This window comes from Paenibacillus sp. ICGEB2008 (assembly GCF_000307675.1).
In the GTDB taxonomy this organism is placed as follows: Bacteria; Bacillota; Bacilli; order Paenibacillales; family Paenibacillaceae; genus Paenibacillus; species Paenibacillus polymyxa.
This window is the reverse complement of sequence record NZ_AMQU01000011.1, coordinates 115,343-173,013: the sequence shown is the minus strand read 5'-3', so window position 1 is coordinate 173,013 and position 57,671 is coordinate 115,343. Positions and strand designations below refer to the sequence as shown.

Sequence of the window (57,671 nt, the reverse complement as noted above, 5' to 3'; positions counted from 1 at the left end):
GTATATGATCCGGATCGGGTGCTTTATCCGTTGAAGCGTGTAGGTGCCAAAGGGGAAGGGAAATTTGAACGAATTAGCTGGGAGGAAGCGGTCGATACCATTACAGGTCGGTTCAAGGAGCTGATACGTACGGATGGACCGGAATCCATACTCCCCTACAGCTTTTATGGCAATATGGGCGTATTGAGTGTGGATGGAATGGATCGTCGCTTTTTCAATGCACTGGGTTCAAGCCAGCTGGATCAGACGATTTGTAGCGTGGCTGGGAATGAAGGCTGGGCATCCGTTATGGGGTTTAAGGGCGGCACGAGCCCGGAGGATACAGAAGATGCAGAGCTCATTATTGTATGGGGTGGAAATGTCATAAGCACCAACATGCATCAGGTCGTATTGGCTGAGAAAGCACGTAAAAAAGGTGCTAAGGTGGTCGTAATTGATGTTCATCGCAACCGGACGGCGCAATGGGCGGATTGGTTCATTCCATTATATCCGGGTACGGATACGGCGCTTGCGCTGGGGGTTATGCATGTACTGTTTGATCAGGGACTGACAGACGACGAATTTTTACATCGCTATACTGTAGGTCACGAGGAACTGCGCGAGCATGTTAAGACCTATACACCAGAGCGGGTTTCGCGGATTACCGGCGTGCCGAAAGAGGATATTATCCGTTTGGCGGAAATGTACGGAAAGGCGCGAGCGGCCTATATCAATATTGGAAATGGGCTTCAGCACCATGATAATGGCGGTATGAACGTACGCGCAGTTACATGCTTGCCTGCACTCACTGGACAATGGTTGAAGCACGGCGGAGGAGCGTCGCGCTCCAATGGCGCTTATGCCAAGATTAACAGCGCCCATCTGGAGCGTCCTGATCTGCGACAGAACCCGGATGCCCGGGTGATCAACATGAACCGGATTGGAGAGGCGCTGCTACAAAAGGAACAGCCGATTAAGGCGTTATTCGTATATTGTAGTAATCCGGTAGTTGTAGCACCCGATTCGCAACGGGTAACGGAGGGATTTGAACGAGAGGATCTGTTTACGGTTGTTCATGACCTGTTCCTTACTGATACGGCCTGCTATGCAGATATTGTGCTGCCTGCTGCGTCTTCTTTTGAAGGAACAGATCTATACAAATCGTATTGGCACCACTATATCCAGATGCAGAAGCCTGTTATTGATCCGTTAGGTGAAAGCAAAAGCAATTATGAGCTATTTAGCCTGCTCGGACAGGCAATGGGCTTTGATGAAGCTGCCTTTACGGAAAGTGAAGAGGATATGATCGCAGGCGCGCTTGATAATCCAACGAACCCTTATCTCAATGGTGTAACCTTGGATGCCTTAACAAAGTTGCCTTTTGTAAAGCTCGATATGACGCCAAAGGCTACTTATTTGGAGCGTTTAACTACTCCTTCAGGCAAGATCGAGTTGTATTCGGAAAAGATGAAACAAGCAGGTCTGCCTGCATTGCCCTCCTATGTACCGCTGGTCGAAGGGTATGACGGAGAGCATCGGCCGCAAGCGGATGACCGTTTTCCATTGATGTTTGTTTCACCGCCAAACCATAATTTTTTGAATTCTACATTTGCTAATTTGCCCAAACATCAGCGCTTGGAACGGGAGCCCTTGCTGCAAATTCACCCGGAGGATGCTCAGGCAAGAGACATCGCAGATGGTGATCCGGTTACCGTCTGGAATGACAGGGGAATGTATGAATTGAAAGCCAAGGTCACCGATCTGATGCTGCCCGGCACGGTGATTAGCCAAGGATTATGGTGGAAAGGCAAAGGACGCAGACAGCGCGCCAATGCGTTAACCTCTGACCGGCTGTCGGATATGGGGCAGGGGGCTACTTTTTTCTCAACGGTGGTGAATGTGAAGCGCCAATGAGAAACTGCCTTTCATGGCGCCAGGTGCAAAAGGAGAAGTAAAACATATGAAATGGTTGGAGTCTTATCCGAAAGAAGTAAAAGTATTTCTCATTGCCAGCCTGATTAATTCCGCCGGAAGTTCCCTCATGTGGCCGCTCGTTAGCATGTATGTATTTGACGAACTGAACCGTAGTATGGAAGATGCGGGGATTGCAATTTTAGTGCAGTCTTTAGGCGGAATTTTCGGTCAAGTGCTGGGCGGAGCCCTTTATCATCGTATTGGAGCCAAGCAACTGATTGTCGGCTCACTGGCCATGAATGCGTTGGGACTTCTCTCGCTTCCATTTACCAGTGGTCATTGGGTAGCTTTTGTCATCATGATGGGCATTATCGGCTTTTTTAATGTAGTATCCGTGCCTGCGATTCAGGCTTTTGTAGGTTTTCGTTTTGCTGACCGACGTGGAGAGCTGTTTAATATCATTTATGTCGCGAACAATATTGGGGTGGCACTCGGAACGGGACTGAGCGGCGTTCTGGCCGACCTTTCCTATCAGCTCAGCTTTGTGATGAACGGGGTGACTTCTGCGGTATTTGCTGGATTCTTCTGGTCTTATCTAAGCAGGGTAGATCGGGAAGAGGGAGAAGTCCAGCTCAGCAAGTCTGTGATGAAAAAAGAAGAAATACCCGCTCGGTTGCTGTTTCGTGATACCAGGCTGTATCTCTTTGTGGGGTTAGGCTCGCTTTTTTTTATGGTTCGGCAATTCGATCTGGAATACGGGAGTCTCTCCCCATATTATTGAACAGGGCTTGCCTAAAACGATGTATGGATTATTATGGACGTTGAATGGTATTCTCATTTTTGCCGCACAACCTATTATTTTCTGGATCAAACGGCTGTACGCTCATCACGCTTCTGCGCAAATGACATGGGCTGGAGGATTTTATTTGGCAGCTTATATTGTCATACTGGGCACACAGAACTATACTGGGATGATATTCGCTATGGTACTGGCGACTCTGGGAGAAATGCTGATTGCACCTGCGGTTCCAGCATTCCTGTCTGATCATGGAGGTCGGGGCGCCCCCTTTTACATTGGACTTGTGGGGGGCATTGGTGCAGCCGGACGGGTGATGGGACCTTATTTTATGGGAAAGTTGTATGATGGCGGTGGGTTACCTCCTACACTTTGGCTGGCAGCGGGCGTAGCGGTGTTGTCGATTCTATTTTTCGTCCTGCATAGCTGGTTGAATCGTTACCGTCACAATATGGGTGATTTTGACACTTCTTCCAAGATGGACGTTCCCAGTCCTTAAGTCCTAATAAAAGTTCAGTAATGAGCTGCGATTATGGTACAATAAGTGACGAATGGTTGCAGTTATTGCTTCAGGAAAGCCTTCACAGGAAGGATTGAAAGGAATTGTTTACAAGTCAACCCTTGACGATACGTCATTCGGAGATGAAGGATGCTCCTGATCTGATTGCGCTGGATGAATTGGTATGGAATGAACGCACGGCTCCTGCTTCGCTGTCATGGAAGTCGCGCGGAGAGTTTCTGCGCAATACGCCTCCAGGCTCTCAACTGGTTGCCATCGAACAGGAAGTGCTCTGCGGGTATATTGGATTTCGTCCTCCAACGCTGTTGGCTAGTAATTGTCATGTGCTCGAAATAAATATAGCTGTGCGTCCAGACTATCATCGCAAAGGTATTGGGACGGCGCTCATGAACTCCATGAAGGAGATTGCAGCTGCGGAGGGCATCCGCAAGTTAAGTTTGCGTGTACTGTCCTGTAACACGGAAGCCCTTATGTTTTATGAAAAATGCGGTTTTGCAATTGAAGGGCGGCTGCATGAGGAGTTTTATATCGCAGGCCAATTTGTGGATGATGTTCTAATGGCCTATTTCTTAAAATAGACCGGATGATACAGACAGGCAGCAACATTCGGTTGTGATGTCCAGTTCATAATCAACAACGCCGCAGACCTGATCAGGCCTGCGGCGTTGTTGTGCAGTACAAGGCTATCGAAGTTGCTTCCATTCATTCTGGAGCATACCATACACTGCGTGGTTCATATAGCCATCTGGCAGCAACTCTGCTTCGCGTACAATGCCTTCGAGCACAAAGCCCAGGCGTTCTGGAATACCGCGGCTGCGGCGGTTTGTCGTTGCACAACGGATTTCGACCCGATGCAAGTCCAACTCCATCAACGCATATTCGACGAATACGCGGCAGGCACTGGTCATGAGACCCTGTCCTTCGTAACCGTGCCCAAGCCAGTATCCGATGCTAACCGAACGGTGAGCCCAATTGATCTCATGGTAGCTGATGATGCCAGCAAGCTCGTTGTCTATCCAAATTCCAGCGGTCAGGCTACCGTTCTCTGCGGCTTGTTTCAAGGCGCCTTGCACGAACTGCTCTGTATGGCTGATTTCCGTGGTGGAGTCTACCCATGGAAGCCATTGACGCAGACGGTCACGGGACATTTCGATCAGCTCAAACAGAGGCTGCACATGCTCCTTGGTGAGCGGCCGAAGGACTGTGCGTTCGTCCAACGCATATGTAAACATGATTAATCCCCTCTTTCACTCGGAAAATCGCTAAACCAGCCAGTCTAGCATTTAATCCCATGCTACCTTATTCTGCGAGAGTCGTCAAAAGGGAGAGGAAGCTTCAAACTTTATAGGTCCCACCCGGAACCGCCCCTGCTCGTATACATATTTCAGATCCAAATCCCCTACAAATTCGCTTGGCGATACGCTACCGGATACAGTGGCATGGAGTGGGAATTGTTCGGCGTCATACATTACAACAGAGCTAAAATCGAGATGCTTTGTAAACTGGGCTGGATCATCGTAAAATACAGACGCTTTGGGGTCCATCGTGTGTGTAGTACCGTCAATCATAACAGCGATATGTACCTGGCGGTTGTGGTCACGTAGCTCCACGGAGCTGTGTACTCGCTGGGATACAGCATTTTCCGCTGATTCAACGGCATATTCCTCCATTGTCTGTACGTTAACAATATGCAACTCCTGCAATTCCACACCCGTTCCCGAGGCACGCGTGAGAATGACAACGGCTTCACGGATCCCGTCTTCGTTTACATCTCTGTAAAATAACTGTGGTGCGGTGGAAATATCCGCCGAGCCCGACCACTGGAATGTTCGGCGCTGCTGGCCGATTTCCAGTACGGCTGAATGAAAGAGCCCCTGAGACGGGCTCACGGCATATAAGCGGACAGATGAGTCTTCTGGCGCGCTGGCCAGCGGATGAGATAATGCAGTTTCGGTCACCATGCTTGAAGAAGGATGATCGGTAGTCATAACGGAAGAGGACAGTAGCATAGACAGCAGGATGACGATCAACAGCTTAAACACGGGTGGGTCTCCTTTTCCGGTAAAATAAAAGATATATACACTATAACGAATTTATTTGCCGAAAATGTTAACTCTTTTTCATAACTTGCATCTTTTTTTGCTGAAGAGAGCATCCCGATTTTCATTTTATTGAGTTATGCGGTGTGAAAGGGTATATTTAAGGGAACAGGTTGTATACAGATTATACGGAAGAAAGGTTGATTAGTGTGGAGAAGCCGATTACTCCCCCCAATTTTATTAAAAATGTTATTGAAGAGGATTTACGTACGGGTAAGGTCAAGGAGGTTGTTACACGCTTTCCACCTGAACCCAACGGATATTTGCATATTGGACATGCTAAAGCCATCTGGATCAATTTCTCGTTGGGAGATGAATTCGGAGGACGCACGAACCTGCGCTTTGATGACACCAATCCGGCGAAGGAAGACACGGAATATGTGAACTCCATTCAGGAGGACGTAAAGTGGCTTGGCTATGAATGGGAGGAGAAACATTTTGCCTCCAATTACTTTGAAGAGATGTACAAGCGTGCTATCCTGCTGATCCAAAAGGGGAAAGCCTACGTAGATGACCAAAGTGCGGACCAAATCCGTGAAACGCGCGGAACACTGACAGAACCGGGACAAAACAGCCCCTATCGGGATCGCAGTGTGGAAGACAATCTGAAGCTGTTTGAAGAGATGCGTGCAGGCAAATACCAGAATGGTGAAAAGGTGTTGCGTGCCAAGATTGATATGGCTTCGCCAAACATCAATTTGCGTGACCCGGTTATTTACCGTATTTCACACACGGCCCATCACAATACAGGCGATACCTGGTGCATCTATCCGATGTATTCCTATGCTCATCCGCTGGAAGATGCAATTGAGGGCGTAACCCATTCGCTTTGTTCGCTTGAGTTCGAAGATCAACGACCACTGTACGATTGGGTTGTAGCTGAATGCGAGATGGAAAACGTACCTCATCAATACGAATTTGGACGGCTAAATCTAGCTCAAACGGTAACCAGCAAACGTAAGCTCAAGCTTCTGGTTGATGAAAAACACGTAGACGGCTGGGATGACCCGCGGATGCCAACCATTTCCGGTTTGCGTCGTCGCGGCTATACGCCAGAGGCCATTCGCAGCTTCGTATATGAGACAGGCATTTCCAAAGCCTACGGAGTCATTGATTTGCAGGTGCTGGAGCATTTTGCACGTGAGGATTTGAAGCTTAAGGCTCCTCGTACGATGGCAGTTATAGATCCGTTGAAGGTGGTCATTACGAACTATCCTGAAGGACAAGTGGAAATGCTGGAGGCGGAGAACAATACAGAAAATCCGGAGCTTGGAACACGCCAAATTCCGTTTTCTCGTGAGATTTATATTGAGCGTGAGGATTTCATGGAGAATCCGCCGAGCAAATACTTCCGTTTGTTCCCTGGTAATGAGGTGCGTCTCAAACATGCTTACTTCATTAAATGCAACGATGTCATTAAGGATGCGGACGGTCGTGTAACGGAGATCCACTGTACCTATGATATAGAAACCAAGAGTGGATCGGGCTTTACGGGACGTAAAGTGAAAGGTACAATCCATTGGGTTGAGGCTACTCAGGCTGTTCCGGCTGAATTCCGTTTGTATGAGCCATTGATTAACGCAGAGGAACCAGAGGTGCTGGAAGAGGATGGATCGGAAAAAACATTCCTTGATCAATTAAATCCGAACTCTTTGGAAATTGCTCATGGCTATGTGGAGCGGAATATGAAAGAAGCACAATCGCAGGACAAGTTCCAATTTTTCCGTCATGGTTATTTCAGTGTAGATCCGAAGCTTTCCAAACCGGGTGAGCCTGTATTTAACCGTGTGGTATCATTGAAAAGCTCTTTCCAATTGCCTAAGCAATAAGACGTTGGAAACAGTGGGACGGATGGTTGCTTCGTGCGACCAAGTGAAAAGGAGTCTGCCAACGGCAGACTCCTTTATTTTACGCACAACCGTTCTTCAGAGCATGACCATTGACTTGGAGACACTCTATTGTCGTTGTGGTGCTTCTTCTATTGGTTTATGCTCGCCTGGTTTGTGCTCGCCGCCATGCCCTGGCTGGTAGCCGTTCTTGTACAGCATATACCACATGATAGCGAATCCCGCAGAGCCCAGCAGGGCGAAGAAGACACCTGCATGGTACATCATTTCACCGCCGAAGTTCTGGAATAGCCAACCGCCAGCAAAACCTGCTACGATACCGGATATACCACTCCAGGTCAAGGTATATACGGCCTGTCCGGATGATCGGTATGCTGCAGGAGTGAACAGGACGGTCAACTGGGTGCCTACATAGAAATATCCACCGAAGGTGACACAATGAAGTGCCTGAATGAACACGATCTGGATCGGGTCTGTAGCCAGCGCCATGAGTTCCCAACGTAAGGCAAATAGCAAACTGACGAGTGCCAAACAGCCGACCATCACGGTCATTTTTTTCCTCAAGAAGCGATCAAACAGTAAAAAGACAATAATTTCGAATACCGATGACATAAAAACGGCAAAACCAAGCATCAGCTTGGACCCACCCAGTTCGGTGATGTACAAGGACATAAAGGCGCCGTTGATTGAATTAGGAATTGATACAAGGATGCCTAACAAAATGAAGGATATGAAATATCCGTTTAATATAATACTGCCAAAGCCACGCAAATGAATGGTTGCCGTCTCCACAGTGCTTTTCAGTGGTGGAATTGCCAAAGTGCAGATCAATGCAGCTAGAAGAAGTATCGTAAAGATAGTCGATATACTGGATACTCCTGTGTGGTCAACAACGATGCCGGCAACTGCCGCAGTCACAGCCCAACCGAAGGAACCCCATATGCGAAATGAACCAAATTTCCGGTCTGTGCCCTCAATATAACTGAGAATCAGGGTATTGCTTTGGGCAAATAACGGGCTTTGAAAAAAGTAAAAGCCAATCATCGACACATAAATCATGACATACGTGTGAACATGAAATAAAGCTTGGAGCAGTAACAGTGTACCTATAATCATAAATAGTAGGATACGTCGGAGATTTCGGCTGCGGTCGCTTGTATATCCCCAGAAAGGATTCGCGAATACAGATACAAAAGGTCCGATGGCCATCAGACTCCCGATTTCCAGCTTGTCCATGCCGATATCTTGTAGATACAACGGAAAGAAGCTGGAGAAAATGACCATAGCTCCATATAGAAAAAAGTTATATAGCTTTAGGGAATATAGGGGAGTCTCTTGAATTTCTCTCTTTTGCAAGACAAGCCATTCCTTTCTTAGCCCGATAGAGAACTACGCACCGATGTCGATCTGTGGGAATGTTCTTTATTCCAATGTATCATGTGTTGAAAGGGTTAACAAACCAATAAAATTACAATTATGTAAATTTCAATTTTGTCCAAAATTCCATATGCATATTTGTGATTGTTTTTAGAAAAAAAGGAGGAGTTTTCCGTGGAAGTGACTGGTATTATCATCGCAGGAGGACGTTCCAGCCGAATGGGACAGGATAAGGCCCTGCTTGAGATTGAGGGAGCTACTATGCTTGAACGGACATTTATTACCTTACAGCAGGCGGTCCAACGGGTGGTAGTAGTCACTCGTGACGATCAAGAATATGGACTGAGCGGTATTGAGACTATATCTGATATCTATCCGGGTATGGGACCCTTGAGTGGTATTCATGCAGGCTTATCTGCATCTACTACCGAATGGGGAATAGTCGTGGCCTGTGATATGCCTTTTGTACAGCTGGAAGTGCTGCAAGCCTTGCTCGTTTTAACTGAAAAGTGGGCGGCACCCAAAGAAGTAGCGGAATCACCACTGCAAGCGGTAATTGCTTCTGTGGCTGGACGTATGCATCCTTTGCTGGGAGTGTATCATCGGAGCATACTGCCATCTGCTGAGGAACGTTTGCGGAATAAACGGCTCCGTCTCACCGAATGGTTGGAAACGTTGAATGTTCGTTATGCCACTATAGAGGACATGCCGGGAGTGACAGAGAATATGTGGCACAATGCCGTGTTCAACATGAACAAACCTCAGGATTACAAGCTTGTGTTAGAGCAGTTCCGGAAGGATTAGAAGCATTTAGAGAATATTAGGCAATGAATTTGGGGGAGTACATAACATGCTGGAAGCTATTATTCATGCCGTTTTATTGGCATTGGGATTGATTTTGCCTTTAGGGGTACAAAATGTATTTGTGTTTAATCAGGGGGCGTCCCAGTCGCGGTTTCGCAATGCCTTGCCTGCGGTCATTACAGCGGGTGTCTGTGACACCATTCTGATCACGCTTGCAGTTGGGGGAGTATCCCTCATTTTGCAGCAATTTCTATGGCTCACGAATGTGCTTTATGCGGCGGGCTGTTTTTTTTTGCTGTATATGGCTTGGACTCTTTGGAGGTCCAAGGCTGCTTCCTCGGGAGAAAGTCAGCCGATGCTGCCGAAACGCCAGATGATCTTTGCCGCTTCGGTATCGCTACTGAATCCACATGCCATACTTGACACGGTTGGTGTAATTGGAACCAGCTCCCTTCAATATAACGGCGGGGAACGTTGGGCCTTCGGTCTGGCTGCCGTGTCAGTATCGTGGATATGGTTTGTGGGTCTGGCAACGGCGGGGCGGCTTGTAGGACGTATGGATTCAGAAGGAAAGTTTGGTACTATGCTCAACAAAATATCGGCACTGATTATTTTGGGTCTGGCCATTTATATGGCGATAACTTTTATGACTAGTATGTGACCCAAGCCTTGTTAGAAGAAAAATTTCAATAAAGCGAATACCCCGCTCAAAGCAAAGGGGACACCGATCAAAAACAACATAAAGGCCAGACAGCCTGCACCATTTACACCGCCAGCAATTCGGGCGTCCCGAGGGTTGGCCGGATTGTATAATACCTTAATCTTGCTGCCAACCCGGTTGAGGCTGAGATTGGTACTATAAGGATTCCAGAATTCCACGACTTCACCTGAAGCGGTATAGAAGCGTACCTTTAATCGGCGGGTGTAGCTGGTATCTACCGGATCATCACGGTCAAAAGGAACGACATCTATGTCTACTTCGATATGCGCGTCAACGATTTGCCCTTTGGTACGGACCCAGTGGCGTTTACGATAACGGTGGCGACGGATCGTTCTGAATCCGAAATAGATGAGCAGCAGACCGATCAAGCTGAACAACGGCATGAGCAGATCGGAGCTAAAATGAAACCAGTACACATTGAAGTCAATTGAAATGATAATCTACTCCTTTAAACAAGCGATAAACAATATATCGGAAATACTTAGGAATAGTTTAATTTTTCCATAGAGAATAGGGTGGAGATGAATGGAGTATAAAAAAAAGATCCGCTTCCCCGGGAAGTGGATCTTTTTAATAGCTGTGCGGACTACTTCTTGCTCGTTTGGGACATGTCAAAATCAACATCCTCGATAAATTCGATAACCTCACCATTAGGGCTGTGGACTAATGCATTGGTGACTAGTAGAGGAGGTTCGCCAAGTGTAAGCTGATTGGGTTCCACAAAGGTTCTTGCTCCGTGGACAAGGGCTTTTTGGTATATTTCATCCACATTGTCTACGTAAAATGCGAGGTGTAATAAAGCCCCATGAGCAATATCCTGCTCGGATGCAGCCTTTTTCCCTTGGGCAGGAATGACGGCATCGTTATCAAAGATCTCGAGACAGGTTCTTTGGTCAGGTGAGATCAGCATGGAAGCTTCTTGAATCCGAAAGGATGGAAGACTCCAGTGATGTCCTCTTTTAAATCCCAGTACTTCGGTATAAAATGCAATGGTTGCTTGATAATCACGGGCTTGGATGGCCACATGAGCTAGTCCCTTCACACTCATTTCAGATCCTCCTTATATGTAAGTAAACCTTATTATATGAATAATTATGTGCTACATATATATTTAAAATAAGCTTTTTATACTATATTGGTTATGAAACCGAAGATATTTTAGATGAAAAACGTTACTTTTTAAATTCGAATCAGGAGGTACTTGATATGCAGCATCACATAGACGAGATAGACTACAAAATCATGAAATTGTTACAGCATGATGCGCGAATAACGATTTCCCAAATCAGCAAAGAAATTTCGATGTCACAACCGTCCGTTAAAGAAAGAATGACCAAGCTCGAAGAACGAGGGATTATTTCTGGATATAATGCTGTATTTAATTTACGGGAACTGAATCGAGGGACAACTACGTTTATTCTGATAAAGACAGAACATTGCCAAGAGCTGATTGATTTTTGTAAGGAGGCGAAGGAGGTTACCGATTTGTTTCGCATCAGCGGGGAATTTAATTATCTCATTAAGGTACAAAGCGCGTCTGTAGAGGAAATTGCAGAGTTTCAGGATTCACTAGTCAAGCTGGGGCCTTCCAAATCGCATATTTGTATGAAAAATATACTGGAAAACAGGGTTTTGTTGTAAGTCATCCGGCAACGCATATTTGGAACATAAATCATTCAGAAAGCTATTATTCGTAACATTAAATTAAGCAAATAATTTGGATGAAATAAAAAAAAGTGACGCTGAATTACACCAGCGTCACCGTAATTCCTTGCTTCAGACGTTCCACGTCCTGAAGCTCGATCTTGCCGGCCATGGCGTGCAGAGCTGCCGCCGTGCCGCAGGCCGCTCCCTGTCGTAGCATGGCAGGGAGCTCCAGCCCCGCCACCGCGCCGCTAACCAGCCCGGCGACCATGGCGTCACCGCTGCCGAGCGCGCTGACAATGTCCGCGTCCGGCAGGCTTACGCGGTAGCGTGCATCGCGCGTTACCGCTAGCGCCCCGCGTGCGCCGAGCGAGATGACTGCCAACTGAGCTCCGGCTTCCAGCAGCTGTGATGCCGCCGCTTCAGCGGCATCTGGGCGCGTGGCGTCGATCCCCGCGAAGCGGGCGGCCTCTTCCTCGTTAGGCTTTACGAGGTCGGGCTTCCCGCGCAGCCCCAAGCGCAGCGCTTCGCCGCTCGCGTCCAGCGCCACGCGCGCGCCGCGTTCCTTTGCCAGCGTGCACAGCTCGGCATACAGATCGGACGGGCAGCCGGGTGGCAGGCTGCCGGAGAGAACGACCCAAGCCGAATCCTCGGCAAGGGTCGCGATTTTGCGCCGCAGTGCGGCTAGTTCAAGCGGCCCAACGGTCGGGCCGCTCTCAATCAGCTCGGTCTGCGTGCGGGCAGCCGGGTCGAGCACGGTTATGGCGAGACGGGTTTCCCCGTATGCCGTTTCGATGAAATCGGCGCTTACGCCCTCCGCGCTCAACCCGTCGATGAGCAGCCGTCCGGTATGTCCAGCTACAAACCCGGTCGCCCGTACAGGCTGACCTAGCGTGCGAATGACACGAGCGGCATTCACGCCCTTGCCGCCTGGTACCGTTAAGCCCCCTTCAATGCGGTGGACGGCATTCAGTCCAAAGCCTGCAACCGTGTAGATTTTATCCACTGCTGCGTTAAGCGTTACGGTGGTAATCACAAGGCATCACTCCTTTAAGAAATCAGCTTTAAGCCCAATGCTGCGGCAAGAATCATGGCGATGAATAAAACACGCAGTACGCTTTTTTGCTCACCATACAAGAACATGCCTGTAATCGTACTGCCGACGGTTCCAATGCCTGTCCATACGGCATAAGAAGTTCCCATCGGCAAACTTTTCATGGCGAAGCTGAGCAGAGAGAAGCTAAGAATAAAGGATAAAATCATAAGTGCTAAAGCCTTCCACCCTTTACCGACCGTAACTCCCTTCATGCCGATGACTCCAAGCACTTCCGAGCAGCCCGCGATAACCAATGCAATCCAAGCCATTATGCACCACTCCCTTCCTGAGCATCACGATCGGTAACTAACTTCAAGCCGATCACACCTGCTAGCAAAAGGGCGATTAGCAGCGTTTTGGACCATTGAAACGGTTCCCCGAAAAGCAGCATTTCGCCTACGACGGTTCCCCCTGTCCCCAGTCCGGTAAATACAGCATACACCGTGCCTACAGGCAGACGCTTTGCAGCCTTCATGATTAAATAAAAGCTGGCCACCACAGCCAGCACAGTTACAGCCCAGGTGAGTTCAGAATCTGCATGCTTCAAGCCTGATACCCATACGACCTCAATCAGGCCTCCAACAAAAACGTAAATCCAACTGCGATTCATGATGAATTTCTCCTCAATTCAGTATAATTTTCAATTACGACTGCTTCACCCTTCATGAGATGAAGTTAACGTAATCCCACGCCAAAAAATAGGCCATGCAGCGTTCAGCCTTCGGTGGTAGTTGGTGCTTCCGCTGTACAGCAGCTCTACCATGATTCCATCCACCAGCGTCATGTAGGCTAAGGCCACATCCGCTGGCTTCATATGTCCAAAGGGTTCCCGATCCCGTACATTTCGGAGGCGACGAGTTAATTTTCGCTCCATTTGTTCCAGGAAAGGATTCACAATATTCAGTACCTCGTTATATAAAGATACAGGCGGAAAAAAGGAAAAACGAAGCATAAACTTGGCTGAGTTGTTGCCCTCATATTCCTGTTCCATCCAGAACAAGAAATTATGCAGTGTATGCTCCAGCGACTGTTCTTTGCGTTCCGTAAAGTATTCAAAAATACGTAAATTCTGCTCTTGAAACGCGTAACTTGCCACCTGCAAAAACAAATCCTCCTTACCCTGAAAATGCGCATATATAGACGGTTTTCGGATTCCAACCTCGGCGGCAATACTGCTCAAGGATGCTCCCTCATACCCATTGGCGGCAAATTGGAAAAGAGCGGCCTTTCGAATCTCTTCCATTCCCATTATCATCACCTACCTAACGTTCGTTAGTTTATTTTCACATGAAAAAAAGTAAGTGTCAACCCATCGACATTTCATTATGTACTCTGGATTTTTTTTATTCAACATTTAAATAAAAAAAGTGGGAAGAAATAAGGGGCTCATGTACAATATAATGAGGAATACCTGTTCAAATGCAGTCCATTGGAAGTGAGGTTAGTTATGAGGCGAAGCTTACTGGCCGTATTGATCGCGGCTATGGTGTTTATTATTTATTATTTTGGCTTGTTTAATTACATCGGTAAAAATGAAGGAACTGTCATCAGTATTTTCTCTACCTTGACGGTTATTTCCATAAGTCTGATTATTTTCACGGAGAATCGTAATCCTTCCACCACCATGTCATGGATTTTGCTGCTGGCGTTGTTGCCAGTCGTTGGACTTCCTCTTTATTTTTTATTTGGGCAAAATGTATTCAAGCGCCGTAAGTATGACAAAAAGGCATTGCGTGACCAACAGGCGTATGAGCGTATCGAAAAGGATGCTTTGCGGGTCAAACGAGATCTGACCTGCTTTACAGATGAGCAGCAGCAGTTAATGCGCCTGGCCCGGAGATTGGCCCGCTCCCCGATTTATTTTGCGACAGAAACCCAGATTCTGAATAATGGAGATGAAACCTTCTCCACGCTGCTCGAAGAACTGCGCAAGGCGCAGCATCATATCCATATGGAATATTACATTTTCCGCTCGGATGATATCGGTACCAGCATTCAGAAAATTTTGATTGAAAAGGCTAAAGCGGGTGTTAAGGTTCGGTTTATGTACGATGCGGTCGGTAGTATTCAGTTATCGAAGGCATTTTTGAAGGAAATGAAAGATGCAGGAGTCGAGGTTGTTGCATACGGCGGCGCTCGGATTTTGTTCTTCTCCAGCCGGGTAAACTACCGTAATCACCGTAAAATTGTAGTTATCGACGGTAATATTGGATTAATCGGTGGCCTAAATGTGGGAGATGAGTATCTCAGCCGCAATAAAGCCTACGGCTTTTGGCGTGACACACATATGATTGTGAAAGGCGAAGCTGTGCGGACGCTGCAACTTATATTTTTACAGGATTGGCTTCATATGACGGGCGAATCGGTGCTGGATAGCGAATATCTGTCTCCCGATATTGAACCGATCACGGACGGCGGCGTACAGATTATTGCCAGCGGTCCAGATAACGAGCGGAGAGTGCTTAAAAATCTGTTTTTCTCCATGATTACATCCGCTCGAAAATCCGTCTGGATTGCCACTCCTTATTTTATCCCGGATGAAGATATCCTGACTGCTTTGCGGATGGCTGCTCTATCCGGGTTGGATGTGCGTATTCTGTTCCCCGCGAAACCGGATAAATGGCTGCCTTTTCTCGCATCCCATTCGTACTTCCAATCGTTGCTAGAGGTGGGAGTCAAGGTATATGAATATGAAAAAGGGTTCCTTCACTCCAAGCTTCTCATTATTGACGGGGAAGTTGCGACTATTGGGACAGCCAATATGGATATGCGCAGCTTCCATTTGAATTTTGAAGTGAACGCTCTGTTGATTCAAACACACAGTGTGCAGCAGATGGTGAACGACTATGAGCGAGATTTGCACAATGCCAGCTTGATCGTACGTGAGGAATTCATGAAAAAGCGTCTGTTCAAACGTTTGATGGAATCGCTCGCTCGGCTGCTTTCACCACTGCTGTAATGTACAAACGATGAGCTGTGGATATGGAAGCAGATCTTAGAGTCAAAATGTAGTAAAGCCCAAAATATCCTGGAGACGGTATACAATATCTTTCCAAAATGTTGAATGATCCTCGTAGGCCGCCAGCTCCAGGCTGTATTCAGCTCCCCGGTTATTCCACAGCTTATCAAAATAGGCCGCCACCTGTCGGGTCAGCTTGCTGTCCGCCGGAGCGGCCACCCACAGTTCATTCTCCAGATTCAAATCATCCAAATTACGGGGGGTCAAATTGGTAGAGCCACCCCAAATCAAATGCTCTCCTTGTGCCTTGGCAATATAAATCAGCTTCGTATGGAATTGCTCATGGGTAGTATGATACCAACGAATTTGAATGTTTCCATCCGATTTATCGGACAACTCTTGGGCAACCGGACGATTAGGGATGCCTATTTTTTCCTGACCGAACGCGTTTTCATTGGGGTCCAGCAGCAATTGGATGTTTACGCCGCGTGCCGAGGCATCCAGCAGGCTATTCAATATTTTGCGATCAGCCAAATAAAACATGCCCATATGAATGCTGTCACCTTGCTTCGTCTGCTTAATGCCATTCAGAACGGAGGCATACACTTTGCCTTCAGTGAGATATTTGATCCGGTAGCTGTCCTTACCTGATGGGACTAGGGGCTCTGCTTGAGGTGTGTAGACAGGAAGTTGCCCTCCGCCCGAGAAGTCCAATACCGCCTGCTCTGTTTGTAAAATATCTCCGATGATCGGTCCCTTCACTTCTAGGGCAACATTGGAATGATAGGCACTTGCATCGTGAACATTACCTGTAGAAATGAGAGCAGTTTGCTCGTTGGTAACCAATTTTCGGTGATTGGCTTTGACGTTTAACAGCTTTAAATAGGAGCGAGCCGTAACGTCAGGTCCGTCACTGGCCATCAGATTGGGAATCCAGCCTGTGCCTTGCTGCCCGAACCACTGGAAAAAGGTACGCCACACCGCTGAATAGATGGGCGTGGAGTCCCGCAATGGATCTACATCGGTCTGCACGACCTGAATTCCTACTTCCTTCATATTCTCCAACAAAGGATTGGGAGCAGAATTATAGTTGGTATTGACTTCATCTGTAATGAAAAAGATAGGCATCTCAGGATGGGCTTTCTTTTTGGCGATAAGATGCTGGGCCATTTGTGCGCTGACTTCGGGGAAGTGCTGCCCTTTATGTTTATAATCGTTGAACAGAAACAGGTCAATGACGATAAATTGCTGGGCTTCATCAATGATTCCGAGCATACGATTCAAAATTTGCCCTTCATGTTGTACAGTGCTTCCATCCCCAGTAGGGTAGGTCAAATCCGTCCAAAAGTTTACCTCGTTCGTTGAATACTCCTGACTCTCATAAGAGACGAACGGAGGCAATGGTTTATGGGTTTGATACAGCATAACGGCAATCAGCCACAGGATAAGCACCAAAATGGCGATTTTAAGAGCACGGCCCTTGTACATGAATTTTCTTTGGGATTCCGGCGCAGAATGCAGCGGATTTTGTTTAGTCATACGACGATCAGCTCCTCCATTGAATGCTGCATTCCATTTTATCGTGACCGAACATGCAGATTATGATATAGATACTGTCTAATTATTACCGCAAGTCCACAGGATTGAAGCGGAATGCTGAACAGAATGAAATGAAGAACGTTTTATTAATTGAGGACATATGTCCTTTATAGGCAGGCTGACCTATACTTAAATAGATACAAAAGTCATTTATATGGGGAGAATAACGATTTATGAGAGGAATCTTGTTTGCTTTTCTGGGAGGCGCTTGTATTACGTTACAGGGGGTAGCGAATACACGGATTAGCCAGGATATCGGGACATGGCAGGCGGCTACCGTTACTCAGCTAATAGGTTTTATTTTGGCAGCATCAGTTTGGATGTTTACAAAGGATGGCCGTGTGTCTGAAATGAAACAGGTAAAGCCGATGTATCTTTGGGGTGGTGCTTTTGCGGCTATCATTATATTTAGTGAAGTCACAGCCATTCAACATATTGGGGTTACGTTCACAATCTCGGCGCTGTTGATTGCTCAGTTATGTTTAACCTTCCTGGTAGACATCAAAGGATGGTTCGGCATAGTGAAGCAGAAGATGAAGCTGCCACAATTTATAGGTATTGGTATGATGATCGCGGGTGTCATTATATTAAAACTCTAAAATAAAACTTTATTTATAGAAAAAGCTTAGAACGTAGAAAATGAAGGTGAGCTAAGCAATGAGAGAAATTCAGGATCAAGAGCAGCTAAAGTATTTTTTGCATCTGCATCAGTTAGAATCCATACTCTACGAGCCACTACATCCCTATTTGTCGCTGCATCGTTTGGAGCAAGGGGAAAAGCTCTGTTCGCAGGGGGACGCCATTGAGCATCTGTATATTCTGGTGCAGGGCAAGGTCAAAATTTTTACCAGCTCTACAGAAGGAAAGACTCTGATCCTTTGCTTCAAAACCCCGATCGAGGTCATAGGAGATGTTGAATATATTCGTAATAGTCACGTCATCAATACAGTAGAGGCAGTGTCGCCGATCTATGTGATTGGTGTTCATCATCAATGGATGAATAAGTACGGCAGAGATTATGCTCCTTTGCTGCAATTTCTATTGGATATTGTCACGCGGAAGTTTTGCCTGGACTCTGATTTCTCCAATTTCAACCTGATGTATCCGGTGGAAGTTAGGCTTGCGAGCTACCTGCTATCTGTTTCTTTTGACGAATCCAATTCTGCCTTTCATGAGGAACTACGGGCATCCAGTCTGGTGGATGTGGCGAATTTGATCGGAACCAGCTACAGACACCTCAACCGTGTCATTCGCAAGCTGATCGAAGAGGGATTGGTTGAACGGGCAAAAGGCTATATTGTCATTAAGGACAGAAAAGGTTTGAGTGAACTGGCTGGCCATAATATTTATGAATCGTTGTAATCATAGTGCTTTGAATAAGTGCAGCACAATAAAGGGACTATCAAGGGAGAGTTAAATATGTTATTAGGGCTTATATTGGCAGTTATCGCAGGTGCTTTGGTCAGTCTGCAAACGATATTCAATAATAAGGTGAATGAGCGGACAGGTTCATGGGCCACAACGACATTGGTACTGGGAACAGGGTTCTTGGCTTCCTTGCTCGGAAGTCTTATTTTTGAAGGGAAAAATACATTTGCTTTACAGCATATGCAGCTGTGGTACTGGTTCAGTGGCATGATTGGTGTCGGCGTTGTGTTCTGTCTGGTCCAAGGAATGAAGCGACTTGGCCCTACCTATGCGATCTCCATCGTATTGACGGCACAATTAGGTACAGCCTTGTTGTGGGATTCATTAGGATGGCTTGGACTAGAGAAGATTCCGTTTACCTTCAATAAGTTGATTGGTGTATTGGTCATTATCGGTGGTATTCTCGTTTTCAAATTTGGACATGGGCGTACAAAGGAACCACAAGAAAATATTACAACTATACCTGATTCGATGAAGAGCTAAAGAAGGTTGTGATGACCTTAATCCTGCTTGATTGGGGTCCCACTTTCGGAGGGGTATTTTGCATTTTGCAGAGAAGCTGCATCTTAAGCAGGTGCTGCTTTTCGATCCCATAGGCAAAGAAAAATGTTCACGGTCATGTATATATTTTTCCATCCATGATACAATGAAAATATCTTAAAATAGTGCTTTAAGGGCCTGGATATTTGATATATGAGATGATAAATAGATCGGTTACCGTGTTCGGGAACGGTCTTATTTGTGCTTCACGAACCTGATGGAATGCACAGATTGACTTTGGATGAGGTGGAACATAGATGAGTAATACAGAAAATAAAAATGGATCACCTGACGGCTCAGACAGATCCGGCTCTTTGTTGCCTGCCACGCAGACAGGTGAACGGAAAATTGAGCATGTCCGCCTTTGTCTGCAGGAAGATGTGGCTGGACACGGCATTACCAGCGGGCTGGAGCGTTATGCCTTTAAGCACTGCGCTTTGCCGGAGCTACATTTTGACGAGGTGCGTCTGGATACAACTTTTATGGGGCGCACTGTACGGACACCGCTGCTCATCAGTTCGATGACAGGCGGTAGCGCCGAGACAGGAGCGATTAATGAGCGGTTGGCAGAGACAGCAGAGAGACGTGGCTGGGCGCTCGGTGTCGGCTCCGTACGAGCTGCGGTGGAAAAAGAAGAGTTGGCTTCAACCTTTGCAGTTCGCCGTCTAGCACCTAGCATCCCGATCCTTGCCAATCTGGGCGCAGTACAGCTGAACTACGGGTTTGGTGTGGACGATTGCCAACGTGCAGTGGAAATTGCCGGAGCGGATATGTTGGTGCTGCATTTAAACGGCTTGCAGGAGATATTCCAACCTGAAGGGAATTTGGATTTTAGCAGGCTGCTTGAGCGCATTGAGGAGTTGTGTCGTCGTCTTTCGGTGCCTGTAGGCGTGAAGGAAGTAGGCTGGGGCATAGATGGTGAGACGGCATCGAGATTATATGATGCAGGCGCTGCTTTTATTGATGTCGCTGGTGCGGGCGGGACAAGCTGGAGCCAAGTGGAGAAATTTCGCAATCCTGATCCTGTGCGCCGTGCAGCGGCAGAGGCGTTCGCCGATTGGGGCAATTCGACCGCTGATTGTATCGTGGAGGTTAGAGCAGCCCAGCCTAATGGCGCTCTGATCGGTAGTGGTGGACTGAAAAACGGTGTCGATGCTGCGAAGGCACTTGCTTTGGGCGCTGACATGGCAGGCTTCGGTCGCTCTTTGCTTGGCTCGGCGGTTACCTCCAGCGAGGCGCTGGAAGCGCGATTGGAGCAAGTGGAGCTGGAATTGCGTACAGTCATGTTTGGCATCGGAGTAGCTAGGATCGAAGGTCTTAAAGAAACGACCAGACTAAGAAAGAAGGCGAACGGATGAGCGGATTCATTAAGTTGGTTCCGATGAACGCAGAGCAGTATGATCGCTTTGAGCAACGCTCGCTCGCAGATTACGCGGAAGAGAAAATCCAGGCAGGCACGTGGACGGTGGAAGAGGCACCAGAACGGGCAAAGGAGAGCTTTGCAACATATTTGCCGCAAAGGCTAGACACGCCCCATGCTCACCTGTACATGCTTGAGTATTCAGGTAGTGTGGGTCAAGGCTCCGAGGAAGCGGGATATATCTGGTTCAACATTACAGAAGGTACGCAAGGCAAAGAGGCCTTTTTGCTGGATATTCTCGTTTACGATTCATATCAGGGGCGAGGCCTGGGTACGTTGACGATGCAGGCGTTGGAACAAGAAGCTCGGAGGCTGGGTGCGGTTCGCATCGGTCTGCATGTATTTGGGCATAATGAGCGGGCTTTACATGTATATCGCAAGTCTGGTTATCGGGTTACGGATATCCAGATGAGCAAGGAAATTTAAATAAAGCTATCTAAATAGGGATGCAGCAAAATCCTAAATTCACAGCCGTATGCTTGCCGCATGTATAGGTTCTCCTATATAATGTGGGTTGGTAAACTAACAGAGGGTATAGCGCATATTTTATATAAACGGGAGTTGTTCTGATTATGGCTTTAAAAGCGGGGATCGTGGGTCTGCCGAACGTGGGCAAATCAACACTGTTTAACGCAATAACGCAGGCGGGGGCTGAATCCGCAAACTATCCATTTTGTACAATTGACCCTAATGTAGGGGTCGTTGAAGTACCGGACGAGCGACTGGATAAGCTGACTGAACTGGTAGTACCGAACAAAACGGTACCAACGGCTTTTGAATTTGTTGATATTGCAGGACTTGTACGAGGTGCCAGCAAAGGCGAGGGTTTGGGTAACAAGTTTTTGGCTCATATTCGTGAAGTAGATGCCATTGTTCATGTGGTACGCTGCTTTGAAGATGAGAATATTACTCATGTGGACGGCAAAATTGATCCGATCAGCGATATTCAGACGATTAATCTGGAATTGATTCTGGCGGATATCGAAAGTGTAGACAAGCGTATTGATCGTTCCCGTAAGAACATGAAGGGCGGCAACAAGCAGTATGCCCAAGAGGTTGAAGTACTGGAACGGATCAAGGAATCGCTGTATGCCGATAAACCTGCACGTAGCGTAGAATTGTCAGAAGACGAAAAGCTGATTATACGCGACCTTCATTTGCTCACGATGAAGCCTGTATTGTACGCGGCTAATGTCAGTGAAGATGGTGTAACGGAAGCTGACAGCAATCCATATGTGCAAAAGGTACGTGAATTTGCAGTAGCGGAAAATGCTGAAGTGGTACCGATCAGTGCCAAAGTAGAGGCTGAAATTGCTGAGCTGGAAGGCGAAGACAAGGCAATGTTCCTTGAGGAGCTAGGGCTGGCTGAGTCTGGTCTGAACCGTCTAATCAAAGCAGCTTACCGCTTGCTGGGACTGTATACGTATTTCACAGCAGGTGTGCAGGAAGTACGCGCATGGACTATTCACAAAGGAACAAAAGCACCTGGCGCTGCGGGCGTAATCCACTCGGATTTTGAACGCGGATTTATTCGCGCTGAGGTTGTATCCTACGATGACTTGGTCGCTGCTGGATCTATGAACGGGGCCAAAGAACGTGGTCAGCTTCGTTTGGAAGGCAAGGAATATGTGGTGCAGGACGGAGACGTTATGCATTTCCGTTTTAATGTTTAGGATGCATCTCGGCGTATAGCAAACAGAGTTTATATACAAACATATTAAGTAATGATATATGTTGCCTGCATGTACCAATTACGTAGTCGCTGCCTGTCCCGGGCGGCGGCTTTTTATATTTGATTCGCATTTCTTTTATTAGTTGAGAGTTTGTTATTCAACTCTTTAGCGAGATTTTGTTTATTCGACTTCAATTGATTTGCGGATTTTTGCAAAATCCTAAATTAGCAAGTATTTTATGTAGCTAATTAATCGAATAGTTGTTATAATAAAGAGCTGTAGCCAGTGAATTTAAAGCTGGTTTCATATTAATTTAACTGAAGAGGTGAATCGCTTGTTGGACCGATTGCAATCATTGGCGGACCGCTACGATAAACTGAGCGAACTGCTCTGCGATCCGGATGTGGCGAACGATAGCAAAAAACTTAGAGATTATTCCAAAGAACAGTCTGATTTACAGCCTGCTTATGAAGCATATACCGAATATAAAACTGTCGTTGAGGAGCTGGACGCTGCTAAAGCCATGCAGGCAGAAAAGCTGGACGACGAGATGCGTGAAATGGTCAAAATGGAGATTGAAGAGCTGAGTGCCCGTAAGCGGGAGCTGGACGAGAAAATTCGTATTTTGCTGCTGCCGAAGGACCCGAACGATGATAAGAACGTTATTATCGAAATTCGTGGTGCTGCCGGTGGGGACGAGGCCGCGCTGTTTGCAGCGGACTTGTACCGGATGTACACGCGTTATGCAGATACCCAAGGCTGGCGTGTAGAGCTGATGGATGCAAACATGAATGACCTTGGAGGCTTTAAAGAGGTTATTTTCATGATTAACGGACGCGGTGCATACAGCAAAATGAAATTCGAAAGTGGCGCACACCGTGTACAGCGGATTCCGACAACAGAATCTGGCGGACGTATTCATACATCTACCTCCACGGTGTCTGTGATGCCTGAGGCAGAGGAAGTGGATATCGAAATTTTAGACAAGGATATCCGCGTGGATACTTTCTGCTCCAGCGGTGCGGGCGGTCAGTCCGTTAATACAACCAAGTCGGCGGTGCGTGTAACGCATATGCCAACAGGTATTGTGGCAACCTGCCAGGACGGCAAGTCCCAAAACTCCAACAAGGAGAAGGCGCTGCAAGTTTTGCGTGCCCGTATTTCGGATATGATGCGCCAGGAAGAGGAAGCCAAATATGCAGGCGAGCGTAAGAGCAAAGTAGGTACTGGAGACCGCAGTGAGCGTATACGTACTTACAACTTCCCGCAAAGCCGTGTAACGGATCATCGCATTGGTTTAACCATGCACAAGCTGGACCAGGTGATGAACGGAGAGATCGAAGAAATCGTATCAGCGCTCACGATTGCAGAGCAGGCTGATTTGATGGAACAAGAGGTTTAAGTTTTGGGGAACGAACGCGATTGTGTGTATCGGATGCCGCCGGAACGGAACATGAGTGTCAGAGAAGCCTTAGTTGAGGCTTCTTCTTTTTTAGGAAGTTGCGGCGTGTTGGAGCCGCAGCATAATGCCCGCTTGCTGCTGGAACATGTGCTTGGGCTGGAAGGTACGAGGTTTTACGCCGCTCTGGGCGATCCGTTCCCTTCCTCCGTTAAGGAGACGTGGGAACGGTTCATCGCCCGCAAAGCTGCGGGTGAACCGGCGCAGTATATTATCGGACGGCAGGAATTTTATGGCCGCCCGTTCGCGGTTTCACCGTCGGTGCTGATTCCGCGCCCCGAGACAGAGCTGCTCGTCGAGGCGATACTCCAGCACGGTGACCGGCTGTGGCCGAGCAGTGCTCCGCACGCGCTCGACATTGGCACGGGTAGCGGCGCGATTGCCGTGACGCTGGCAGCTGAGCGGCCGCGCTGGCACGTAGCAGCGGGTGATATTTCTGCTGCTGCGCTCGAAATGGCGTCCCAGAACGCCGCCGCAAACGGCGCAGCCGTAGAATTCCGCGAGGGCGATCTACTGGTGCCGTTTGCGGGAACAGCGGTGGACATCCTCGTGTCCAACCCGCCATATATCCCGGCTGCTGACATCGCTGGCTTGCAGCCAGAGGTGCGCGACCATGAGCCGCGAATGGCGCTGGATGGCGGTCCTGACGGGCTTGGCCCGTATCGGGCAATGCTGGAGCAGCTTGGGCTCCTTCAGGCCCCACCCCGGCTAATCGGGTTTGAGCTGGGGATGGGACAGGCCAGAGACGTGGCTGACCTGCTGGAACAGGCAGGCCATTGGAAGAACATTCTAATCATTCCTGACCTTGCGGGGATCGAGCGACATGTCCTAGGCGTCTTGGAGTAATGCTGCATTTTCTTTTTGCGAGTCTTTCCTTTAGAATAAGAGGAGTATGACCGAGAAACGGCTCAGGGGGAAATCATGCTTCAGAAATTGAAAAAAATTGATGGTCCGGTTATTTTTATTCTGGTTTTGCTCATGGCGATTAGTATCATAACGGTATACAGTGCTGGTAGGGGTCCTACGAACTTGGCAGAGCACGGCAACGATTACCAGAAGATGATCGGGTATTATATATTGGGCTTTGTAGCGATCTTGGGTTTAGCGATAGTTGATTTTCGGATATTCATTAAAAAAGCCTTGTATGTATATGGAGGCGGGATATTTCTGCTGATTCTCGGCTTTTTTGGCGGGACGGTTAATAACTCTCAAGGCTTTTTGAAAATTGGTGGCTTAAATCTCCAGCCTGCTGAGGTATTCAAACTGGTTCTTATCATTTTTTTGGCGTATATGCTGATTAAAAAGCGCAAGAGCAAGCTGTATTTTATTCAGGATGTCCTTCCAGTTGCTCTGGTGAGCTTTGTCCCATTTGCCATGGTCATGGCACAAAATGACTTGGGGAATGCGCTCGGTTACATTGTCATCGTCATTGGTATGCTATGGATTGGTAATGTGAAGGCATCCCATGCGCTAATCGGATTTATCGTATTTGCAGTCGCCGTTGGTGGCGGGATCAAAGCGTATATTTCGTTTCATGATGAGATTGATTCCTTTATGAAAGGCATTGGACGTAGTCACTGGGTAGAGCGTTTAGACCCTTGGCTGGTACCAGAAGAAGCGACTGCGAAGGCATCCTATCATACGAAAAATGCCAAACTGGCCATAGCTTCTGGCGGTATGATGGGCAAGGGCTTTTTGCAAGGAACCTCGGTACAGTCCGGACGTGTTCCCTATACCTATGCGGATTCTATTTTTGTAGTTGTAGCAGAGGAGTTTGGGTTTGTAGGCTCATCCATTCTGCTATTGCTTTATTTTATTTTGATTCACCGAATGATCCTGATTTCACTGGAATGTCGGGATCGGGCTGGCCCGTATATAATTGTCGGGATTGTGTCCATGTTGCTGTATCAGATTTTTGAGAACATTGGTGCGTTTCTGGGCATTATGCCACTTACGGGGATTACGCTCCCGTTCATAAGCTATGGCGGTACCTCGTTGCTTATTAACATGGCTAGTATTGGCTTAGTTATGAGCATTAAGGTGCATGGTCAGGAGCTAGAGGATGACCTGCCGCAGCCTTCCAGAGTAAGCTTGACGAAGGCGAAAAAAGCTTAGTACAGGTGGGTTGTGGCTAAATATTGATAGTTATTTGTACGAGTTGAATCGGTGCAACAAAAGAGTCCAGATTGTGAAATCTGGGCTTTTTTATATTCCTAGGTGACGATCTAGCTTGCAATAGCCTGAATTATTTTACGAGATTCATAGGTTTAGACTCTCCCAAACCGGACAGACTGATAGACATGATAGAGTTTGGGTTTGGGGGGACGAAGATGAGAAGTTGGATAAAGCAAGCTGCAATGATACTCTTTTGTATTTCAATATTAATGATGTCTTGGGAAGGTCAAAAAACAGATGCTGCGATGACCACGGGAGCAAGAGGAACTTTAGCGTCTGGAGTAACCACCACAGGGTTGAAGGTAATTCCGCACGATTCCATTCGACTGCGAATTTTAGCTAATTCAGATCGTCCAGAGGATCAGTTGGTTAAGCGCGAAATACGGGATGCCATCGTGCAGCAGATGAATGCGTGGGTGGGTGAGCTGGACAATCCACAAAGCCTAAGTCAAGCCAGAGTGTTGATTGATGCACATTTACCTGAAATTGATCGCTTGGTAGGTGAAGAACTGGCTCTTCGCGGTATAGCGTATGATCATCAGGTGGAGCTGGCAAGTGTACCTTTTCCGACGAAAATGTACGGTGGCCTTGTGTACCCAGCAGGGAATTATGAGGCGCTTCGGGTTACACTGGGGCAAGGGAAAGGACAAAATTGGTGGTGTGTGCTGTTCCCGCCGTTGTGCTTTATTGATGCAGGCAGCGGTGAAGCAGCAGCACAAACTGTATCGGCAAAAACAAGTCATGAAGACAATCGAACGAACGCCGCTGACAAGGAGCCGGAAGTACGTTTTTTCCTGTGGGATGCCCTTACGGGTCTGTTGAACTGGGTGAGTGGCTTGTTTGCCTAAATGTTTCGTCAGTGCTATGGAAAAGAGAACAACGAGTGTAAGTTTCCCCATATGTTATAATGGAACTTACGATAGATATACAGAGGACAGAGCCAATTCGAACTGATTTGTTAAAGTAGGTTTTTTGGGGATCAGGGCCATGAAATGGCCTGTATGACAATAAGATATGGGATGATCTGATATGAGTGATAAAGTGAATCAAATGCATGACATGCACGTAGGTTTTGTGAAAAAAGAGAGCGTAGGGCAGGAGCAGGCGCCACAGTCTTCTCATACACACTGGTGGGATGTAAGATGTCTGGTTCCTGTAGAGAGCACGACTGTATCTGCTACCTCGTCTTTTGAGGTGGAAAAAGTGGATTCTGTTGGTTCTGTGAACAACACTGACGGGGATGGTTCTGACGAACTTTCAGCTGGACAGGCTCTGATCGCAGCGGAAAAGGGCATACGCGAGGCCGCCGTACTTCTCCAGGCTGGAGAGACGGTAGCCTTCCCTACGGAAACCGTGTACGGACTGGGGGCCGATGCACGCAGCACTAAAGCGGTGGAGGCGGTATTTGCTGCCAAAGGTCGTCCTTCCGATAACCCGCTCATTGTACATATTTCCGATGCTGCTCAATTAAAAGGTATGGTAGCGGAAATTAACGATACAGCCCGAGCGCTGATGAATGCATTTTGGCCAGGACCGCTGACCCTCGTATTGCCGGTAGTGCCGCAGGCACTGTCATCGCGTGTGACAGCAGGCTTGGACACGGTCGGTGTGCGCATGCCGGATCATCCGATCGCGCTGCGCTTGATCACGGAAGCCGGTTGTCCGCTGGCTGCACCAAGCGCCAACCGCTCGGGAAGACCCAGTCCGACTCTAGCACAGCATGTGCTGGAGGACCTGGAGGGTCGCATCGGCGGTATTTTGGACGGAGGTCCCACGGGGGTGGGACTGGAGTCCACGGTAGTGCAAGTGGGTGACGACGGAACCGTCACCATTCTGCGCCCTGGCGGCGTGACGGCTGAACAGCTCGCTGCGGTTGCTCGCGCCGTCGTATTGGACCCGGCGTTGGCTGCCACACCGGGGCAGGATGTTGACAGCCTGGCGCCACGCTCGCCGGGCATGAAGTATACGCACTACGCGCCGCGAGGCCGCTTGAGCGTGGTACAAGGCCCGTCGCCTGTTGAAGTGACGGGCTGGATTCGCGACGCGCTGGCGGAGGCTGCCGCGCGCGGGGAGCGCACGGCGGTGCTCGCGTTCGACGACCATGCCGCCGGCTACGCCGGAGAACGGGTCTACACGCTGGGCAAGCTGGACGCGCTCCATGAGGCGGCGCAGCGCCTGTACGGCGTGCTGCGCCGCTGCGATGAGGACGGCGTCACCTACATTTTGGCGGAAGCCTGCCCGCCGAAGGGATTGGGAGACGCCGTCATGAATCGACTGCTTAAAGCGGCAGGTCATCGAATTATCCGATTGTAGCTTCTGTAAAGAATGGAGTCTCTTATTTTAATTTCTCCTCTCTCCTCGTCTCTGTTTTGGGTATTTTCAGTACCTGCTTGTACTGATTTGCCCCTTGTCCGCATAACGTGTACAAGAACAGACGGATAATGGAGGGATGGAGTATGCTGGCAGCCTCTGCCGATGCTGGGCAGGTTGTAACGATTCTGATCATGGCGGTAGCGCTAGGAATGGATGCGCTGTCGCTGGGCGTAGGGATCGGTATGAAGGGGATACGCCTGCGAGACGTGCTGCGCATCAGCATTGTGATTGGTTTTTTTCACATCCTGATGCCGTTGCTGGGAATGTTCACAGGCCATTATATGAGTTCTTTATTAGGCCATGTGACGACCTATTTCGCAGGGGGATTACTCATCCTTTTGGGCGGGCATATGGTGTACAATTCCTTCAAGGGAGACGGCGTACACGTATTGGATCATCGGTCGCCTTTGGGTCTTTTGCTATTTGCACTTGGGGTGAGCATTGACTCATTTTCTGTGGGAGTGTCCCTGGGGATGTTCCAGAGTGACCTGGTGCTGACTGTTCTGGCCTTTGGTTTTTGCGGGGGAGCGATGGCGATGCTGGGGCTGTTACTGGGGCGCAAGGTCAGCCGCAATCTGGGGGATTATGGAGAAGCGGTGGGCGGTGCCGTTTTGCTGGCATTCGGCTTTATGTTTATGTTTTGATTTTAACGTAGACAGTGTAAAATAAATACAGGATTTGAGTAATCCTCTGTTTATATATTTTTTCAACATACGGGGGGTGAAGACGTTGAAGAATATCTTATTTGTATGCACAGGGAACACCTGTCGCAGTCCAATGGCTGAGGGGATGCTACGTAAGTTGGCTGCTGAGCATGGACTGGAACTGGAAGTGCGTTCCGCTGGAGTAGCTGCGATGGACGGGGCGTCGATATCCCGGCATGCAGAGGCGGTTCTACGTGATCACGATATATCGGATCAGATCACTTCAACCCCTTTAAGCGACGGACTTGCCGAGTGGGCACATCTGATCTTAACCTTGACGCAAGGACATAAACAGCATGTCATTCAACGGTTTCCACAAACGGCGGGCAAAGTATTTACGCTGAAGGAGTATGTGGAGGACCGGGACGCAGTGCTGAAGGACGTACAGGAATTAGACGGCTTGTATGCTTCACAGCAGTTGATGGCTTCACTTGGACAAGAGCTATCAGCGCAGGAACGTGAGCGAATGATTGAATTACATCAACGGATTCCGGGCTTCGATATCTCAGATCCGTTTGGCGGTTCGCGGGAGGACTACGATGTCACAGCTGCGGAAATCCGTGTAGCTTTGCATAAGTTGCTGGACAAGCTAAAGGGATCTTCCGAATAAAGTCGGTACCATTCCTCTATTTTGTACGGAATCTGTTGATTTTCGACAGTTAATCCGTTAAGATAAGGTGGAAAAATGAGAATCCGATGTAACTGGCGACAAAAGTGGGATTAACCACGATGGAGCATCGGATATACGGCCGGTCGCCTGGGCAAAAGAGCAATTCCACATAGGTGTGGACTGCTCTTTTTTCGTATACGAGCTACAGCAGATCTTCTGTTGCCTTCTTGTTCTTCCATTTTTTCTGCTCGAAATCTGAAACATCGGCTATAATATAGTCAGATTGTGATCAGGAGAGAGTGTGTTGAACTTGGGGCATGGGACCATGCCTAGTCTCTGAGAGGCTGTTCAACCAAAGGAGGTTCCAATGGTAGAACAATTGGATCATGAAATTTCACTCGAAGCACAGACCGCTTCTGTCGTGCGGGAAATTGCAGAAGTGGCCAGTCTTAAAGCTGGTCGCCTGCTGGTTATTGGCGCAAGCACGAGTGAAGTAGCTGGAAGTCGGATCGGCACAGCAGGAGCGCTGGATGTGGCTCAGCAAGTGTTGTCTGGAGTAGAATCCGTTCGCAGAGAGTATGGCTTTGATGTGGCGTTTCAATGCTGTGAGCACTTGAACCGAGCACTGGTCGTTGAACGTTCTCTACTGGAGCGATTAGGCCTGATGGAGGTTGCGGCTGTTCCTGTTCGTACAGCAGGGGGCTCTATGGCTACTGTTGCCTATCGCTCTATGGACGATGCGTGTCTGGCGGCGAATGTGCAGGCTCATGCCGGGATAGACATCGGTGAGACGCTGATTGGCATGCATTTGCGCCCGATTGCCGTTCCGTTTCGCCCAAGTCTTCGCTGGATTGGTGAAGCACGTGTGACGGCTGCGTTCACTCGTCCTCCGCTTATTGGCGGACAACGGGCAGTGTACAGTCTGGAACAAGAAGCCGGTGGAAACTGCGATTAGCATTTGGCATGTCGGCATGTTTGTACTGATCTTTTTTGCATTGATGATGAGGTACCCAACAGAGGAGCAGGCATTTGCTTGTATACCCAACAATTTGACCATGGAGAGGGAGTAATCAATCATGATGGAACATCTGCGTAAAAGTGACCCGGCAGTGATGGAAGCAATGGGGCTTGAACTGAAACGGCAACGCCACAATATCGAGCTGATCGCATCTGAGAATATCGTCAGTGAAGAAGTAATGGAAGCCATGGGCTCCGTGCTTACCAATAAATATGCTGAAGGTTATCCGAACAAACGCTACTATGGTGGCTGTGAGCATGTAGATATCGTCGAAGATATTGCACGTGACCGTGCGAAAGAACTATTTGGCGCCGAGCATGCGAACGTGCAGCCTCACTCTGGAGCGCAGGCTAACATGGCGGTATATCTGGCAGCTCTTCAACCTGGAGATACTGTACTGGGTATGAATCTGGCGCATGGCGGCCACTTAACACACGGAAGCCCGGTTAATGCCTCCGGTTTGTTGTATAACTTTGCTGCTTACGGTGTACGTGAAGACAACTTCCGCATCGACTATGATGAAGTGCGCAAAGCAGCCTTCAAGCACCGCCCTCGTCTGATCGTAGCTGGTGCAAGTGCATATCCGCGTACTATCGATTTTGAAGCCTTTGCTTCCATTGCTAATGATGTAGGTGCTTTATTCATGGTGGATATGGCACATATCGCAGGTCTCGTGGCAGCAGGGATTCATCCTAGTCCGGTTCCCCATGCTCAATTTGTGACAACAACGACACACAAAACGCTGCGTGGTCCGCGTGGGGGTCTAATTCTGACTCGCAAAGCGTGGGCGCAAGCGATTGATAAAGCTATCTTCCCTGGTACTCAAGGAGGACCACTGATGCACGTGATCGCGTCCAAAGCAGTTGCTCTGGGTGAAGCGCTCCAGCCATCATTCAAAACCTATGCGCAAAACGTAGTTCGCAACGCACAGGTGCTGGCTGAGACATTGCTGGCAGAGGGAATCAACATTGTATCCGGTGGTACGGATAATCACCTGATGCTGTTGGATACTCGCAATTTGAATATTACAGGTAAAGAAGCGGAGCATGTATTGGATTCCGTGGGTATCACGGTCAACAAAAATGCTATTCCTTTCGACCCAACGAGTCCGTTCGTTACCAGCGGCATTCGTATTGGTACACCTGCTGCAACTTCTCGTGGTATGGATGAAGAGGCTATGGTTAAAATCGGTAAAATCATTGCTGATACTCTTAAAAATCCAAAAGATGATACTGTATTGTCCAAAGCAAGCCAAGCGGTGGGCGAGTTGACAGACAAGTTCCCGATCTATCCAGGAACACAATACTAATTCATCGCCATTCCTTTTAATCTTTATATGATAAGGCTGTTTTCCTTTCGTTAGCGAAGGGAGAACAGCCTTTTTTTGATTCCAGACGACTCGAAACTTACGTTTTTGGGTAATAAGCGTTTAAAGTAAGGATTTATGCGCATTTTCCTTCATGATCTACGACAAAGGAGTGATTGCATTGAGCCAAAGAAAATCCGCGCAATTATTGCAGCAGCTCATATTTGTAGGACCGATGGCGTTGTTTTTCGTCTTAATTATGGTCATTCCGTTTCTGTTGGGGCTGTATTATTCCATGACGAACTGGGATGGCGTATCTGAACATGTCCGATGGCTCGGGCTAGGGAATTACGTTCATATTTTTAAAGATGATCCGGACTTCCGTAATGCATTTTGGTTTACGGTCCGTTTTACCGTATGTGGTGTCATTCTAACTAACCTGGTGGGCTTTTTCCTGGCCTATGCGCTTACAAAGCCGTTGCGTACTCGCAATGCACTGCGAACTGTATTTTTTATGCCTAATATGATCGGCGGCTTGCTGCTCGGCTTCATCTGGCAATTTATATTTGTACGTGGCTTTTCGGCGGTAGGAGAGGCCACAGGGCTTTCCTTTTTCAAACTGCCGTGGTTGGGTGATGGGCCTACTGCATTTTGGGGAACTGTCATTGTGTTTGTTTGGCAATACGCAGGTTATCTCATGGTTATTTACATATCCTCTCTAAATAATGTCCCGCATGCTCTTATTGAATCAGCCCAAATTGATGGTGCGAGCCGAAGACAGGTTTTGCGTCATATCGTGGTGCCGCTTATTATGCCAGCAGTGACCGTCTGCTTGTTCCTGGCGATATCCTGGTCCTTTAAAGTATTTGAGCTGAATTTGGCTTTGACAAAGGGTGGACCATTCAAGGCGACAGAGTCTGTAGCGTTGGACATATATAATGAAGCGTTTACAAATAATCGACTTGGATTGGGAACTGCTAAGGCTATGATTTTCTTCGTGGTCGTTGCGATCATTACCAGCATTCAGGTGCGCCTCACGAAGAAAAAGGAGGTCGAAATGTAATGGAAAAAACATCGAACTATCGTTTAAGCACATGGGTAGCTGAAATATTGCTTATTGTGATTGGGTTGATCTTTCTAGTTCCGTTCTATTTTTTGCTCGTGAACTCGGTTAAATCTTTTGGAGACATTTTGGCTCATTCCGCTTCGTGGCCGACAACCTTCCGTTTTGAAAACTATGCTAACGCCTGGAATAAAATAAACTTTCCCACAGCACTGGGGAATTCACTGATCGTCACCATCGTCAGCAATGCGCTTTTGCTGCTGATCAGCTCGATGGCCGCCTACCAAATGGTTCGGCATGATACTCTTTTTAATCGGTTCCTGTTCGGGCTGCTTGTGGCTGCGATGGTCGTACCTTTTCAATCGATTATGTTGCCGCTTATGGAAGTGTCCAACGTATTGAGCCTGAACAACAGCATACCAGGACTGATTTTGTGCTATCTGGGTTTTGGAGCGCCTTTATCAGTTTTTCTGTTTCATGGTTTTATTAAAACGGTGCCTATTGAGGTTGAGCAAGCGGCGAGAGTAGATGGTTCCTCTCGTTACGGGGTGTTCTTTCGCATCGTTTGTCCACTGTTGCTCCCTATGTTCGTGACCGTACTTATTTTGAATACGTTATGGATCTGGAATGATTATCTGCTGCCTTCGCTCATTTTAAATGATCCTGAGCTGCGTACGATTCCGATTGCGACCTATATGCTGTTTGGTCAATATACCAAGCAATGGGACTTGGCGTTGCCCGCACTGGTGCTCGGAATCACGCCAATTGTTGTGTTTTTTCTGGTGATGCAAAAATATATCGTTTCTGGCATTGCGGCCGGAGCGGTTAAAGGCTGATGGGAGGGTTATCGGATGAAAAAGACAGTGCTGCTTGTCATCTCCCTGATGTTGCTGCTTACGTGTATGCTTGCAGGTTGTGGTAATACAAAGGCTCAACAGAGTGGGACCAAAACGATACACATTTATCAATTCAAAGTGGAGATTTCGGAACCGTTGAACAAACTGAAGGCTGAGTATGAAAGAACGCACCCTGGTATCAAGCTGGATATTCAATCTGTCGGTGGGGGTACGGACTACGGTGCTTCGTTGAAGGCTAAATTCGCCTCAGGCGACCAGCCGGACATTTTCACGAATGAGGGTTACCAGGATCGCGATACGTGGTTTGAGTACCTGGAGGATTTGTCGGATCAGCCATGGGTGAAGGACCTGGACGATTTCGCCCGTAAGCCGATGACGGTTAACGGTAAGATTTATGGACAGCCTATGAACCTGGAGGGATTTGGTTTTGTTTATAATAAGGATTTGTTCAAAAAAGCGGGTATAACCAAATTGCCTCAGACGTTAGATGAATTGGAGGAAGCAGCCAAGCGACTGAAAGCAGCAGGGATTATCCCTTTTGCTAACGGCTATGCAGAATGGTGGGTTCTGGGAAACCATTTTATCAATATCCCCTTTGCCAGACAGCCGAACCCGGAGAGTTACGTTGCGGATTTAAACCAAGGAACTGCTCGCATTCCTGGTAACCCCGTGTTCGATCAGTGGGTGAAGTTGCTTGACCTGACTTTAAAATATGGAAACCCCAATCCGCTCACGACGGACTACAATACACAAGTGACACTGTTTTCAACAGGTAAGGCCGCTATGATGCACCAGGGGAACTGGACGCAGCCGCAAATAGATGGAATTAATCCTAACTTGAATTTGGGTATTCTTCCTACGCCTATAGACAATAATTCTTCCACTGGAGACAAACTGGCTGTGGGAGTGGCCTCGAACTGGGTTGTCAACAAAAACTCGCCTGTGAAGCAGGAGGCAAAGGAATTTCTCAACTGGCTGGTCACATCAGAAACAGGCAAGCATTATATTACCAAGGAGTTTAAGTTCGTTCCTGCCTTCAAAAGTATCACGTCCAGTGACGAGACCACAGGTGATTTGGGTGCGGAAATATCACGGCACGTGAAGGAAGGCAAGATATGGAGCTGGAACTTCCAGCGCTTTCCAAAGGGGCTAAATCAGGATTTAAGCAGTAGTATGCAAGCCTATATCGCAGGCGTTATTACGAAGGACGAAATGCTTCAGCAATTTCAGGGAGCGTGGGACAATCTGAAGTATAGATAAAGAATATATGCGTGGGATAGCAGAGGCTATATCTCAGGCAGGAAGTTTAGAACTGGTAGGCTTTGACGGTCAAGGACCGTCAGAGCCTTTTTAGTATGATTTCATATGACAAAAGTCACACGTAAATGGGCCTTGCCAAGTATTTTGCCTGTCATATCTTTCCCTTGACAAAAGGTTGCAGTGGCAGGTGTTAAATCAATCAAGGGAATGTTATAATAAACAGGATTTACAGGCACGCATTGCATCTGTGCTTATTTGGTTTGTACAAATAGGTTACATAGATCCTTTCGAATCAGGATGTTCGATATGCTGGTGCGGAAGAACGTGACGATAATACCGGAGGGAATATATTATGGCAAAACTGGTGGTTTGCGATCACCCTTTGATCCAACACAAACTTACATTTATCCGCGATGTGCGGACCAACACGAAAGATTTCCGTGAACTGGTTGATGAAGTAGCAACTTTGATGGCTTATGAAATTACAAGAGATATTCCGCTGGAGAGCATTACGGTACAGACTCCAGTTGCTGAAACTGAAGGTAAAGTGATTTCTGGTCGTATGTTGGGCCTTATCCCGATTTTGCGTGCAGGCCTGGGTATGCTGGATGGTGTCGTAAAGCTTTTGCCTGCTGCAAAAGTAGGACATGTGGGGTTGTTCCGTGATCCTGAGACATTGCAACCCGTAGAATATTATACGAAGCTGCCTACGGATGTAACTGAACGTGAATTGATCGTAATTGATCCGATGCTCGCAACGGGCGGGTCGGCGATCGCAGCGATTGATGTGTTGAAAAAAAGAGGCTGTACTCAAATTAAAATGATGAATCTGATTGCCGCTCCTGAAGGAGTGAAAGCTGTGCAGGATGCGCATCCTGATGTAGACATTTATGTCGCTGCACTGGACGAGCGTTTGGATGATCATGGTTACATCATTCCGGGTCTTGGGGATGCGGGAGACCGCTTGTACGGAACTAAGTAGACTGCTTTTAGCGGTTCGGCACAATCTATGGACGCTAAGACAGATCATCTAACTGAATCACGGAAGATCTGGAAGCAGACGTTTATTATGAAAAGGGGTTCAACAGAAAATGTCTAAAATCAAAGTAATGACAATTTTCGGTGTGCGTCCGGAAGCGATTAAGATGGCTCCTCTCATTTTGGAGCTTCAGCGCCATCCGGAGCATATCGAGTCCGTAGTATGCGTAACAGCTCAACATCGCCAGATGCTTGATCAGGTTCTGGAAGTTTTTAATATCCACCCTGACTATGATCTGGATGTAATGAAGGATCGCCAGACACTCAATGAAATCTCCATACGTGTACTTCAAGGTCTGGAACCCGTATTGCGTGAAGCCAAGCCTGATATCGTGTTGGTTCACGGCGATACGCTGACGACTTTCTTGGCTAGCTATGCAGCCTTTATGCAGCAAATTGAAGTAGGGCATGTGGAAGCAGGTTTGCGGACATGGAACAAGCTTTCTCCATATCCTGAAGAAATGAATCGTCAGCTCACAGGTGTGCTGTCCGATCTGCATTTTTCGCCTACTTCTTTATCGGCTGGAAATTTGCGGAAGGAAAATAAACCTGAATCGCGAATATATGTAACAGGCAATACAGTAACTGACGTGTTTCAGTATACAGTTCGCCAGGACTACGAGCATCCGGTACTGGACTGGGCTCAGGGCAAACGCCTGATTCTCATGACAGCACATCGCCGGGAATCCCAAGGGGAACCGCATCGTCAGATTTTTACTGCGGTTAAGCGGATCGCAGATGAGTTTGAGGATATTGCAATTGTTTACCCGGTTCATCCGAGTCCGGCTGTGAAGGAACCTGCATTTGAAATTTTGGGCAACCATCCGCGTATTAAGCTGATTGATCCGCTGGATGTAGTGGACCTGCACAATTTTTATCCACACACGCATCTGATTCTTACCGATTCCGGTGGTCTTCAGGAAGAAGCGCCTTCGTTCGGAGTACCTGTCCTAGTGCTGCGTGATACGACCGAAAGACCGGAAGGGATTGAAGCGGGTACCTTGGAACTGGTGGGTACAAGTGAAGAGAACGTGTACAATCGGACCAAGGCTCTTTTGACAGATTCCGCGTTGTATGAGTCTATGAGTCAGGCAGCGAATCCTTACGGTGATGGACAGGCATCTGTAAGAATTGTCAATGCGATTTTGCACCATTATGGTGTTCAAGCAGAACGTCCTGAAGAATTTCACACAATGTTCACAAAAGGCGTCCGTTCGTAATAATTAATCTTTACAAGGTAAGCATACAGTTAAACTGTACGGTTACCAAGGGATACAGCATTTTTAGATGCTTTGTCGACTGATTTTTATACTTTAGGGCGCTAAAATATCTCAATTGACAAAGCATCTTATATTTAAGTAAAATGGACTGGAATTGCAGGGGTGACATGAGAAAAGTGGTCAAACCTTCCAAGCAAAACAACAACCGAAACAACACCGGAAATGCCTTTAAGGCTATAGGACTGGTGAGCGCGATCGGCATTGATTTGACGATATGCACACTGGGTGGTTTCTATGCCGGAAAATGGCTTGATACCAAACTTGGTGGCTCCGGAATTTGGATTGGCGTAAGCGTTCTCGCAGGCTTGGTTGTAGGCGCATTAAGTATTGCCCTTGTGATCGGAAAGGTATTGAGGGATAACCATGAATGAGATGACCCGTATGCAAAAAATGTTATGGATCGTGGCGCTTGGTATTATGGCTCTGTGTTTCCTGGTCTCCGCCTTCATGCCCCAACATCGTGACATTGCTCACGGAATCATTCTGGGAACGGGAGTAAGCTGTCTAAATGTGCTGTATATGGCCTACAAAATTCGACAGGTTGCGAGTGCGGCCGCCGGTGAAAGAAAGAAGAGAGTGTTTGGTATTGGCTTTGGCGTTCGATTAGGGACCTCAATTTTGGCAGTGGTGCTGGCTATAGAATTCCCGGCCTATTTCCATGAGATCGCTGTAATGGCAAGCTTGGTGACCGGACAATTCCTTCTGTTAATTATAGGCATCATATTCGCGCTTCAGGAAAAATGATAGCTCAACTGAGAAAGGGGTGAGAAAACATGTTGCATGAATCACCGATTATCCAATTGGGCGGGTTTAACATTGACTTGTCCGTCATTATTATGCTGGTTGTGACCTGCGCGATTGTATTTGGACTGGCATTTGCTGCAACGCGCAATTTGTCTGTGGACAATCCGAGCAAGTTGCAAAATTTTATGGAATGGGTCGTAGAATTCGTTCAAGGACTGATTTCCAGCACGATGGATTTGAAAAAAGGGAAGCCATTCCTCTCCTTGGGGATGACGCTGATCATGTTCATTTTCGTGGGCAATATGCTGGGTTTACCGTTCGGCATTGTGACTGAATTCGATAATGTGCAAAGTGCCCAAGTATTTGGACATGAAATCATTCCAGTCAAAGAAGCATTAGAACAAGCACAGGCGTCTCACCCGGGCGAAGCTGCCCATGTAGGTATCAGCTGGTGGAAGTCACCTACCGCAGATGCAGGGGTATCCATTGGACTGGCATTGATGATCTTTGTCCTGGTTCATTTCCTGGGGATCTTCCGTAATACCAAAGCTTACTTCAAGCATTACGTTCAGCCATTTCCGTTCTTTTTGCCAATTAACTTGATTGAGCAGTTCTCAAAACTATTGACACACGGTATGCGTCTATTCGGTAATATTTTTGCCGGCGAAGTTTTGATTAGTGTTCTGCTGAAAATGACAGCCCTTGGTGTGGGAGGTATGGTTGCTTCCGTATTGGGACTCGTAGTCTGGCAGGGATTCAGTATTTTTGTCGGCAGTATCCAAGCGTTCGTCTTTACGATTCTAACGTTTGTATATATTTCGCAGTCCATTGACACGCATGAAGAAGAGCATTAGACAAGCACGTTTTCCGGTTTTTAGTTAAGTTCAGGAGTACGCTTCGCGCTTAACTGCAAATACATGTAAAACACAAATACACATCACTAAGGAGGATTTTTTAAAATGGGAGTTTGGGCATATATCGCAGCTGCAATCGCAGTAGGTTTGGGCGCTTTGGGCGCAGGTATTGGTAACGGTCTGATCGTAAGTAAAACAGTTGAAGGTATTGCTCGTCAGCCTGAAGCTAAAGCAACATTGCAAACGGTAATGTTTATCGGTGTAGGTCTGGTCGAAGCCCTGCCAATCATCGGGGTCGTTCTGGCATTCATTTTCTACGCAGGTGCTTAATTGAATGGAAGCAAGGTTTGGCGGGGAAGGCACAGCCATCCGCGCCTTCTTTGTTCGTTTGAACATGAAAGACCCAGAACCGACGTTCACCGGAAAGGAGTGACTTCAATTGAGTTTAAATTGGACAAGTATCGTTTTCACTATCATTGCATTTTTGATCTTGTACTGGTTACTGACGCGCTATGCATTTGGCCCTCTCTTTTCCGTTATGGAAAAGCGGCGTCAACTCGTGTTACAGCAAATGAATGAGGCGGCACAAACACGTGAACAGGCTGTTGCTTATGTTGAGGAGCAAAAGCAGGCTCTCCAGCAGGCGCGTAAGGAAGCCTACGATATTATAGAGCAGTCAAAACAAACAGGTAACAAGCAAGCGGAACAAATTATTATTCAGGCCAAAGACGAAGCTGTCCGCCTGAAAGACGAAGCTGTTCGTGAAATCACAAGCGAGCGTAATAAGGCAGTTGCCGAATTGCGCAGCGAAGTGGGTAAAGCTTCGGTACAAATTGCTTCCAAACTGATTCAAAAGGAAATTAAGGAAGATCAAGTCCAGGGAGAGCTTGTCGACCAATACCTTAAAGAGGTAGGAGGCAAAGCATGAGCCGAGATACGGTAGTTGCCAAACGGTATGCGAAAGCTTTGTATGAAGTAGCAGAGCAGGAGCAAACCATTATGGAAACCGAACAGGAGCTACGTGCTTTTGTAGAAGCTGTATCGGGGGATGCTGAAATCCGTAAATTCATTAATTCTCCTAACATTACGGAAGCAGTCAAGCTTCAGGTTCTGGCTAGCAATTTTGAAGGCAAGTTGTCTGCGTCGCTGATTAACACGATTAAGCTGCTGATTCAGCGCAGTAGAGCAGATTTGTTCGAATCTCTCCTGGCCGGATATCTCGATATACAGGAATACAAGCTGGGGATTGCCCATGCTAAGGTGTATTCGACTTATGCTTTAAGTGATCAGGAAAAAACAGCGGTAGCCGAGGAATTCGGAACCCGTGAACATAAAACAATCCGTGTGGAAAATATAGTGGACCCGAGTCTGCTGGGCGGATTGAAAGTGGTTATCGGCGATACACTGTACGACGGCAGTCTGGCCGGCAAGCTGGATCGTCTCGAGAAATCCTTTAACAGACGAGTATAGAAGATAGGGGTGAACACACTTGAGTATCAAACCTGAGGAAATCAGTTCATTGATTAAAAGTCAGATTGAACAATATAAAAATGATATCGAGGTCGTTGAAGTCGGCACTGTTGTTGAAGTCGGCGACGGTATTGCCCGCGTCTACGGACTGGAAAAAGTTATGGCCGGTGAATTGGTCGAATTCGACACTGGCGTATTGGGCTTGGCGCTCAATGTGGAAGAGAGCAATGTCGGTGTTGTTATTTTGGGTCAATTCTCCGACATTCGCGAAGGTGGTCAAGTAAAACGTACAGGTCAGATCATGCAAGTCCCTGTAGGCGAAGCAATGATCGGACGTGTAGTTAACCCGCTGGGACAACCGGTAGACGGTAAAGGACCGATTGCTACAACAGAATTCCGTCCGGTTGAAAGTCAGGCTCCAGGCGTTATGGCCCGTAAATCGGTACATGAGCCTATGCAGACAGGGATTAAAGCTATTGATGCGATGGTTCCGATTGGTCGTGGTCAACGTGAGCTGATTATCGGTGACCGTCAAACAGGTAAAACTTCTATCGCAATCGATGCTATTTTGAACCAAAAAGGCAACGGCATGAAATGTATTTATGTTGCTATTGGTCAAAAACAATCCACGGTTGCTCAAGTTGTTGAAACATTGCGTCGTCATGGTGCGCTGGAATACACGATTGTCGTTACGGCATCTGCTTCCGAACCATCACCATTGCTGTACATTGCTCCTTACTCTGGCTGTGCCATGGGTGAGTACTTTATGTACAAAGGCGAGCACGTCCTCGTTGTTTATGATGACTTGACTAAACAAGCGTCTGCTTACCGGGAACTTTCCCTGTTGCTGCGTCGTCCACCGGGTCGTGAAGCATATCCGGGTGACGTTTTCTACCTGCACTCTCGCTTGCTGGAACGTGCAGCGAAGCTGAATGATGAGCTCGGTGGCGGATCACTTACCGCATTGCCGTTCATCGAGACACAGGCTTCCGACGTTTCTGCGTATATTCCAACTAACGTTATTTCCATCACGGATGGACAGATCTTCCTGGAAGCTGACTTGTTCTATGCAGGGCAACGTCCGGCGATCAACGTAGGTATTTCCGTATCTCGTGTAGGTGGCTCCGCTCAGATTAAAGCGATGAAAAAGGTTGCAGGTTCCCTGCGTCTGGATCTCGCTCAATATCGTGAGCTTCAAGCGTTCTCCCAATTCGGGTCCGACTTGGATAAATCCACCAAAGCTCGTCTTGATCGTGGTGCACGCATGATGGAAATTTTGAAACAAGGAGTTAACCAACCGCTTGCTGTAGAGCAACAAGTAGTGAGCTTGTATACTGCTGTAAAAGGCTTCCTCGATGATATTCCTGTAGCGGATGTAAAACGTTTTGAAAAAGACTTCCTGTCTTTCATGGAGTCCGATCATCAGGATGTGCTTCAATCTATTCGCGACACGAAAGACTTGGTTGCTGATAATGAAGCAGCTTTGAAGGCAGCTATCGAGAAATTCAAAAAATCATTCGCCACGTCGGTTTAATACATTGGAATTTGCCTGTTTATGATGAAAGATGTCCTAAGGAAGCGTACCCTCTGGGTTGTGGCTTCCTTGGCATGTTTTACCCTCACTAACAGGCCCTTTAACATATGTCCGGCTGGATTTGAATCTTACGAAGTTAGCTTTGGCTTTGTCAAAGCTTGAAGGTGGTGAAATCATGGCAAAAGGTATGCGCGAGATTAAACGTCAGATTAAAAGTGTGCAGAGTACGAAGCAGATCACGAAAGCAATGGAAATGGTCGCTGCATCCAAGCTGAGAAAAGCTCAGGAAAAAGCGGAATCGGCTCGTCCTTACTCGGAAAAGCTTAGAGAAGTTGTGAGTAGCATTGCTTCTGGAGCGAATAACATCAAGCATCCAATGCTAGAGACGCGTCCAGTTAAAAAGACGGCTTATCTCATCATTACATCTGATCGTGGTCTGGCTGGTGGTTATAACGCCAATATTTTGCGACAGGTTACGCAGACGATTGCTGAACGTCACCGTTCACAGGATGAATTTATGATTTTCATCATTGGGCGAAAAGGACGGGATTATTTCAGACGTCGTGAATTTCCTATCGCTGAATCGGTAACAGATCTGTCAGATACACCTGCATTTGCAGATATCAAAACGATTGCTAGCAAGGCAGTACAAGGCTTTGAACTTAAAGAATTTGATGAGCTTTATCTATGCTATAACCGCTTTGTCAACGCATTGACTCAAATTCCAACAGTTGATCGTTTGTTACCGATGGCAACACCGGATTCTGCTACGACTTCATCCTCAATTAACTATGAGTATGAACCTTCACCAGAAGGTGTGCTTGAAGTATTGCTACCGCGTTACGCGGAAACGCTCATTTACGGCGCTTTGCTGGATGGTAAAGCAAGTGAGCTGGGAGCGAAGATGACGGCAATGGGATCAGCTACGAAGAATGCTACCAAGTTGATTGGAGAGCTTTCCTTAACCTATAACCGTGCTCGTCAAGCGGCTATTACCCAGGAAATTACGGAAATTGTCGCAGGGGCTAACGCTCAGTCTTAATGCGACTTCTTGCGACTGTTTTATAACAGGCTCTACACTATTATGATAAATTGCGGGCGCAAAACAAATCAGAATGGTTCGGATTTGCGGCTGTGCAAGCTTGTAGGAGGGAAACCAAAAGATGAACAAAGGACGCGTAGTGAGCATCATGGGTCCGGTTGTCGACGTTGAGTTTGAACGTGGGCAGCTTCCGGAAATTCTGAATGCCATTCATATTGGGACTGTGCTGGAGAGCGGAGTCAAAATTGATCTGACGCTCGAAGCTTCAAAACATCTAGGTGACAACCGTGTGCGTTGTATTGCCATGTCTTCCACAGATGGTTTGGTTCGTGGAGCTGAAGCAATAGATCTGGGAGCGCCTATCTCGGTACCTGTCGGCGAAGCTACTCTTGGACGTGTATTTAACGTGCTTGGAACGCCAATTGATAATGGTGCTGATATGAGTGAAACGGCTAGAAATCCGATTCACCGTCAAGCGCCTTCTTTCGAAGAATTGACAACTCAAGCAGAGATGCTCGAAACTGGTATTAAGGTTATCGACTTGCTGGCTCCTTATGCCAAAGGTGGTAAAGTCGGATTGTTTGGTGGTGCTGGTGTAGGTAAAACCGTAACCATTCAAGAATTGATTAACAATATCGCTCAGGAGCATGGTGGTATTTCTGTATTCGCAGGTGTAGGTGAACGTACACGTGAAGGAAATGACTTGTACCATGAAATGAGAGATTCCGGCGTTATCAACAAAACAGCGATGGTGTTTGGACAAATGAACGAGCCTCCGGGTGCGCGTTTGCGTGTTGCCCTCACAGGTCTGACGATGGCTGAGTATTTCCGTGATCAAGAAGGCCGTGACGTGTTGCTCTTTATTGATAACATTTTCCGCTTTACCCAAGCAGGTTCTGAGGTTTCTGCCCTGTTGGGACGTATGCCTTCCGCAGTAGGTTACCAGCCTACGCTGGCAACTGAGATGGGTCAATTGCAAGAACGGATTACTTCTACTAAAAAAGGTTCAGTTACTTCCATTCAGGCAATCTACGTGCCTGCGGATGACTACACTGACCCGGCTCCTGCTACGACGTTTGCCCATTTGGATGCTACAACAAACCTGGAACGTAAAATTTCCGAAATGGGTATTTACCCAGCGGTTGATCCACTCGCATCAAGCTCCCGTATTTTGGCTCCAGACGTTGTGGGTGAAGAGCATTATAATGTAGCGCAAGGGGTAAAACAAATTTTGGCCCGCTACAATGAGCTTCAGGATATTATTGCGATCCTGGGTATGGACGAGTTGAGTGAAGAAGATAAAATGCTGGTAGCACGTGCCCGTAAAATCCAGCGTTTCCTTTCACAACCTTTCCATGTTGCCGAAGCATTTAACGGCTTCCCAGGTAAATATGTGCCGGTTAAAGAAACTGTACGAAGCTTCAAAGAAATTTTGGAGGGCAAGTATGACCACCTTCCAGAAGCGGCCTTCCTTTTTGTAGGAGCCATCGAAGAAGCAGTTGAAAAAGCTAAAACGTTGTAAACATACAGGCAGAGAATAGCCGAGCCTTACGAAGTGAGCTGGCTGTGGACAGCTTCCAGGAGGGATTCAAGTGAGCACGTATTTACTAGAGATTGTGACGCCGGAGCGCCTGGTCTATACGGAACAGGTAAACAGCATCAGTGTTCGCGGCTCGGAAGGCGATCTTGGGATTTTACCAGGACACCTTCCCTTGGTCACTCCCTTGAAGATTGCACCGATACGTATTAAAATCGGTGGTCAAACTGAAGTGATCGCGGTCAATGGGGGCTTTGTTGAAGTCCGCAAAGATAAAGTGGTCATTTTGGCTGAGAGTGCGGAACGTTCCGAAGATATTGATGTGGAGCGTGCCCGTGCGGCAAGGGAGCGGGCAGAACTGCGGCTCCAGAGCAAGCAGGAACAGATAGATCATCATCGGGCAGAAGTCGCTCTGCAACGGGCGCTTAACCGATTGAATGCTACAAGTATCAGAACCAATAAGAATTAATATTGGATTTTGAGTGGAATTTTAAAAGGGTTCGGCATAGTATACGGATGGAATGACAAAGAGACCACTTCATAACTTCTGCCCAAGAATGCCTGCAGAAGGTAAGTGACGCCTTTGCTTCCTTCGATCACTGTGATCGAGCCCTTTTTTAGCTGTCTTTTCCAAAAATATAGTCCTATTTCTTGTTTGATGGCTAGGTATTTAGTACCTTTTAAATTCGCGAAACAGAAGTGATTATTCACATTTTGTCGAAATAAATGTACTGGAAACAGAAATAGCACTGGCATATTAGGCGCTCGCCGAGTATTATAAAGAAGTCTGTGACGCAGATGGGAGGAATTACGGATGAACGGGAAGCAGCAGTTGGCTGAACAGTTAAGTCAATCGGCGAGTATGACCGCGCTGATCTCCATGATCGTATCGCTCGTCTGTATAGCGTTAGCTTGGTGGGCTTTGCAAAGCTTAAAGCTGGATTTGTTAATCCGGCAACCCAAAGGACCGCAGGGCAGATTGCTGCACTTGTTTCTTGCTATAATTTTGGGACAGTTGGTTTCTGGTTTCTTGTTGAACTACATCTCTTGGAGCCAGATGCTCTAGAATTTGTTTTAACATGAAGTAGGCGGGTTATATGATTTTATGACTGTGGATGTTGCAGGAATTGTCGAATAACATCGTGCCATATTGTTAACAATGGTAAACAAAAGAACCATACATGTATAACTGGCTCAATCAGTTAGAACGCAATGGTCGTCAAGTACAAAAAAAACGCTTGTATACTTGTTTTAATCAGTGGTATGATGGCAGTTAGGGTATTAGTAAAATCTTGTTTTTTTATGTAATGAAAAAGCAAGGCATGAAAATAGCGGAATATGTTCTTTTTTTCAAAAATGGAAAAGAGAAATGACGCGCGGAGGGAACCATAGATGAGCAAATTTATCGTCCGCGGTGGCAACAGATTGACCGGGAGTGTCAAAGTCAGCGGAGCCAAAAACTCAGTTCTGCCGATCATCGCCGCTTCTCTGTTAGGAGAAGAAGGAGAAAGTGTTATTATGGATGCACCTCCTCTAGACGATGTGATGACCATTAACAAAGTGCTGGAGTCCTTAGGAGCAGGCGTTACATACCAAGACGAGGTCATTCGTGTTGACGCGCGGAAGATAATTTCCTGTGAAGCCCCTTACGAGTGGGTTAGGAAAATGCGCGCATCATTTTTGGTTATGGGGCCATTGCTTACACGTTTGGGACGTACAAGAATCTCGCTTCCAGGCGGATGCGCAATTGGAACAAGACCTATTGATCAGCATTTGAAGGGGTTCGAAGCGTTGGGCGCCGAGATAAGCTTGGGCCAGGGCTTTATTGAAGCTAAAAGTAACGGTCGTCTGCGCGGAGCTAAAGTTTATTTGGATGTAGCCAGCGTAGGAGCAACCGAGAATATTATGATGGCCGCTACTCTTGCTGAGGGCGTAACTACCATTGAGAATGCTGCTAAGGAACCTGAGATCGTTGATCTCGCCAACTTCCTGAATGGCATGGGAGCCAAAGTACGCGGTGCAGGCACAGGCGTAATTCGTATAGAAGGCGTCGAGAAGCTGCATGGTGTAAAACATACGGTCATTCCCGACCGGGTAGAAGCAGGTACTTATATGGTTGCTGCTGCGATCACAGGCGGGAACGTATATGTAGAAGGCGCGATATCCGATCATTTGGGACCGGTTATATCCAAGATGGAAGAAATGGGTGTAACGATTCAACCCGATGAAAATGGTATTCGTGTCATTGCGGATAAGCCGCTAAAGGCCGTTGATGTTAAAACGCTGCCTTATCCTGGGTTTCCGACCGATATGCAGTCTCAAATGATGGCACTTCAACTTGCCGCTGAAGGAACGAGCATCATTACGGAAACTGTGTTTGAAAATCGTTTCATGCATGTGGATGAATTTCATCTCATGAATGCGGAAATTAAGGTCGAAGGTCGTTCGGCGATTGTAACTGGCAATGCTAAGCTGACGGGTGCGAAAGTAACCTCGACAGATTTGCGTGCAGGAGCTGCGTTAATTCTGACCGGACTTATTGCGGAAGGTACAACGGAGGTATCTGGCGTTCATCACATCGATCGTGGTTACGTTCATTTGGCTGAAAAACTGACTGGATTGGGAGCGGATATTTACAGAGTGACTGTAGATGAATCCAAACTGGATCATTCGGCCAGCACAGAGCGCGTTGTGGCAGAAGAAACGTCAGGGAATCTGTTCAAGAAGATTCAACCTTCCCTCGCCTAACCTTTAACGTATTGGCATAGGTATTAACTTGAACCATTAGAACCAAGTCCGAAAGGACTTGGTTTTTTTGTGTTTTTGCTGCCTGTCTTTTTCATTCTTTCAGTTCTCTCAAAACGGTTCTATCAAAGTGGACGACCTCATATGATTGAGAATATCTGCTGGAGTATATGTGTACTTTAGCCGGACACTTAACCCTTTGATGGAGGTTTCAGCCTATGAAAGATTCACAGGTTCGCATCCGTATACCAATTCATCATCCTAAGGAACATCGCCAGACCTCACTTGCGAAGGAAAGCTCTGGCTCTATAGCAACTTCGTTGCAGAAAAATAAGCTTATGCAGCAGCAGCCAGACAGAACAGGCGCATTGCCGCCTATCGCCAAGACCCATCGGCGTACCACAGCGTTGACTTCCACTATACACACTGTCGGTGCGATGCTTCCTGATGCTGAAACAGCGACCAGTAACACGGGCGACGCAAGCAGGATACAGGGAGCGCAGCCGCATCTGCGACCTACATCCGGGCGAGCCCCGCGTTGGGGGAGCCGCCGCCCATGGCTGCCCTTTGCCGCCATGGCAGGGGTGCTGGTGCTTGCCATGGCGGTGCCCGCACTAATGGCATGGCCACGCCAGGCAGTGCAGCCTTTGCCGTCTGGGAGCCGCACAGCCGCACCCGCGCAGCCTAATACGGCGGCAAAGAGCGAGGCGCCCGTTACGCGCCTGCCGGGTGTCCCGCCGATGCCGGCCGTACCGGCTGCTCCAGCGCGCAGCGTGCCAGCTGCGGCAGAGCCGGACGTGCGGGTGTACGTCACGTCTACTGGCCGGACGGAGACACTGCCTTTGGAGCAATACATTGTCGGCGTAGTAGCAGCTGAAATGCCGCCCAGCTTTGAGGAAGAGGCATTGAAAGCACAGGCCATTGCCGCGCGTACCTTCATTACCCGGCGTTTGTTGGCTGATGATACCAGTGGTGCCCCGGCGGGCGCAGATGTGACAGATACCGTTAAACACCAGGCTTACATCTCCAAAGCTAAACTTACTAGAGAATGGGAGCATTCTGGCAAATCCGCAGATCTGACTAAAATTCGTCAGGCTGTACAAGACACCAAGGATACAATCATGGTATATGATGGCAAACCCATTACAGCTTCTTTTTTTTCTACCAGCAACGGCTATACCGAAAATTCAGAGGATGTATGGGCGAAGGCCGTGCCCTATTTACGAAGTGTGTCCAGTCCATGGGACAAGCAGTTGGCTCCTCGTTTTACAGAAACCGTTACACTGAGTCGTCAGAGCGTGTTCGATAGATTAGGATTGAGTCGTGCTGCGGTCACTGCTTCTACTGGAGGGGGGAGTATGCCAGAGATTCGTATACTCTCCAAAACAGAAGGGCATCGCATCAAAAAGATTGAGGTGGGAGGTTCGGTCTTTACGGGACCGGAGATTCGTAACAAACTAGGGCTACGATCGGCTGAATTTACGTGGAAGACCGAAGGGGATCGGATTGCTATAACGACCTACGGTTATGGCCATGGCGTCGGTATGAGTCAGTGGGGAGCCAACGGAATGGCCAAGGAAGGACATACGGCCACTCAGATTCTTCTTCACTATTATACTGGCATTTCTTTTGCGAATGCCTCTCGTATTCTAAGTTAGTAAATTTTTCGTAACTTTGAAGTATAAAAGAGTTGCGCCCGGTAACACTGGTTACTGAGGTGATGAGCAAATGAGTGAACAAAATAAAAACCAGAACCAAAATCATGAAGATACACCCAAAACCTTTCAGGGTGGAAGAGCTTCACGGCCGTCTTCGTGGAAAAAGCTGTTGTCCAAAAGGTGGGCATACCCGGCAGCCTACATTGCCGCAGCAGCCATTATACTAACCTTAGTGTGGGTCTATCAGGATGCTAGCCAGAAGTCTTTCAAACCTGACCCAGCTAGTCCATCGGTACAAAGCACAAGCGCAGTGAGTACCGATGTCAACGAACAACAACCAGAAAGTGTGGAGGTTGTTGCTCAGTCGGAAAATATCGCATGGCCGGTGGCAGATGCTAGCGCAGTGCAGGTCGTTAAGCCTTTCTTTGACGAAAACGCGACGGCTGATGAGCAAGCGGCAGCTATGGTAGAGTACGATAAAACATTTACCGCTAACACCGGGATTGACCTTTCTCGGTCCGACGATCAAGCGTTTGAAGTGAGAGCTGCACTGAGTGGGAAAGTATCCCGTGTGGAACAACATCCGCTGGTAGGTAACGTCGTAGAAATCACGCATGATAATAATCTCAAAACAGTGTACCAAAGCTTGAGCGATCTGAAAGTAAAAGAAGGCGATCAAGTGAAACAAAATGATGTGATTGCTTCAGCAGGTCGCAATGAGCTCGAAAAGGATTTGAAAACACATCTGCATTTTGAAGTGTACCAGGATGACAAGCCGGTGAATCCAACAGGTCTGCTTCCTAAAAAATAAATGGGTCATAGCTTTGCATGCAAAGCGGGGAATTCATATTCCCTGCTTTTTTCTTGTGTAGTTTTAGCGCATAAGGTAAACATAAGCTGCTTTTGCCAAATAAATAGGCCTTCCGTAGCATGTCTTACCACCAAACCGCGAATATATAGGCACGCTCCTCATATAATGTACCAAACTATCCACAGTAGGGAGGCGGGAGCGTGCACGATTACATCAAGGAACGGACCATCAAAATCGGTCGCTGTATCGTGGAAACAAGGAATACGGTCCGTACGATTGCCAAGGAATTTGGTGTCTCCAAGAGCACGGTGCATAAAGATCTGACCGAACGGCTGCCTGAAATTAACCCGGATCTTGCCGATCAGGTGAAGCACATTCTCGAATACCATAAATCCATCCGTCATCTGCGGGGGGGTGAAGCGACGAAAATTAAATACAAAAAAACGAGTGGGAAAAGAAGGGGAATTCTTGTTTCTGGCAAGTCCTAAAAATATATAGTGAATTGGCTGGCAAAGCCATTGAATCAACCCCCTGAAGTATGATATGTTAAAAGATGGTACAAGACGAAAAATGACATGTAACCGTAGGTTTATACATATATTTGCCGCTTCTTGTCGAATCTTAGCTTTTTAAAATATCACTTTGGGGGCCTTTTTAATATGTTCAGTAATGATATCGGTATCGACCTCGGTACGGCCAACGTGCTTATCCACGTCAAAGGTAAGGGGGTTGTTCTTGACGAACCTTCCGTTGTTGCGATAGAAAGCGATACAAAAAGAGTTCTGGCTGTCGGAGAAGAAGCGCGCCGTATGGTAGGACGTACTCCTGGTAATATCATAGCCATCCGTCCATTGCGTGATGGTGTCATCGCCGATTTTGAAGTAACAGAAGCGATGTTAAAATATTTTATTAATCGGGTAGGGGGAAAAAGCTGGTACAGCCACCCTCGTATTTTGATTTGTGCGCCGACGAACATTACCTCAGTGGAGCAAAAAGCGATTCGTGAAGCGGCGGAGCGTAGCGGGGCGAAAGAAGTATTTTTGGAGGAAGAGCCAAAAGCGGCTGCCATCGGGGCAGGAATGGATATCTTTGAGCCTAGCGGCAACATGGTCGTAGATATTGGTGGCGGAACAACAGACGTTGCAGTCCTCTCTATGGGAGATGTTGTAACAGCTTCTTCTATTAAAATGGCAGGGGACAAATTTGATACAGCCATCATGAAATATGTGAAAACGAAGTACAAGCTTCTCATCGGGGAACGTACGGCTGAGGATATCAAGATTGCTATCGGAACCGTGCATCCGAGCGGACGACGTGCTGAGATGGACATCCGTGGACGGGATATGGTATCCGGATTGCCCAAAACGTTAAGTATTTCCGCGGAAGAAGTGCAGGACGCGCTGAGAGATCCCGTGTCAGCGATTGTAGCTGCAGCTAAGTTTGTACTGGAGCAGACCCCACCGGAGCTATCAGCCGATATTATTGACCGTGGTGTCATTTTGACTGGCGGTGGTGCGTTGCTTAGCGGTTTGGACGAGCTACTTGCTGAAGAATTGCGTGTTCCAGTGCTGGTTGCCGAAGATCCGATGCATTGTGTCGTTAAAGGTACAGGAATTATGCTGGATAATTTGGATCATGTGGTTAAGAAAAAGTTCTAATCTGCCGATAGTGACTATAAGAGACTCGTGTGCGGTCAGGCAGGTTGCCTAACATTTTGGCTTTAGTGCCTCCATGCGAGCATATAATTGATGAGCAGAGTATAGGATTGGGGTGCACGATACATGTTGAGAGGTTTATATACTGCGGCCGCCGGAATGATGACACAACAACGACGTCATGACACTGTGACGCAAAATATTGCTAATATGAATACCACGGGATATAAACAGGAGAATAGCGTTCAACGCTCATTCCCCGAAATGCTTATTTCCATGACGGGGGGAAACCCTGATAACCCGGATCGCACGGTCGGCAAGCTTAATACTGGCGTTTTTGCTGAGGAAAGCCTCTCTCCTTACATTCAGGGAGCGTTGAAGGATAGTGGACAAACTACGGATTTTGCGATACAGTCCAATATTAATGTGAATGACCCGGCTACTGGTCGACCTATGGCTTTTGATCAGGCGGGAAAATTCATCAATGCTAACGGTGAAGTCACCTATCGTCCAGAAGCGTTTTTTACGGTACGGGACAATAATGGTAATGTCCGCTATACACGTGATGGACATTTTCAAGTAAATGGAACGGGAGCATTGCTTTCGTCGACTGGTTCAGCAGTGTTGGATACGAATGGAAACCCAATTCAATTGACGGGGCCTGTCTCAGCGCTTAAAGTAAATGAACGGGGTCAATTGGTGGACAGCCAATCTAACCAGTTGCTCGGAACGACGCTTGGAATTAGTGTTATTGATCGGCCATACCAGCTCGTTCGTGAGGGCAACGGTAATTTCCGTCTGAATGATACGGATGGTGCTACGGCTAGAATGATGACCGCTAACGATACTGTATCTGTTCGCCAGGGCTATCTGGAAGTATCTAATGTAGATGCTGCTCAGTCGATGGTGGATATGATGGCTGCGTTAAGAGCGTATGAAGCGAATCAGAAGGTTATTCAATTTTATGATAAAAGCTTGGACAAGGCCGTTAACGAAGTAGGCCGTGTATAACAGGGGGTAAGTGATGAACAACTCCATGATTGGCGCAATGGTGTCTATGGCCAGTGTGCAGCAGCGTTTGGATTTAATTGCCGATAATATCGCCAATGTCAATACGGTTGGTTATAAGAGTAAACAGGGTTCCTTTGAAGATGTATTGGCCAATGTGCAGCAACAACCTTCGACGTATCTCCAAAATGGGCGGGCGATGCCGCTCGGCTATAATTTGGGCTACGGAGTCAAAACGACCGCAATTATGAAAAATATGGAGCAAGGTCCGCTCAAGGAGACGGGACTTCCTACCGATCTGGCGATCCAGGGGAATGCTTTGTTTGAAATCCAAGGAAATGGGCAAAAAGCTTGGACGCGTGATGGCAGCTTTCATTTTATCCCTGATCCGAATGATAATGAGACGATGATGTTGACCACTGCCGAAGGTTATTCTGTGCTGGATAATAACGATGTTCCTGTGACTGCACCAGCGGGTTCCAAAGTAGCTATTAACTCTGATGGCGAATTGCTGATTCGTGCTAATGGAACTGGCGCTCCGACAGTTGGTCAGCGAATTAAGCTAATGGATGTACAGCGTCCAGAAGGATTGCAACAGCGGGATGATAACCTGTTTGTGTTAGCAAATGGCGTGACAGAAGCCGACGTATTCGGTGCAGCAGGGGTGGCAGGTGCTGTTCCAACGGACGTATCTGTGCGTTCCGGTTATCTTGAGGAGTCTAATGTGGATTTAGCGGGCGAAATGACGGATATGATGCAAGTCCAGCGGATGTATCAAATGGCGGCACGGGCATTAACCTCTAGCGATACGATGATGAACCTGGCCAATAATTTGAGGGCTTAAGGATTTGGTGATGAAGGAAGAACAATCTGATTCCCGTCCGGTGCCTGAAAAGACTAAATCCCGCTGGCGTACTGCTCGTTATTTCGTAGTTCCGTTGCTGCTCCTGTTCTCGCTGTTAGGCGGCTTAATTGCAGGATATGTAATTGTAGGTAAGCAAGGGCTGGCAGGCGTATTTGAATGGAAAACCTGGCAGCATGTCATTGATCTTATATTTGCGCCTTAGTTTACTTTAATGAGTGGGGGCGGAAAAAGGTCGCTCTGCGTGCAGATTGTTTTTCCGATTGCTGTTATCCCCAGATTCATTTTGATTTTAAGGCATTCAAGGTTTGAATCCGGGGATAAAGGCAAACGCTGTGCTTCTCCAAAACAATTCTGCCCGCTCCGCTGGCTACCCGCCATGGGCCACTCTTATTAAAATAAACCACCCGCGATTGTGTGGGGAGTATAGAAAACAAAACCCTGTGCCAGTGGCGCAGGGTTTTGTTATGTCGCCGACGGCAAGAGCCGCCAGCGTAGCACGCATGGATTGCGGCCAATGTAGGCCATTCGCAGAGCCCTCCGATTGTTTCTCTGCCCTTCACGACAAGCGAGTATTATTGAAGCGAGCTTTCTTTATGAGCCAAAAACAACTTGGCGGAGGGGATCGAATCGTTCTGAAGAAAGCAATAGCGTTCGCCTTTATCCTCGGATTTTAACCCTTTCGGGTTTTATATAATAGAAAATCTGAGGATAACAGCGATCGGAAGAATGATCCATTCCCCGTAGCCTGCTCACCTTGACTCAATTGAAACTTCGCTTCACTCCATAATAGGAGCAACAAATATGGTACTTCCGCATAATTTTCTTTTTGCACCTGATGAATGTATAATGATGGGGAGTTTATAACACTGCGGGGTAAAACCAAGCACGAGCAAAAGGGCTTCTTCTCGCCTCTGGTTGCGTAACCGGCGGAAAAAGCCCCTTATCTCAACCTTCACTTCTGCAGTAGGTGAAGGATATCTAACATTGTTGCCGTGATGAGCTGTTTTTATACAGCGTTAGCGGGGTAATATTATGCTTGCAGTAACTCTGGCTGAACAGAGTGAAATCTGCAAGCGGGAGGAGTTATTAAGCTAAATGGACAAATTGCAATTGGATGTTAATCAAATTCAGGAGATTATTCCGCATCGACCGCCATTTTTGTTGGTGGACCGTATTATTGAATTGGAGGAAGGGAAGAGAGCAGTAGGCATTAAAAATGTAACGATGACTGAGCCTCATTTCATTGGACATTTTCCGGGTTATCCCGTTATGCCTGGTGTGTTGATCACTGAAGCGTTGGCTCAAGTCGGAGCAGTCGCATTACTGCACCTAGAGAGCAATCGCGGCAAAATCGGCTTTTTGGCAGGGTTGGACGGTTTCCGTTTCCGTGGGCAGGTAGTCCCTGGGGATACGCTGACACTTGAAGTGGAAATTACTCGTTCCAAAGGCGCTTTTGGCAAAGGGAAAGCTACGGCGAAAGTGGGCGACACGGTAGTAGCTGAGGGCGAGATTATGTTTGCTTTATCAGACCCACCACAATAGACAAGCCCTGCCGACATAAGCACGACGTCTGAACCGAGTGCATGTGTACATAGAGATCCTGTTTTGACAACCCAAAAATGGAGAGGGGAAATTCCGTATGACGCAGTTGAGTAAAAAAGCATTAGAAGGCATTGAGAGCTGGCTGCAAGACCCTTATATTGATGAAGAAACCAAACAGGAGTTGCGCGCATTGCAAGGCAACGACCAGGAACTAGAGGATCGTTTTTACAAAGAACTGGAATTCGGTACAGGCGGTCTGCGTGGAGTGATCGGGGCAGGCAGTAACCGGATGAATCGTTATGTGATTGGACGTGCGACTCAAGGACTCGCTCGCTATATTTTAGAGCAGCATGCTGGCAAAGAAGGAAAACCTTCAGTTGTCATTGCACATGATTCGCGTCATTTTTCGCCAGAGTTTGCTTTGGATGCAGCTTTGGTGTTGGCGGGCAATGGTATCGTAGCTAAGTTGTTCCCTTCCTTGCGTCCAACGCCACAGCTTTCGTTTAGTGTACGTCATTTGGGAGCCAGTGGAGGAATCGTTGTAACGGCGAGCCACAATCCTCCCGAGTATAATGGTTACAAGGTATACAATAATGAAGGTGGTCAGCTTGTTCCTGATCAGGCTGAAAAGGTGATTGGCTATATTCGTGAGGTTCCTTCTTTTGCTGACATCAAAAGTCTGGCACGTGAAGAAGCAGAGGCGCAGGGATTGTTGGTTTGGCTTGGAGAAGAGGAAGATGAAGCGTTTGTAGATACGGTAGCCAGTGTGAGTGTGAACCGAGAACTGATTGCAGCTGGACCGGGCAAGAACTTCAAAGTTGTGTTTACACCTCTTCATGGCACTGGAAATATACCTGTTCGTCGTGTGCTGGAAAAAATCGGTTTTGAACAGGTGCATATTGTGCCTGAACAAGAGCAGCCAGATGCAGAATTTTCGACCGTTAAGTCGCCTAATCCGGAAGAACGCGATGCGTTCAAGCTGGCCATTGCGCTGGGTGAGAAAATTGGTGCAGATCTGTTGATCGGAACAGACCCTGATGCTGACCGTATGGGGGCAGTTGTGAAAAACCGTGATGGCGAATATGTGGTCTTGTCCGGTAATCAGTCCGGCGCCATTATGGTTTACTACTTGCTGAATCAACTGAAAGAAACCGGCAAGCTTCCGAATAATGGTGCGGTCATCAAAACCATCGTTACTAGCGAAATGGGTGCAGTCATTGCTGAGCATTTTGGAGCAACAGTGTTTAACACGCTAACTGGCTTCAAGTATATTGGCGAGAAAATGAACCAGTTTGACCAAACTGGCGAGTATACCTACCTGTTTGGCTATGAAGAGAGCTACGGCTATCTGGCAGGGAATTATGCTCGTGACAAGGATGCTGTTTTGGCGGCCATGCTGATCGCTGAAGCTGCTGCTTATTACAGCACGCAAGGCAAGACGCTCTATGATGTTTTACAAGAGCTGTACGAGCAGTTTGGCTACTTCCTTGAGAAGCTGGAGTCTCGTACACTCAAGGGGAAGGATGGAGTGGAGCAAATTCAAGGCAAAATGACGGATTGGCGCAGCAACGCACCTCAAGAGATTGCAGGTGTGAAGGTAGACAAAGTACTGGACTACTCACAAGGCCTGGACGGACTTCCGCAGGAAAACGTACTCAAGTTTTTATTGGAGGACGGTTCATGGTTCTGCCTGCGTCCTTCGGGCACAGAGCCTAAAATCAAAGTATATTTTGCAGTACGTGGTTCCTCGCTGTCAGACGCGGAGCAAAGAATCGGTCAGCTGGTCAATGCTGTTATGGCTCGCGTAGACGCTTGAGAAAATTCCCTTTATAATAGAATAGGTTAAGGTAATTAGAATATGAAATGAGTAATCGGTGACCTCTCACGGCAAAGGGCAGTACGCCGTGGAGGTCATTTCTCTGTATTGCAGAATAACCTGGAAGAGGCTTTGGAAAAATAGGCTTATTCCGGCAACGGAGGATTTTGCAAAATTCAATGAGTGACCTACCTAAAGGGCAGAATGGCAAGTGGGCAGCATTGAATTTTGCAAAATCCCGAATATTAAGGAGGTTCTTTGGTGTATCAGAAATGGCAGTATTGGAATACGGCTTCTCGAAAATGGTTGTGGATTCTGGTCGCTGTTGGCTTGCTGGCTTCCATTCCAGTCATCGCCGATCGTGTAAAGACAGAATCCTCGAGTAAAAAAGTAGAGATTGTATTCGATTATCGGGATTTGACGGAGGCGGCTTCGTATCAGGCTCATCCGCAGGACTATCTGAATGAGCAGCTTGACCGCTTACAACAGGCTGGTGTGAACAGCATGGCGATGTATGAAAGTACGCTGGATGATTTCCGTAAAGCGGGCCGTATTGTAACATATACGACTCAGAATGTTGCGGATCTAGAAAAACGTCTTTCACCTGCAAATGAGAATTATACTTACGTTGTTTTCGCTGACAAAGAAAATGCTGAGGCACTAAAGCCGTTAATTTTACGTACGTTTACAAGTCTGGGCATCAACGTAAAGCCGTGGAGTTATCAGGGACAGGAGGGGCTTGTTGTGGAAACATCCCCCGAGGATGCGTATCTCAAGCCTATGCAGCCTGACCCGATTGCTATGAAGCAGCTTCGGAGCAAAGGATTTTTT

59 protein-coding genes, 1 pseudogene and 1 riboswitch (2 of these 61 running past the window's edge) are annotated in these 57,671 nt (G+C 47.5%); of the genes and pseudogenes, 50 read left to right on the top strand and 10 right to left on the bottom strand.

Annotated features, from left to right (window positions below; translation table 11 throughout):
• From C400_RS0112280 to C400_RS0112270, 3 genes and pseudogenes are all read left to right on the top strand, one after another.
• Positions 1–1,893, top strand: the 3' portion of a protein-coding gene (locus tag C400_RS0112280; protein WP_017427157.1) for a molybdopterin-containing oxidoreductase family protein. The gene continues 240 nt to the left of window position 1, outside the view; only the last 1,893 of its 2,133 coding nucleotides appear in the window; the start codon falls outside the window, past its left edge; it ends in the stop codon at positions 1,891–1,893.
• 46 nt (positions 1,894–1,939) lie between these two features.
• Positions 1,940–3,188: pseudogene (locus tag C400_RS0112275) on the top strand (MFS transporter).
• Positions 3,189–3,292: 104 nt separating this feature from the next.
• Positions 3,293–3,787 (top strand): GNAT family N-acetyltransferase, encoded by a 495-nt coding sequence (locus tag C400_RS0112270; protein ID WP_016822850.1) that lies wholly within the window; start codon positions 3,293–3,295, stop codon positions 3,785–3,787.
• 105 nt (positions 3,788–3,892) lie between these two features.
• Here the strand turns inward: C400_RS0112270 and C400_RS0112265 are convergent, their stop codons facing one another.
• Both C400_RS0112265 and C400_RS0112260 read right to left on the bottom strand, forming a co-directional pair.
• Positions 3,893–4,441: a GNAT family N-acetyltransferase gene (locus C400_RS0112265; protein ID WP_013373475.1), complete on the bottom strand. Its 549-nt coding sequence runs from the start codon at positions 4,439–4,441 to the stop codon at positions 3,893–3,895.
• Positions 4,442–4,525: 84 nt separating this feature from the next.
• A complete protein-coding gene (locus C400_RS0112260; protein WP_017427156.1) occupies positions 4,526–5,251 on the bottom strand; it encodes a hypothetical protein in 726 nt (241 codons plus the stop codon).
• A gap of 206 nt (positions 5,252–5,457) precedes the next feature.
• Between C400_RS0112260 and C400_RS0112255 the strand changes: the two genes are divergently transcribed.
• Positions 5,458–7,137: a glutamine--tRNA ligase/YqeY domain fusion protein gene (locus tag C400_RS0112255; RefSeq protein ID WP_038978192.1), complete on the top strand. Its 1,680-nt coding sequence runs from the start codon at positions 5,458–5,460 to the stop codon at positions 7,135–7,137.
• Positions 7,138–7,263: 126 nt separating this feature from the next.
• Here C400_RS0112255 and C400_RS0112250 read toward each other — a convergent pair whose 3' ends face one another.
• Entirely contained in the window at positions 7,264–8,511 is a 1,248-nt protein-coding gene (locus tag C400_RS0112250; RefSeq protein WP_016822853.1) for an MFS transporter, read from the bottom strand.
• A 195-nt stretch (positions 8,512–8,706) separates the two neighbouring features.
• Between C400_RS0112250 and mobA the strand changes: the two genes are divergently transcribed.
• On the top strand, positions 8,707–9,336 hold the full coding sequence (mobA, locus tag C400_RS0112245) for a molybdenum cofactor guanylyltransferase (protein ID WP_017427154.1): 630 nt from the start codon (positions 8,707–8,709) through the stop codon (positions 9,334–9,336).
• 46 nt (positions 9,337–9,382) lie between these two features.
• On the top strand, positions 9,383–9,997 hold the full coding sequence (locus C400_RS0112240; RefSeq protein ID WP_017427153.1) for a LysE/ArgO family amino acid transporter: 615 nt from the start codon (positions 9,383–9,385) through the stop codon (positions 9,995–9,997).
• Between the two features lie 11 nt (positions 9,998–10,008).
• Here the strand turns inward: C400_RS0112240 and C400_RS0112235 are convergent, their stop codons facing one another.
• Together C400_RS0112235 and C400_RS0112230 are read right to left on the bottom strand one after the other, a co-directional pair.
• Positions 10,009–10,473, bottom strand: a complete 465-nt coding sequence (locus C400_RS0112235; protein WP_016822856.1) for a DUF3592 domain-containing protein — start codon at positions 10,471–10,473, stop codon at positions 10,009–10,011.
• A 170-nt stretch (positions 10,474–10,643) separates the two neighbouring features.
• Positions 10,644–11,105 carry a VOC family protein gene (locus C400_RS0112230; protein WP_017427152.1) on the bottom strand — a complete coding sequence of 154 codons (462 nt, stop codon included), beginning with the start codon at positions 11,103–11,105 and terminating at the stop codon, positions 10,644–10,646.
• Positions 11,106–11,263: 158 nt separating this feature from the next.
• Between C400_RS0112230 and C400_RS0112225 the strand changes: the two genes are divergently transcribed.
• Positions 11,264–11,698: an Lrp/AsnC family transcriptional regulator gene (locus C400_RS0112225; protein ID WP_017427151.1), complete on the top strand. Its 435-nt coding sequence runs from the start codon at positions 11,264–11,266 to the stop codon at positions 11,696–11,698.
• Between the two features lie 106 nt (positions 11,699–11,804).
• Here the strand turns inward: C400_RS0112225 and C400_RS0112220 are convergent, their stop codons facing one another.
• Genes C400_RS0112220 through C400_RS0112205 form a run of 4 tightly spaced genes read right to left on the bottom strand, consistent with a single transcriptional unit; the run spans position 11,805 to position 14,046 of the window.
• Positions 11,805–12,737 (bottom strand): 1-phosphofructokinase family hexose kinase, encoded by a 933-nt coding sequence (locus tag C400_RS0112220; RefSeq protein WP_017427150.1) that lies wholly within the window; start codon positions 12,735–12,737, stop codon positions 11,805–11,807.
• A gap of 14 nt (positions 12,738–12,751) precedes the next feature.
• Entirely contained in the window at positions 12,752–13,066 is a 315-nt protein-coding gene (locus tag C400_RS0112215; RefSeq protein WP_016822860.1) for a DMT family transporter, read from the bottom strand.
• The gene (locus C400_RS0112210) at positions 13,066–13,407 is read right to left on the bottom strand and encodes a DMT family transporter (RefSeq protein WP_017427149.1); all 342 of its coding nucleotides are present in this window, start codon (positions 13,405–13,407) and stop codon (positions 13,066–13,068) included. Before C400_RS0112210 ends, C400_RS0112215 begins: the two co-directional genes overlap by 1 nt.
• A gap of 45 nt (positions 13,408–13,452) precedes the next feature.
• Positions 13,453–14,046: a TetR/AcrR family transcriptional regulator gene (locus tag C400_RS0112205; protein WP_017427148.1), complete on the bottom strand. Its 594-nt coding sequence runs from the start codon at positions 14,044–14,046 to the stop codon at positions 13,453–13,455.
• A 198-nt stretch (positions 14,047–14,244) separates the two neighbouring features.
• Here C400_RS0112205 and cls point away from each other — a divergent pair, with 198 nt between their 5' ends.
• On the top strand, positions 14,245–15,756 hold the full coding sequence (gene cls / locus C400_RS0112200) for a cardiolipin synthase (protein ID WP_017427147.1): 1,512 nt from the start codon (positions 14,245–14,247) through the stop codon (positions 15,754–15,756).
• 42 nt (positions 15,757–15,798) lie between these two features.
• Here the strand turns inward: cls and C400_RS0112195 are convergent, their stop codons facing one another.
• Entirely contained in the window at positions 15,799–17,295 is a 1,497-nt protein-coding gene (locus C400_RS0112195; protein WP_017427146.1) for a phospholipase D family protein, read from the bottom strand.
• Positions 17,296–17,528: 233 nt separating this feature from the next.
• Between C400_RS0112195 and C400_RS0112190 the strand changes: the two genes are divergently transcribed.
• The 42 genes from C400_RS0112190 to C400_RS0111970 form a co-directional block, all read left to right on the top strand.
• Complete coding sequence (locus tag C400_RS0112190; protein WP_016822864.1) at positions 17,529–17,954, top strand: DMT family transporter; 426 nt, start codon at positions 17,529–17,531, stop codon at positions 17,952–17,954.
• Between the two features lie 58 nt (positions 17,955–18,012).
• Positions 18,013–18,717, top strand: coding sequence for a Crp/Fnr family transcriptional regulator (locus tag C400_RS0112185; protein WP_016822865.1), 705 nt, complete (start codon positions 18,013–18,015; stop codon positions 18,715–18,717).
• Positions 18,718–18,774: 57 nt separating this feature from the next.
• Entirely contained in the window at positions 18,775–19,266 is a 492-nt protein-coding gene (locus C400_RS0112180; RefSeq protein ID WP_016822866.1) for a DMT family transporter, read from the top strand.
• Between the two features lie 314 nt (positions 19,267–19,580).
• Entirely contained in the window at positions 19,581–20,681 is a 1,101-nt protein-coding gene (gene fni / locus C400_RS0112175; RefSeq protein ID WP_017427145.1) for a type 2 isopentenyl-diphosphate Delta-isomerase, read from the top strand.
• The gene (locus tag C400_RS0112170; RefSeq protein WP_017427144.1) at positions 20,678–21,169 is read left to right on the top strand and encodes a GNAT family N-acetyltransferase; all 492 of its coding nucleotides are present in this window, start codon (positions 20,678–20,680) and stop codon (positions 21,167–21,169) included. The genes fni and C400_RS0112170 overlap by 4 nt, the downstream gene beginning before the upstream one ends.
• A 146-nt stretch (positions 21,170–21,315) precedes the next feature.
• Positions 21,316–22,416 carry a redox-regulated ATPase YchF gene (ychF, locus tag C400_RS0112165; protein WP_016822869.1) on the top strand — a complete coding sequence of 367 codons (1,101 nt, stop codon included), beginning with the start codon at positions 21,316–21,318 and terminating at the stop codon, positions 22,414–22,416.
• 334 nt (positions 22,417–22,750) lie between these two features.
• The gene (gene prfA, locus C400_RS0112160; protein ID WP_013373454.1) at positions 22,751–23,818 is read left to right on the top strand and encodes a peptide chain release factor 1; all 1,068 of its coding nucleotides are present in this window, start codon (positions 22,751–22,753) and stop codon (positions 23,816–23,818) included.
• 3 nt (positions 23,819–23,821) lie between these two features.
• Positions 23,822–24,721 carry a peptide chain release factor N(5)-glutamine methyltransferase gene (prmC, locus tag C400_RS0112155; RefSeq protein WP_017427143.1) on the top strand — a complete coding sequence of 300 codons (900 nt, stop codon included), beginning with the start codon at positions 23,822–23,824 and terminating at the stop codon, positions 24,719–24,721.
• 75 nt (positions 24,722–24,796) lie between these two features.
• Complete coding sequence (locus tag C400_RS0112150) at positions 24,797–25,990, top strand: FtsW/RodA/SpoVE family cell cycle protein (protein ID WP_013373452.1); 1,194 nt, start codon at positions 24,797–24,799, stop codon at positions 25,988–25,990.
• Positions 25,991–26,205: 215 nt separating this feature from the next.
• Positions 26,206–26,898, top strand: coding sequence for a stage II sporulation protein R (gene spoIIR, locus C400_RS0112145; RefSeq protein WP_017427142.1), 693 nt, complete (start codon positions 26,206–26,208; stop codon positions 26,896–26,898).
• Between the two features lie 181 nt (positions 26,899–27,079).
• A complete protein-coding gene (locus C400_RS0112140; protein ID WP_017427141.1) occupies positions 27,080–28,363 on the top strand; it encodes an L-threonylcarbamoyladenylate synthase in 1,284 nt (427 codons plus the stop codon).
• 143 nt (positions 28,364–28,506) lie between these two features.
• Positions 28,507–29,067, top strand: a complete 561-nt coding sequence (locus C400_RS0112135; RefSeq protein WP_016822873.1) for a manganese efflux pump MntP — start codon at positions 28,507–28,509, stop codon at positions 29,065–29,067.
• Between the two features lie 85 nt (positions 29,068–29,152).
• Positions 29,153–29,737, top strand: coding sequence for a low molecular weight protein arginine phosphatase (locus tag C400_RS0112130; RefSeq protein WP_016822874.1), 585 nt, complete (start codon positions 29,153–29,155; stop codon positions 29,735–29,737).
• Positions 29,738–29,815: 78 nt separating this feature from the next.
• Positions 29,816–29,897: riboswitch (ZMP/ZTP riboswitch) on the top strand.
• Positions 29,898–30,104: 207 nt separating this feature from the next.
• Positions 30,105–30,692 (top strand): TIGR01440 family protein, encoded by a 588-nt coding sequence (locus C400_RS0112125; protein WP_016822875.1) that lies wholly within the window; start codon positions 30,105–30,107, stop codon positions 30,690–30,692.
• Positions 30,693–30,813: 121 nt separating this feature from the next.
• Positions 30,814–32,064 (top strand): serine hydroxymethyltransferase, encoded by a 1,251-nt coding sequence (glyA, locus tag C400_RS0112120; protein ID WP_017427140.1) that lies wholly within the window; start codon positions 30,814–30,816, stop codon positions 32,062–32,064.
• Between the two features lie 151 nt (positions 32,065–32,215).
• Positions 32,216–33,124 carry a carbohydrate ABC transporter permease gene (locus C400_RS0112115; protein ID WP_414477681.1) on the top strand — a complete coding sequence of 303 codons (909 nt, stop codon included), beginning with the start codon at positions 32,216–32,218 and terminating at the stop codon, positions 33,122–33,124.
• A complete protein-coding gene (locus C400_RS0112110) occupies positions 33,124–33,960 on the top strand; it encodes a carbohydrate ABC transporter permease (protein WP_017427138.1) in 837 nt (278 codons plus the stop codon). Before C400_RS0112115 ends, C400_RS0112110 begins: the two co-directional genes overlap by 1 nt.
• 15 nt (positions 33,961–33,975) lie before the next feature.
• Entirely contained in the window at positions 33,976–35,241 is a 1,266-nt protein-coding gene (locus C400_RS0112105) for an ABC transporter substrate-binding protein (protein WP_017427137.1), read from the top strand.
• Positions 35,242–35,593: 352 nt separating this feature from the next.
• Positions 35,594–36,223, top strand: coding sequence for a uracil phosphoribosyltransferase (upp, locus tag C400_RS0112100; RefSeq protein ID WP_013312332.1), 630 nt, complete (start codon positions 35,594–35,596; stop codon positions 36,221–36,223).
• A 109-nt stretch (positions 36,224–36,332) separates the two neighbouring features.
• On the top strand, positions 36,333–37,499 hold the full coding sequence (gene wecB, locus C400_RS0112095) for a non-hydrolyzing UDP-N-acetylglucosamine 2-epimerase (RefSeq protein WP_017427136.1): 1,167 nt from the start codon (positions 36,333–36,335) through the stop codon (positions 37,497–37,499).
• A gap of 167 nt (positions 37,500–37,666) precedes the next feature.
• On the top strand, positions 37,667–37,930 hold the full coding sequence (locus tag C400_RS0112090; protein ID WP_016822882.1) for an AtpZ/AtpI family protein: 264 nt from the start codon (positions 37,667–37,669) through the stop codon (positions 37,928–37,930).
• The gene (locus C400_RS0112085) at positions 37,923–38,303 is read left to right on the top strand and encodes an ATP synthase subunit I (protein WP_013312329.1); all 381 of its coding nucleotides are present in this window, start codon (positions 37,923–37,925) and stop codon (positions 38,301–38,303) included. Before C400_RS0112090 ends, C400_RS0112085 begins: the two co-directional genes overlap by 8 nt.
• A 29-nt stretch (positions 38,304–38,332) precedes the next feature.
• Positions 38,333–39,157: a F0F1 ATP synthase subunit A gene (gene atpB / locus C400_RS0112080; RefSeq protein ID WP_016822883.1), complete on the top strand. Its 825-nt coding sequence runs from the start codon at positions 38,333–38,335 to the stop codon at positions 39,155–39,157.
• 105 nt (positions 39,158–39,262) lie between these two features.
• On the top strand, positions 39,263–39,487 hold the full coding sequence (gene atpE, locus C400_RS0112075; protein ID WP_007432750.1) for a F0F1 ATP synthase subunit C: 225 nt from the start codon (positions 39,263–39,265) through the stop codon (positions 39,485–39,487).
• 109 nt (positions 39,488–39,596) lie between these two features.
• Entirely contained in the window at positions 39,597–40,085 is a 489-nt protein-coding gene (gene atpF, locus C400_RS0112065; RefSeq protein ID WP_013373436.1) for a F0F1 ATP synthase subunit B, read from the top strand.
• Positions 40,082–40,627, top strand: a complete 546-nt coding sequence (locus tag C400_RS0112060) for a F0F1 ATP synthase subunit delta (RefSeq protein ID WP_016822885.1) — start codon at positions 40,082–40,084, stop codon at positions 40,625–40,627. Before atpF ends, C400_RS0112060 begins: the two co-directional genes overlap by 4 nt.
• A 19-nt stretch (positions 40,628–40,646) precedes the next feature.
• Positions 40,647–42,161 (top strand): F0F1 ATP synthase subunit alpha, encoded by a 1,515-nt coding sequence (gene atpA / locus C400_RS0112055; RefSeq protein ID WP_016822886.1) that lies wholly within the window; start codon positions 40,647–40,649, stop codon positions 42,159–42,161.
• 175 nt (positions 42,162–42,336) lie between these two features.
• Positions 42,337–43,203 (top strand): ATP synthase F1 subunit gamma, encoded by an 867-nt coding sequence (gene atpG / locus C400_RS0112050; protein WP_026065435.1) that lies wholly within the window; start codon positions 42,337–42,339, stop codon positions 43,201–43,203.
• A 121-nt stretch (positions 43,204–43,324) separates the two neighbouring features.
• Positions 43,325–44,725 (top strand): F0F1 ATP synthase subunit beta, encoded by a 1,401-nt coding sequence (gene atpD / locus C400_RS0112045; RefSeq protein ID WP_016822888.1) that lies wholly within the window; start codon positions 43,325–43,327, stop codon positions 44,723–44,725.
• A 70-nt stretch (positions 44,726–44,795) separates the two neighbouring features.
• Complete coding sequence (locus tag C400_RS0112040; RefSeq protein WP_016822889.1) at positions 44,796–45,209, top strand: F0F1 ATP synthase subunit epsilon; 414 nt, start codon at positions 44,796–44,798, stop codon at positions 45,207–45,209.
• Between the two features lie 345 nt (positions 45,210–45,554).
• Positions 45,555–45,806, top strand: coding sequence for a DUF1146 family protein (locus C400_RS0112030; RefSeq protein WP_016822891.1), 252 nt, complete (start codon positions 45,555–45,557; stop codon positions 45,804–45,806).
• Between the two features lie 326 nt (positions 45,807–46,132).
• A complete protein-coding gene (murA, locus tag C400_RS0112025) occupies positions 46,133–47,488 on the top strand; it encodes a UDP-N-acetylglucosamine 1-carboxyvinyltransferase (RefSeq protein ID WP_017427134.1) in 1,356 nt (451 codons plus the stop codon).
• Positions 47,489–47,703: 215 nt separating this feature from the next.
• On the top strand, positions 47,704–49,143 hold the full coding sequence (gene spoIID / locus C400_RS0112020) for a stage II sporulation protein D (protein ID WP_017427133.1): 1,440 nt from the start codon (positions 47,704–47,706) through the stop codon (positions 49,141–49,143).
• Between the two features lie 70 nt (positions 49,144–49,213).
• Positions 49,214–49,954: a M23 family metallopeptidase gene (locus tag C400_RS0112015; protein ID WP_017427132.1), complete on the top strand. Its 741-nt coding sequence runs from the start codon at positions 49,214–49,216 to the stop codon at positions 49,952–49,954.
• Between the two features lie 200 nt (positions 49,955–50,154).
• Positions 50,155–50,442, top strand: a complete 288-nt coding sequence (spoIIID, locus tag C400_RS0112010) for a sporulation transcriptional regulator SpoIIID (RefSeq protein ID WP_013373425.1) — start codon at positions 50,155–50,157, stop codon at positions 50,440–50,442.
• Between the two features lie 171 nt (positions 50,443–50,613).
• Entirely contained in the window at positions 50,614–51,612 is a 999-nt protein-coding gene (locus C400_RS0112005) for a rod shape-determining protein (protein ID WP_016324820.1), read from the top strand.
• A gap of 123 nt (positions 51,613–51,735) precedes the next feature.
• Positions 51,736–52,620 carry a flagellar hook-basal body protein gene (locus tag C400_RS0112000; protein ID WP_016822894.1) on the top strand — a complete coding sequence of 295 codons (885 nt, stop codon included), beginning with the start codon at positions 51,736–51,738 and terminating at the stop codon, positions 52,618–52,620.
• Between the two features lie 13 nt (positions 52,621–52,633).
• Positions 52,634–53,461 carry a flagellar hook-basal body protein gene (locus tag C400_RS0111995; RefSeq protein WP_016822895.1) on the top strand — a complete coding sequence of 276 codons (828 nt, stop codon included), beginning with the start codon at positions 52,634–52,636 and terminating at the stop codon, positions 53,459–53,461.
• 10 nt (positions 53,462–53,471) lie between these two features.
• A complete protein-coding gene (locus tag C400_RS0111990; RefSeq protein WP_007432733.1) occupies positions 53,472–53,684 on the top strand; it encodes a DNA-directed RNA polymerase subunit beta in 213 nt (70 codons plus the stop codon).
• Positions 53,685–54,577: 893 nt separating this feature from the next.
• Positions 54,578–55,024 (top strand): 3-hydroxyacyl-ACP dehydratase FabZ, encoded by a 447-nt coding sequence (gene fabZ, locus C400_RS0111980; RefSeq protein WP_013373420.1) that lies wholly within the window; start codon positions 54,578–54,580, stop codon positions 55,022–55,024.
• Between the two features lie 97 nt (positions 55,025–55,121).
• Positions 55,122–56,840 (top strand): phospho-sugar mutase, encoded by a 1,719-nt coding sequence (locus tag C400_RS0111975; protein WP_017427130.1) that lies wholly within the window; start codon positions 55,122–55,124, stop codon positions 56,838–56,840.
• 261 nt (positions 56,841–57,101) lie between these two features.
• A protein-coding gene (locus tag C400_RS0111970) for a DUF5693 family protein (RefSeq protein ID WP_017427129.1) crosses the window boundary here: on the top strand, positions 57,102–57,671 show its start. The gene runs 1,446 nt beyond the window's last position; only the first 570 of its 2,016 coding nucleotides appear in the window; the start codon lies at positions 57,102–57,104; its stop codon lies beyond the right edge, outside the window.

Coding starts and splice junctions, on each gene's coding strand:
- fni (WP_017427145.1), top strand. CDS start 19,581: ATGAGTAATACAGAAAATAAAAATGGATCACCTGACGGCTCAGACAGA.
- cls (WP_017427147.1), top strand. CDS start 14,245: ATGAGGCGAAGCTTACTGGCCGTATTGATCGCGGCTATGGTGTTTATT.
- C400_RS0112225 (WP_017427151.1), top strand. CDS start 11,264: ATGCAGCATCACATAGACGAGATAGACTACAAAATCATGAAATTGTTA.
- C400_RS0112150 (WP_013373452.1), top strand. CDS start 24,797: ATGCTTCAGAAATTGAAAAAAATTGATGGTCCGGTTATTTTTATTCTG.
- C400_RS0112140 (WP_017427141.1), top strand. CDS start 27,080: ATGAGTGATAAAGTGAATCAAATGCATGACATGCACGTAGGTTTTGTG.
- C400_RS0112215 (WP_016822860.1), bottom strand. CDS start 13,066: ATGGCTTGGATTGCATTGGTTATCGCGGGCTGCTCGGAAGTGCTTGGA.
- C400_RS0111995 (WP_016822895.1), top strand. CDS start 52,634: ATGAACAACTCCATGATTGGCGCAATGGTGTCTATGGCCAGTGTGCAG.
- murA (WP_017427134.1), top strand. CDS start 46,133: ATGAGCAAATTTATCGTCCGCGGTGGCAACAGATTGACCGGGAGTGTC.
- C400_RS0112185 (WP_016822865.1), top strand. CDS start 18,013: ATGAGAGAAATTCAGGATCAAGAGCAGCTAAAGTATTTTTTGCATCTG.
- C400_RS0112205 (WP_017427148.1), bottom strand. CDS start 14,046: ATGGGAATGGAAGAGATTCGAAAGGCCGCTCTTTTCCAATTTGCCGCC.
- ychF (WP_016822869.1), top strand. CDS start 21,316: ATGGCTTTAAAAGCGGGGATCGTGGGTCTGCCGAACGTGGGCAAATCA.
- C400_RS0112125 (WP_016822875.1), top strand. CDS start 30,105: ATGGTAGAACAATTGGATCATGAAATTTCACTCGAAGCACAGACCGCT.
- C400_RS0112170 (WP_017427144.1), top strand. CDS start 20,678: ATGAGCGGATTCATTAAGTTGGTTCCGATGAACGCAGAGCAGTATGAT.
- C400_RS0111975 (WP_017427130.1), top strand. CDS start 55,122: ATGACGCAGTTGAGTAAAAAAGCATTAGAAGGCATTGAGAGCTGGCTG.
- C400_RS0112015 (WP_017427132.1), top strand. CDS start 49,214: ATGAGTGAACAAAATAAAAACCAGAACCAAAATCATGAAGATACACCC.
- atpB (WP_016822883.1), top strand. CDS start 38,333: ATGTTGCATGAATCACCGATTATCCAATTGGGCGGGTTTAACATTGAC.
- C400_RS0112265 (WP_013373475.1), bottom strand. CDS start 4,441: ATGTTTACATATGCGTTGGACGAACGCACAGTCCTTCGGCCGCTCACC.
- upp (WP_013312332.1), top strand. CDS start 35,594: ATGGCAAAACTGGTGGTTTGCGATCACCCTTTGATCCAACACAAACTT.
- C400_RS0112190 (WP_016822864.1), top strand. CDS start 17,529: ATGAGAGGAATCTTGTTTGCTTTTCTGGGAGGCGCTTGTATTACGTTA.
- atpE (WP_007432750.1), top strand. CDS start 39,263: ATGGGAGTTTGGGCATATATCGCAGCTGCAATCGCAGTAGGTTTGGGC.
- C400_RS0112135 (WP_016822873.1), top strand. CDS start 28,507: ATGCTGGCAGCCTCTGCCGATGCTGGGCAGGTTGTAACGATTCTGATC.
- C400_RS0112060 (WP_016822885.1), top strand. CDS start 40,082: ATGAGCCGAGATACGGTAGTTGCCAAACGGTATGCGAAAGCTTTGTAT.
- C400_RS0112105 (WP_017427137.1), top strand. CDS start 33,976: ATGAAAAAGACAGTGCTGCTTGTCATCTCCCTGATGTTGCTGCTTACG.
- C400_RS0112085 (WP_013312329.1), top strand. CDS start 37,923: ATGAATGAGATGACCCGTATGCAAAAAATGTTATGGATCGTGGCGCTT.
- C400_RS0112210 (WP_017427149.1), bottom strand. CDS start 13,407: ATGAATCGCAGTTGGATTTACGTTTTTGTTGGAGGCCTGATTGAGGTC.
- C400_RS0112115 (WP_414477681.1), top strand. CDS start 32,216: ATGATCTACGACAAAGGAGTGATTGCATTGAGCCAAAGAAAATCCGCG.
- C400_RS0112090 (WP_016822882.1), top strand. CDS start 37,667: ATGAGAAAAGTGGTCAAACCTTCCAAGCAAAACAACAACCGAAACAAC.
- C400_RS0112195 (WP_017427146.1), bottom strand. CDS start 17,295: ATGACTAAACAAAATCCGCTGCATTCTGCGCCGGAATCCCAAAGAAAA.
- atpG (WP_026065435.1), top strand. CDS start 42,337: ATGGCAAAAGGTATGCGCGAGATTAAACGTCAGATTAAAAGTGTGCAG.
- spoIIR (WP_017427142.1), top strand. CDS start 26,206: ATGAGAAGTTGGATAAAGCAAGCTGCAATGATACTCTTTTGTATTTCA.
- C400_RS0111990 (WP_007432733.1), top strand. CDS start 53,472: ATGAAGGAAGAACAATCTGATTCCCGTCCGGTGCCTGAAAAGACTAAA.
- C400_RS0112005 (WP_016324820.1), top strand. CDS start 50,614: ATGTTCAGTAATGATATCGGTATCGACCTCGGTACGGCCAACGTGCTT.
- wecB (WP_017427136.1), top strand. CDS start 36,333: ATGTCTAAAATCAAAGTAATGACAATTTTCGGTGTGCGTCCGGAAGCG.
- fabZ (WP_013373420.1), top strand. CDS start 54,578: ATGGACAAATTGCAATTGGATGTTAATCAAATTCAGGAGATTATTCCG.
- C400_RS0112230 (WP_017427152.1), bottom strand. CDS start 11,105: ATGAGTGTGAAGGGACTAGCTCATGTGGCCATCCAAGCCCGTGATTAT.
- C400_RS0112000 (WP_016822894.1), top strand. CDS start 51,736: ATGTTGAGAGGTTTATATACTGCGGCCGCCGGAATGATGACACAACAA.
- spoIID (WP_017427133.1), top strand. CDS start 47,704: ATGAAAGATTCACAGGTTCGCATCCGTATACCAATTCATCATCCTAAG.
- atpD (WP_016822888.1), top strand. CDS start 43,325: ATGAACAAAGGACGCGTAGTGAGCATCATGGGTCCGGTTGTCGACGTT.
- C400_RS0112240 (WP_017427153.1), top strand. CDS start 9,383: ATGCTGGAAGCTATTATTCATGCCGTTTTATTGGCATTGGGATTGATT.
- glyA (WP_017427140.1), top strand. CDS start 30,814: ATGATGGAACATCTGCGTAAAAGTGACCCGGCAGTGATGGAAGCAATG.
- C400_RS0112110 (WP_017427138.1), top strand. CDS start 33,124: ATGGAAAAAACATCGAACTATCGTTTAAGCACATGGGTAGCTGAAATA.
- C400_RS0112180 (WP_016822866.1), top strand. CDS start 18,775: ATGTTATTAGGGCTTATATTGGCAGTTATCGCAGGTGCTTTGGTCAGT.
- C400_RS0112030 (WP_016822891.1), top strand. CDS start 45,555: ATGAACGGGAAGCAGCAGTTGGCTGAACAGTTAAGTCAATCGGCGAGT.